This window comes from Streptomyces anulatus (assembly GCF_000721175.1).
Lineage (GTDB): Bacteria > Actinomycetota > Actinomycetes > Streptomycetales > Streptomycetaceae > Streptomyces > Streptomyces anulatus_C.
On the sequence record NZ_JOEZ01000034.1, the window covers coordinates 1 to 57,671 of the forward strand.

Sequence of the window (57,671 nt, forward strand, 5' to 3'; positions counted from 1 at the left end):
GATGTCGCAATCCACACCGAACCCGGAAGGCCCTCACTCGTTCAAGATCCCTAAGCCGTGGGATCCGTCACCAACCTCCATGGACAGAACACCTAGCACTGGCCCGGGTGGGGTCCTCCGTCGAGTGGGTGCCGCCGCGGTCTGTCCTCGTACCGCGCCGCGGCCGGCCCTGACAGTGGAGCGAGCTGTTCCACCAGGGCCTCCAACTCCTCGACGGCGTTCTCCGTCTCACGGCGGATGTTCTTGTGCTCCGCGACGGTGGCCCCGAGCAGCAGTGCGGTGAGCGCGACGCATCCGTTGAGCAGCGAGAGATTGGCCATGATCTGCATCAGGCTGTGCCCCGCGAACGGCCCCAGGGCATCCGTGCCCGCGACAACGGCGAGCACGGAGACGACCAGGGCGCACGGCGCGCTGCCGGGCAGTTGGAACCGCAGGGCCGCCCAGATGATCACCGGGAACACCAGATAGATCACCGACAGCGAACTGCGCGTGGCGATCAACGAAGACACGACCACGACGACCGCGAGGACCGAGGCCTCCAGCCACCGGTCGGCCGGGCGGGGCCACCGCACGCCGCGCAGGACCAGAAGCACGGGGGTGACCACCAGGACCCCCATCGCGTCCCCCGCCCACCAGGACGACCAGACCAGCCAGAAGCGTCCCGGCGGGACCTTGCCGTCGAGGAGCAGTGTGAAGCTCCCGATGGTGGCGCTGATCAGCATCCCCGCGAACGCGCCGAGGAAGACCAGACCCACCCCGTCCCGCAGCCGGACCAGCTCACTGCGGAAGCCCACCTTCCGCAACAGGGCGTACGAGGCCAGCGGCGCGACCGTGTTGCCGAGCATGATGGCCAGCCGGCTCACCGTGAACGCGTCGCCGATCTCGGAGACCGTGGCCAGCGTGCCCAGCGCGATGCCCGGCCAGACCCGGACACCCAGGCACAGCAGTGCGGCCAGTGCGATGCCGGTGGGCGGCCACAGCGGGGTGACGACCGCGCCGTCCACGACGACCTGGCGCATCAGCCCGAGCCGCCCCGACAGGTAGTAGGCTCCGGCCACGCCCAGGACCTGCGCCACGTACACGGCCCGACGTCTGGCTTCCTTGCTGCGGATCACACCACTCATCAGACACCGACCGCGGCGTGAGTCGGCCGGTGACACGCGCGGTACGGTCCGGCGTCAGCGCGGCCCACGCCGCGCGGCGGCATGCCGCAGGACCAGTACGGCGGCGTCGTCCTCGTGACCGGTCAGCTCCGCCGCGCCCAGGACCTCGTCGGCCAGCTGCGGCGCGCTCACCACGACGTGCGCGGCGACCAGTTGCCGGACCCGCTCGAGACCGTCCTCGATCTGCAGCGACGGTCCCTCGACGACCCCGTCGGTGAGCAGCACGATCGCCCCGTCGGAGTCCAGGGTGCGCCGGGTGACGGGGTAGTCCTCGCCCGGCTCGATGCCCAGCGGCATGCCGCCCGGGTCCTCCGTGACGCCGGACCGGCCCTCCGTGGTGGCCCACACGAACGCCACGTGCCCGGCCCGCGCGCTGTGCATCTCCCAGGTCGTCGGGTCCAGCCGCAGGAACGTGCAGGTCGCGAAGAGTCCCGAGTCCACGGACAGCAGCAGATCGTTCGTCCGGCCCAGAACCTCGCCCGGATCGGAGGCCGTGCCCGCGATGGCCCGCATCGCGATACGGACCTGCCCCATGAAGGCGGCCGCCTCGACGTCATGACCCTGTACGTCGCCGATGGCGAAGCCGAGGGCCCCGTCCGCGAGCGTGAAACCGTCGTACCAGTCGCCGCCGATGTCCAGTCCGTGGCGGGCGGGTGCGTAGCGTGCCGCGGACTGGAGACCGGGGAGCGCGGGCAGGACCGCCGGAAGCATGTCGCGCTGGAGTGCCTGCGCGAGTTCCACCCTGGCCTGGTGGAACTCCACTTCGCGCCGAGCGCGGGCAGTGAGGTTGTGCAGGGTGTTGAGCAGGTCTTCGGCGCTAGCTGAGCGGGGAGTCCGACGCCGGTTCATGTGCCGCTCCGCGGTGCGTTACGTCCCTGAATCATACGGCGAGCGCCCCTGAGCGGCGACTGCGGCGACTGCGGCGACTGCGGCGACTGCGGCGGCCGCGGCGGCCGCGGCGAGGGCTTCCGCGTGCCCACCGGCGGCCGGGGCACCGCTCAGGACGGCCGGGCGCGGTACAGATCGCGGAGCAGGGCGATCTCGGCGCCGTGGTGCAGCACCTCCTGATTGACCCACCAGACGATGTCGACGAAGAGATCCTCCGCGTCGCTGCCGTTGGGATATGTGCTGTACCCGACGGTGTCGAGGGCCGCGTCGTCGGCGGTGAGCAGAGCTTCGCGCCAGGCGGCGGACGCGGTCTCGAAGGCGGCCACCGCCCCGGCGGCGTCCCCCGGGGTGCGGAAGCCGTCGCGCGTGAGCGACCTGCTGCCGTACGAGTAGTCGGCACGGAGGGCGAGCATCTCGGCGAGATGGCTCAGACGCCACGCGATGGTGGTGAACGGAGGAGGGAACGGATGCGGGGAGTCCGCCGCGTCCCGCCCCCAGTCCCCGGCCCCCGCCAGGACGGTCGCACGCGCCCCGGGGCCGTCGTCGCGACGGCGTACGGACCAGCAGTCGGGCACGGGTTCCCAGAGGTACTCGTCGTCGCAGAGTCGGGTGACGCTGATGTCGACGCCGTTGCCGCTGTCCATGACGGGACCGGCCAGACGGCCGAGGAGCCGCTCACAGGCGAAGTCGAACTGCTCAAGCAACGGGATCAGGCGTGGTGGAAGAGCCATCGGTGGAGCGTGCCACAGCGACGGGCGGGCGCGCGCCCAATTTCCGGCGGGCGGGCGACGGACGTCAGCGGACGGTGGCCGGATGGACCCTCGTACCGAGCCGTTGTCAGTGCCCGGTGGGATGCTGCCCGCATGGACGAGCTGATGAGGCAGCGACGGGTGTACGGCACCGACCACGACGACCCCCATCCAGGACCGAGGCCGGGTCACGACTATCGCGAGCTGGTCGGCGGCCCGCTCGACGGGCTGCTGCTCGACGTCACCGGCTGGGGCGACGCGGACCTGCGCGACGGCGTCGGGCTGGTCACGGAGATCGGCGCCTACGGTCCGGGCGGACGCGCCGAGTACGGGCCCCGGTCGCCGGACAGTCACCAGTGGGACTGGCGCGGCGACGTGCGGTGACGGAGGCGGGGTGGTGACACCGGCCGGGTGGTGATGGCAAGGGCGGCAGGAATCGAACCTGCGACATACGGTTTTTGGAGACCGCCGCTCTGGCCGCTGGGCTACGCCCCTTGGTTACGGGGGAATACCGAACTCCGCGTACCCGTCGACCGCGTCCGGCAGCTCATCGGGGGCTTCGGCTCCCTCCCGACCGGCTCCCGTACATCCCGAGCGGTGAACTGAGCGAGGGCGGCCGCGCCCGCACCCTCGTCAACGAGGAGGCCGCCGCTCTCCTCCACGGCATCTACGCCGACGGCCTCGCCGCACTCAAGCAGTCGCTCGCCGGCTGAACGCCACGGACGCCCGGAGCTCCTCCGGGCGTCCGGCAAGCCGGGGGAGCGGCTGAGGGGCATACCCGGCCGTCCGATAGGTTGGCCGGTCATGTGGGCTTTGAGCGCGGTCGGGCACCGTCGGCTGGGTGCGGCAGGATCCCTGGCGGTCGTCGTCGGCGGCTGGTTCGCCGGGAAGCTGCCGGTCCACGACCCCTGGGGGCTGTGGACCGACCACGGCTCCGCCACGAAGGCGGTCGCCGCCGTCCTCGCCTACGCCGGACTGACCGTACTCGTCGTCGCCTGGTGGCAGTACGGCAAGGCCGCCTCCACCGTCCGCGACACCCTCGTCACCCTCGCCTGGTGGACCGCCCCGTTCCTGCTCGCGCCCCCGCTCTACAGCGCCGACGTCTACAGCTACATCGCCCAGGGCTCCATGGTCGTCGAAGGGCACGACGTCTACACCGTCGGTCCCTCCGCCCTGGACCCCGGCGGAATCGGCGGCGACGCCGCCGCGAGCGTCGGCAACCACTGGCGCGACACCCCCGCCCCCTACGGACCGCTCTTCCTCCTGCTCTCCGCAGCCGTCGCCTGGGCCACCGGCGGCACGATCGTCCCCGCCGTCCTGGCGATGCGGATCGTCGCGCTCGTCTCCCTGGCCCTGATCGTCTGGGCCCTTCGCCGACTGGCACGCGAGCACGGCCGCAGCGAAAGCCGCGCCCTGTGGCTGGGCGCCCTCAACCCGCTGCTGCTGATCCACGTGGTCGGCGGCATGCACAACGACGGGCTCATGATCGGCCTGATGCTCGCCGGCCTCGTCCTCGCCCTGCGCGGACGGTGGATCGCGGGCAGTGCCCTGGTCGGCCTCGCCGTCATGGTGAAGTCACCGGCGGCCGTGACGCTCCTGTTCATCGGGGTCCTTGTGCACGCGTCCGCGACCGGCCCCCGGTGGCGCCGCTGGGCCAAGGGGCTGCTCGCGCCCGGCCTGATCGCCTGTGCGGTCGCCGGCGGGGCGACGCTGATCAGCGGCACCGGATTCGGCTGGCTCCACACCCAGGGCGTCGCCGCGAACATCCACACCGCGCTCTCCGCCACCAGCGACCTCGGCCTCGGACTGGGAGAGCTGGCCCATCTGCTCCTGGACGTCGACGTGGAGCCGGTCAAATCCGCCGTCCAGGCGCTGGGCCTGGCGGCAGCGCTCGGCCTGATCCTCGTGCTGGCCCGGCGCGCGATGCGCGGCGGTGTGACGCCCGCCCACGGGCTCGGCCTCTCGCTGCTCGTCCTGGTCGCCCTCTCGCCCATGGTCCAGCCCTGGTACCTGCTGTGGGGCATGGCCGTGGTCGCCGCGACCGAACAGTACGGCCGCCTTTCCGCCGTCCTGACCGTGCTCTCGGCGGCGCTGGTGTACGAGACCCACCCCATGGGCGCCACCCCGCCCTTCGGATTCGCCCTCGCCGGGCTCGCCGCCGTCCTCGCCACCCTCGCCGTCCGGCGGACCCCCGTCGTGCCGCCCGGCGTCCGACTGCCCGGACAGCGCGGCCCGGCGGACGCGACCGCCGAGAACGCTCCAGCCGAGGCCGCGGCCCACTCCGCGCAGAGCGCTCCGTAGCACCATCCCCTCGACGCCCGACAAGATCCTCGGCTACGCTGAGCGGGTCCTGTTGTCTCCGATAGAGGTGGACGTTGCGCATCTGAGGTCCGCGATCATCGCGCGGTACGGCCCTGGCCCGTACACGGTCACGACGTTGTCGGCATGTCTGCCGCCCGTGACTCCCGCGTGGATGCGACCTCGGTGCTGAGTCGTCCCTCACTTCGCAGGACGGTTCTTCCCACCTCTTTCCGGCCCTCGGCCGGGTCGCCGCGTGCTGTTCGCATACGAAGCCCCCGCTCCTTCTGCTTCCGACTGCGAGAACCACATGAGCCATCCCACCGCGCCCAGCGCCTCCGTCGCCGTCTCCAACCTCACCTTCCGGTGGCCCGACGGCACGAACCTCTTCGACGGAATCTCCCTCACCGTCCCCCGGGGCCGCACCGGTCTGGCCGGCGACAACGGAGCTGGAAAATCGACTCTGCTGCGCCTGTTCGCCGGGCTCCTGCGCCCCTCGGCGGGGTCCGTCACCGTCGGCGGGAACCTCGCCTACCTGCCCCAGAACATCACCCTGGACACCGGCCTGCGCGTCGACGCGGCCCTCGGCATCGCCGAGCGGCGGGCCGCCCTGCGTGCCATCGAGTCCGGAGACGTGCGGGAGGAGCACTTCGAGACGGTCGGCGACGACTGGGACGTCGAGGAACGCGCCCTGGCCACCCTCGGCTCCCTCGGGCTCGGCGCCGTCGAACTGGACCGTACCGTAGGGCAGTTGTCCGGCGGGGAGACCGTTCTGCTGCGCCTGGCCGCGCTGCTCCTGCAACGCCCCGACGTCCTCCTCCTCGACGAACCGACCAACAATTTGGACCTGTTCGCCCGGCGCAGGCTCTACGACGCCGTCGACTCCTGGCGCACCGGAATCCTGATCGTCGTCAGCCACGACCGGGACCTGCTGGAGCGGGTCGACCGCATCGCCGAACTGCGATCGGGCTCGGTGAGCTGGTACGGGGGCGGCTGGACCGCGTACCAGGAGGCCCTCACCACCCAGCAGGAGGCCGCCGGGCGGATGCTGCGGGCTGCTGACGCCGACCTGCGCCGACAGCAGCGCGAACTGGAGGAGACCCGGATCAAGGTCGCCCGCCGCCAGCGCCACGACAGGAAGCTGGACGGCCGTCGGAAGGCCCCGCGCATCGTCGCCGGGGAACGCAAGCGCTCGGCCCAGGAGTCCGGGGACCGGCTCCGAGGGCTGCACGAGGACCGTCTCGACGAGGCCCGTGAACGCAGGGAGGAAGCCGCCGAAGCCATCCGCCGGGACGCCGAGATCAAGGTGAGCCTGCCCCACACCGCCGTACCCGCGGGCCGCACCGTCCTGACCGTGCGGGACCTGAGCCTCCCCTACGGAAGGCTGCGCGAGGGCAGCCTCCAGGTGAGGGGACCCGAACGCATCGCCCTGGTCGGCCGCAACGGGGCCGGCAAGACGACCCTGCTGCGCACGCTCACCGGGGAGCTCGCGCCGAGCACCGGAGAGGCCACGGCGGCGGTGCCGCTGAAATTCCTCCCGCAGCGGCTGGACGTCCTCGACGACGCGCTGAGCGTCGCCGGCAACGTCGCCCGCACCGCCCCGGGCACCACCGACAACCAGATCCGCTCACAGCTCGCCCGGTTCCTCTTCAAGGGGGCCCGCGCGGAGCAGCCGGCGGGCACCCTCTCGGGCGGCGAACGGTTCCGTGCCGCGCTCGCGGCGACGATGCTCGCCGCCCCCGCCCCGCAACTGCTCCTGCTGGACGAGCCGACGAACAACCTCGACCTGGCGAGCGTGCGGCAGCTGACGAGCGCCCTGGAGTCCTACGAGGGCGCGCTGGTCATCGCCGGCCACGACCTGCCGTTCCTGGAATCCGTGGGCATCACCCGCTGGATCCTGCTGGACGAGGCGCTGCGGGAGTCCGACGCCGTGGAGGTCCGCGAACTGTTCGGCAGCCCGGAGTCCACCCCGGCGGGCACGGCGTGATGGGTGCTGACCTCGGCCCCCGTGTCGTACTGATCACCGGAGTGATGGCCTCGGGGGAGTGGACGGTCGACGCGTATCCGCGGACCGGGACGCCTCGTACCGGCCGGTGGACGGACACATCCGGTCAGACGCCCGAGGAGCCGGTTCGGCCATCCTCGACGGATTGGACGGTCGGGTGGTGCGGGCTCTCAGGCCGCCTCGTAGCGGTGGGCCCGCCCGCCCCGCCATTCCACCCAGACCGGATTGTCGAGGATCCGGTCCGCTTCCTCGAGGCCGGCCTCGCCCAGGAACACGATGACGTCGTGGTCGCTGTGGGCCAGCCCGAGTATCTCGTCCCGGCCTTCGTAGTGCACGGTCACCCGGCGGCCGCCCGAGGGGGTCGGACGGTGGATGACGATCGGGGGATTAGCCATGGGTCCACCCTGCGACGCGCCCCGCCCCCTCGCATCCCCGGCCGGCCCCCTGCGCGAGCGAGCCGCAGCCGGTCGGGAAAAGGCTCCCGCGCCCGCCCGGGGGCCGCGGAGGCCCTCACCGCCCGGCGGTCCCGAGTTCCACCGTTGTGGTGACGCGCACCAGGGAAGGGCCCCGCGGGGCGGAGCCGAACCCGAAGGCGACCGGCGGATCGAGCGGCGCGAGCACGCCCAGGCCCACCCCGTCCAGCACGGCGTCTGCGGCCACGACCGGCCGCAGGTCCCGCGCCCCGTACCACTCCCGCCGCCCCGGGCCCGCGCGGCCCAGGGTGCGGACGCCGGGCATCAGCAGCCGGGCCGGCACGTCGCACAGCGCGGCCCAGAACGGGCTGCGGGCGAGCGGAGCCGGCACGGCGGACAGCAGCAGACCGAGGGCGGACCGGCGTCCGGTCCGCAGTCGAAGGCACAGCGGCCCCGCCTCGACGCGCCAGGTGTCGCCGGCGACGGTGACGGTCACGGGCACCACCTCGATCCGGTCGAAGCGGTACGTGGCGGCCACGAAGTCCGCGATCCGCCGGGACGGGGCCAGCAGGACCCGTTCGCCGTCGGGATGCTCGACCATGACGTCGCTGAACGCCCCGAACGGCGACCGCGGCCAGTGCCCGACCACCAGCCGGGTGCCCGAGGAGGTCCCCACACCGGCGATCCAGCCGTCGAACCGCAGCCGCTCACCTGTCACGCCGCCAGTCTCCTCCGTCATGGGCGGCGGGGGGAGGACCTGCGACCGGCGCGGCGGGTCCGCTGCCGTACGGGCTACTCGAAGCGGGACGTGTCCCCGGCTCCGCGGCGCACGACCTCGGGCTCGTCGCCGGAGAAGTCGATCACCGTGGTCGGCTCGGTGCCGCAGTCGCCGGAGTCGATGACGGCGTCCACCTCGTGGTCGAGCCGCTCCTTGATCTCCCAGCCCTGAGTCAGCGGTTCCTCCTCGTCCGGCAGCAGCAGAGTGCTGGAGAGCAGCGGCTCGCCGAGCTCGGCGACCAGCGCCTGGGTCACGACGTGGTCGGGGATGCGCACGCCGACCGTCTTCTTCTTCGGATGCAGCAACTGGCGGGGAACCTCCTTCGTCGCCGGGAGGATGAAGGTGTAGCTGCCGGGCGTCGCCGCCTTGACCGCCCGGAACACGTCGTTGTCCACGCGGACGAACTGCGCCAGCTGCGCGAAGTCGTGGCACACCAGCGTGAAGTGGTGCTTGTCGTCGAGGTTCCGGATCGACCGGATCCGGCCGAGGGCGTCACGGTTGCCCAACTGGCAGCCCAGGGCGTAGCACGAGTCGGTCGGGTACGCGACGAGCGCACCGGACCGGATGCTGTCGACCACCGTGCTGATGGTGCGGGGCTGGGGATTTGCGGGGTGCACGTCGAAGTACTTGGCCATTCGCCGAGCTTACGCGCTCGGGCGGGACCGGTAGAGCTCTCTGCGGGGAAGCGCGGGAGGCGGCCCGCCGTGCGACGGGCCGCCTCTCCTTCCGCTTCGTGCGGTGGTGTCCACCGCCGGGCCGGTCAGACCGCGGCGGCCCCCACCAGCTCGTCCAGTACGTCCTCCATCGTCACGAAGCCGATGACCGTGCCCTTGTCCCCGGCGACCGCCGCGAGATGCGTTCCGGCGGCACGCATCGCGGTGAGGGTGTCGTCGAGCGGGGTGTCGATCTCGACCCGGATGACGGGGTGGAGGGCGCTCCTGGGCAGCGCCTCGGTGCGCTCCGCCACGCCGAGGGCGTCCTTGATGTGGAAGTAGCCCAGCAGCCCGTCGTCGGGTCCGGTGACCGGCAGCCGGGAGAAGCCCGAGGCGACCGCGGCCCGCTCCAGACCCTGCGGGGTGATGCCCAGGGCGACGGTGACGGTCCGGTTCAGCGGGACCAGGACCTCGCCGACCGGCCGGGTACCGAGCTCCAGCGCGTCCCGCAGCCGCTCCCCGTCGGCCGGGGCGAGCAGTCCGGCGTCGCTGGAGTCCTTCACCAGCCGCACGAGCTCGTCGTCGGTGAACACCGAGGCGACCTCGTCCTTGGGGTCGACCTTGAGCAGCCGCAGCAGCATGTTGGCGAAGGCGTTGATGCCGAAGATGACCGGCCGCAGGGCCCGAGTCAGGCCCACCAGGGACGGCCCCAGCGCCAGCGCGGTGGCGACGGGGGCGGCCAGCGCGATGTTCTTGGGGATCATCTCGCCGATGAGCATGTGCAGATACGTCGCCAGCGTCAGCGCGATCACGAAGGCGATCGGGTGGACCAGCGCCTCCGGCACACCGACCGCGTCGAACGGCGGCTCCAGCAGATGGGCGATGGCCGGTTCCGCGACGGCGCCGAGCACCAGGGAGGAGATGGTGATGCCGAGCTGCGCGGTGGCCATGGCGGCCGACAGGTGTTCGAGGCCCCACAGGGTGCTCTTGGCGCGTCGGCTGCCCCGCATGGCCTGCGGCTCGATCTGACTGCGGCGGACCGAGATGAGGGCGAACTCCGCGCCCACGAAGAACGCGTTGGTGAGCAGGGTGAGCGCGCCGATGGCGAGCTGGACGGCGGTCATCGGGCGTCCTCCCGCACCAGGGCCAGCGCCGGTACGGGGGCGGTGATCCGGACCCGGTCGGCGCGGTGGTGCTCGATGTCGAGCACGTCGAACTGCCAGCCGTCGACCTCCACCCGGTCCGTACGGACCGGGATGCGGGCCAGTTGGTTGGCGAGCAGGCCGGCGAGCGTCTCGTACGGGCCTTCCGGCGCAGGGAAGCCGATGCGGTCGAGCTGGTCCAGCCGGATGCTGCCCTCGGCCTCCCAGACCGGGCGCCCGTCGCCGAGCGGCTCGGCCGGTGCGAGGTCGGGACGCTCATGGGGGTCGTGCTCGTCGCGGACCTCGCCGACGACCTCCTCGACGATGTCCTCGACGGTGGCGACTCCTGCCGTACCGCCGTACTCGTCGATCACCACCGCCATCGTCCGGTGCTTGCGCAACTGCGCGAGCAGCCGGTCCACGGGCAGCGAGTCGGGGACCAGGAGCGGCTCGGTGGCCAGCGCCGTGACCGGGGTCCGGGACCGCTCGGACTCGTCCAGGGCGAGGACGTCACGGATGTGGACCGTGCCGATGACCTCGTCCAGGCTCTCGCGGTAGACCGGGAAGCGGGACAGGCCGGTGGCCAGCGTGAGGTTGGCGGCGTCCGCCGCGGTGGCGTGCGCCTCCAGCGCCCGGACGTCGACGCGCGGCGTCATCACGTTCTCGGCGGACAGCTCCGCCAGGTGCAGGGTGCGGACGAACAGCTCGGCCGAGTCCTGCTCGATGGCGCCCTCCCGTGCGGAGTGCTGGGCGAGCGCGATCAGCTCCTGCGGGGTACGGGCGGAGGCCAGCTCCTCGGCCGGCTCCAGACCCAGCCGCCGCACGGCGCGGTTCGCGGTGTTGTCGAGGTGCCGGATCAGCGGCGCGAAAGCGGCCGTGAACGCCCGCTGCGGGGTCGAGACGACCTTGGCGACCGTCAGCGGGCTGGAGATCGCCCAGTTCTTCGGGACCAGCTCACCGATGACCATGAGGACCACGGTCGAGGCGGCCACGCCGAGGAGGGTGGCGACCGTGGACACGGCACCGGCCGGAAGCCCGACGTCCGCGAGCGGGCCGCGCAGCAGCACCGCGAGCGACGGCTCGGCCAGCATGCCGATGACCAGGGAGGTCACGGTGATGCCGAGCTGGGCGCCGGAGAGCTGGAACGTGAGCCGCTTGGCGGCCTTGAGCGCGCTCTCGGCACCGCGCTCGCCGGCCTTGACGGCGCGTTCGAGCTCGCTGCGCTCTATGGTCGTCAGCGAGAACTCGGCCGCGACGAACACCGCACACGCGAGTGTCAGCGCGAGCGCGAGCAGGAGCAGGATCACTTCGCTCACCGTGTCACCTCCGTCCCCTGGTGCGCGGAGTCGGGGATGACACGGTTCGTACTGGGAGGCTCACCCATTGCGGTGCGCAGCTCCTTCTCTGTTCGGGTCGTCGGGATCGACGGTGGGGGACGGGTGTGAACCCGCCCATAGATAGTAAAGGGAGCGCAAAGCAAAGGGGAGTGGCGGGTGTCACACGGGGTGCCGCCCGGGAAAGGTCGCCCGTGATCTTGATGCCCGGAACTGTGCGGGCGGTCACGGGCTAGGGAGATTTCTTTCTGCCCAGGGGTTCTGCCCCGGGCGAGATGGCTCACACACCTCTGCCGCCCGTCCACACCATCCGGGCGATCCTGGAGGCCTTCGGGCAGGTCGGCCACGGGCTCAGTTCCGCGGACCTGGAGCTCGGCCACATCCGGGGACCGGTCAGCAACCGCCCTGCAACCAGAAGAGCACCCCGGTGACCAGCACCGCTCGGGCCCCGGCGCGGGCGCGGTGGTGGCCGGCGTCGCGGCGGGCGTGGCCGTCGTCGTCGTCGGCGGCATGGTCGCCACCGAGGTCGTCGACGAGATCGGCGACGCCTTCGTGGGCGCGGGAGGCGACGACGAGGGCTGAACCGTGAGCCAGGGCACCACCGGGCCCGAGCGGAAGAGGGTCAGCCGGTCGGCCGGCCCGCCACGTTCGGAGCCAGCCGGTCCGCGAGCGCGTCCAGATCCGGGACGAACCAGATGTCCCGGCCGCGGTTGGCCTCGCGGACGAGATCGGGAAGGGCCGAACTGGCCGCCAGATGACGGTCGATGTCGCCGACGACGACCAGCCGCAGCTGGTAGTTCGCGAACTTCTGCAGGACGTCTCCGGCGAAGCCGGTGCTCAGATCGAAGAAGCTGTCGTCCAGCCGCGTGGACGGCACCGCGACCACGTCAGCGTTCTGGAACGCGGCACCGATCAGATGGTCCAGGGCGTCCTGGACATGGGCGATGGTCGCCCCGTCGGCATCGCACACCAGGACCGGGATGCCGTGGTGCTCGACGATGTCAGGCACGGTCCGCCCCCTGCCCGCCCGTGGAGGAGGAACGGGATGCGGAGGTGGCCGTGGACGTGAACAGGTCGCCTTCCGGGCCCAGCAGGCCGTCGATCATGTGCAGCAGATCGGCGGTGGCGGCCGCGCCGCCGAGAATGACGATCTTCATCCGGGTTCGCTCCTTGTCGTAGACCGTCTGGATGCGCAGGGGGTCCGACGTGTCCCGCGCGGACTGCGCGCTCGCCGTGACGAACGTGCTCAGCCGGTGCGCGGCGTCCGGACCGAGCGCGTCGATCTGCACGATGGTGGACGCCTCGACGTGTCCCGGCGCGGGTGCTGGCTCCGGGATCGTGCCGTCGGCCGGGTCGTCGGCCGGGTCGTCGGCCGGTCGGCCGGTCAGAGCCGCGAAGTCCTCCTTGCTGATCCGGTACTGCTTGCCGATCCGGACGGCCTTGAGCCGGCCGTCGCGGACGTAGTTCCGGACGGTCCGCACATGCAGACCCAGTAGCTCGGCCACCTCGCCGACCGAGTACAGCTCACGCTCGCCATTCCCCATAGTTCCCTATCGTACGGCAACATGGCCTACCTGAGCTCAGTCGCATGAAAGTGCAGTACTTTAGGTAAGATCGCAGTCGGTCATTACGCGTTCCGGACCTGTTCGGGGGGTGCGACGCGGCCCGGGACAGCAAGGTGGGTCACGCACGGCCGCCACGCGGACAAGGAGTCCCATGAACCCCGAAGCCCCGCCGCCCGATCCGCCGCACCAGCGACCCGAAGGCGTCACCGACACCACCGTCGAGGCCCTCGGGGCCCTGTCGAAGGCGCTGGAGACCGCCGAGCGTGCCCGCGGCGCCCTCTACGACTTCCACCAGCTCACCGGGAGCGCCGACCTCGCCCTCGACGACGCCGTACGACTGCTCCGCGCCGCAGGGCACGGACACCGGGCCGAGCAGGTCGAACGGGAGATCCTCGGCCGCAACGTCATCCCCGGGCACTGGACGTTCCAGATCGTCGAGGAGTACAACGCCACCTACTACGACGTGTTCCGGACGATCGAACGGCAGATCAGACAGGAGCTCGCCGAGGGCCGCGACCACCTCTACGAGGCCGAGATGAAGGCGGCCCGGCGGACCGAGGGGCATCCGGACCACACCGCCGACTGACGGGCGCGCCTGCTGCGTCGGGGCAGTCGCACGGGGCGGGAGGAACCGTGCCACCGGACGCCCCGGCGCGGCCGGGGCCTACCTCCCCCGATCGCGGGCACACGGAGGGCATCGCTCGGAAGGAGCACCTCCCATGCTCGGTATCGCCGCCGCAGTCCTGTTCTTCATCGCTTTCCTGATCAACGCAGCCGACATATCCACCAACGACGTCTTCGCGTCGGGCAATGTGATGCTGCTCGGTCTCCTGCTCCTCGCCCTGCAGGTCGCGGGCGTGGGCGCCGGCAGCCGGATCGGCGGTTCGCGCAGGCGCTGACGCACCCCGCACGGCACCGTCGGGCCCAGCAGTACGGTCCGCCGCCCCGGGCACGGCAACGACCGCGCCCGGGGCGGCGTTCGTCGTCCCCCCGGGAACCCCGTCTTCCCCTCCCCGCCGTCACCGAACGTAGCCGCACGAGATGCGGGCGCGACCGACTCCGGTGACGCTAGGGGGTATCCCGTCGATCATGGCCGGGTCCGCGACGCAGGGCACCTCCCCGAGCTCTCGGCTTCGAGCGAGCAGGGGAGCCCCCGTCCCTCGCGGCGTCGCCGAAACGCCCGCATCGCTCCGCGATGAGGACGTTCCAGCGCCCTGCGACGCACCGCGCCCGCCGCCGCGGCCCTTTCCGGCCCTGATCGACGAGACACCCCCCTTGTTCTCCGGTCGCGCACGCAATGCCGGTTGCCGACGGAGGACCGATGACGGAGGACATCCCCATGAACCTGTACGACAGCCCGGTGGAGCGAGCCCGCCGGACCCGTGAACGCGCCGAGGAGCTGGGCCGCGCCGCCGACCGCGCCACCGACCCGGAGCACCGGCAGCGGCTGCGGGAGAAGGCTCAGCGGCTGCTGCGCGAGGACCCGGCGGCCGATTCCGGTCCCTCCTGACCGGTGTGCGCGGAGGGTTGATTGCCCGGGCCGCCGTGACCCGGGTAGCGTCATGCGCCGTGACACCGACTCTGCGCACCGAGAGGCTCCTGCTGGAGCCGTACGTCCCCGAGGACGAAGAGGACTTCGTCGCTCTGTTCCAGGACACCAGGGTGTCCCGATGGATGGGTGAGGGCCCGTCCTCCGAGGCGGAGGACCGGGCCCTTTTCGCGCGGGTCTTCACCAAGGTGTACGCCCAGGACCTGTTCGCCGTCTGGGCCGTCCGCCGCGACGGGATCCTCGTCGGGCACGCCGAGATCAAGCGGACCGACGTCGTCGACGGCCACGAGATCATCTACGCCCTGGCACCCTTGGCGTGGGGGACCGGCCTGGGGACCGAACTGGCACAGGCCGTCGTCGCCCACGGCTTCGGCGCCCTCGGGCTGACCGAGGTCCACGCCACCGTCGCCGCCGCGAACGAGGCTTCGCTGACTCTGCTGCACAGGATCGGCTTCGAGCACGTCAGGGACATCGCGGAGGACGACGGCAGCACCACCCGCGTGCTGACCCGCCGCCGCTGACCCCGGTCGCCCGGCCGGTCAGGCCGATGCCGACGCCGATGCCTGCGCCGCCGCCCTCCGCCGTCGCTGCTCCGCGACGTCCGCGACGTCGCGACGGGTGCGGCGAGCGGCGGCGGCCTGGACCGACCGCGCCCCCGACCGGGACGACCACCGCGGTCGAGGGCATACGGCACTGGCAGCGGCGGAAGGGCGCACGGGACCGGCCGCAGGCTGCGGTCTCACGCACCCACCGTCCCGTCCAGCCCTTCCCGCAGCAGGTCCGCGTGACCGTTGTGGCGGCCGTACTCCAGCAGGACGTGCACCATGACCATCCGCAGCGAGACCTCCTTCTCCCACCGCTGCTGACGCCCCACCAGGTCCAGCGAGGCCGCCTCCCGCTCGATCCGGCGCGAGGTCTCCACCTCCGCCTCCCACGCGGCGAACGCCTCGGCCCGGGTCGAGGTGCTCGCGTCGTACGCCGCCTGGAAGTCGAAGAGCTTCTCCGACCACACCATCGGGGCCGCCTCGTCCTCGAACACCCTCCGGAACCAGGTGCGTTCCACCTCCGCCAGGTGCCGGACCAGAGCCAGCAGCGACAAGGCGGACGGCGGCATCGACCGCTCGCGCAACTCCTCGTCGCTCAGCCCCGCGCACTTCATGGCCAGGGTCTCCCGGTGGTAGTCGAGGAAGGCCCGCAGGGTCTCGCGCTCGCTCCCCAGCAGGGGAGGCCCGATCCGGTCGTCGTTCGTCATGTTGTTCCCCAGTCCGTGTGTCGGCCGACAGTATGACCGGCGCGCGTCCGAGCGGGCACGCGAGTCCCCTCCGGCATCCAGGGTGGTGAGGCAGGGAGGGGCGGAACTGCTGCGACGCTCCGACGGCCCGGTCGCCCGGGACCGGATCCGGGACGACCTGACCGAACTCGGACTCGCCCCGGGCGACACCGTGATGTTCCCTGCGAGGCTGTCCGCGATCGGTTGCGTCCCCGGCGGCCCCGGACCGTCATCGACGCCCTGCTGGACGTGGTGGTGCCGACCGGCACACTGCGGGTCACCTGCGGCTGGAACGACGCCGAACGCCGGTCCGGCCGCGGACTTCGGCGTCCGCTGGATCGAGGAGCACCTGAACCCACCTGCCTGACCTCCGCCGCCGGCGCGGTTCAGGACAGCCGCACCTTGATCGTCTGCGTCGCCCCGCGCGTCCCGGACAGGTCGCCGAAGAGGAGGCGCAGCGACGCCCCCGTGGTCGCCGACGTCACCGTCGCCGGCTTCGACACGACCGAGGCGACGGCCCGGTTCCAGGTGAGGCTCAGGCTGGTGCGCATCCGCATCGGATCGCTCACGCACACCGTCGCCGTCCCGTCGGGGTGCTCGGTGACCATCACGGAGCACGGGGCGTCCGCCACCAGCGGCCCGACGCTCCCGCCGAACCAGAAGTTGACGGCCGTCAGCCCGAGCGGGTCCACCGCCACCCCCTGCTGATCGTCCGTGTTGGCGAGCACCCGCAGCCAGCCGCTGTCCGCCGCCCGCGCCGCCGTGCGCTGTTCGGACGCGCCCGGCAGCAGCTGGTACGCGTACGTGGCGTCCGACGGGTCCTGGCCGTGGTCGAACCAGAGGGTGAGGTATTTCCGGGAGACCGGATCCGTGGAGCCCGCGGCGTTGACGTCGCGCCAGCGTCCCGTCCGGTTCTCCCGCAGAGCCTTCACGGTGGCGCCGCCCGGGAAGACGTAACCGCCGTGCCCGGCGAGGTGCGCCCAGGACGTTCCGGTGAGTGTCGCCGACCACGGCAGCGTGAGGGGTTTGACCGAGCCGTCGACGGTGAACGGGGCGTTGCCCGTCGGCCCGAGGTTGCGGTTGTCGACGGTGGTCTCCACGGCCGCGCCGTCGCGGCCGTGGATCCCGGCGCCCAGGCACACGATCGTGTCGTCGAGGAAGAACCACGACTTCTTCGCCATCAGCGTGCTGGAAAGACCCTTGAGGTACTGCCCCACGGCGGCGCGCTTCTTGTCGGTGACCCCGCCGACCCAGTTCACGTCGGGGAGCGAAACGCCCCAGTCGCCGCCCGCCCCGTCGGCGAGCACCTTGCGCGAGGCCGTGGTGCCGGGCAGCCGGTACGGATCGACGGTGGGCCAGAACGCGTCGCTGTACTGGCCGTTGGCGAAGGTGTCACCCCACCAATGGAGCATCCCCGACCCGGTGTGCCAGCCGCGCAGGTTCTCGCCGTTTCCGGTCTCGTAATAGGTGATCCGCCGATCCGCCATGCTCAGCGACGCCGCCCAGCCCGGACGGCGATGCGTGGCCCGTGCCATGTCGGGGAAGAGCCGGTGGCCGTCGGGCTCGGGCAGCGCGGTGAGGGAGGTGTCATCCAGGACGTCCTTGATCCGGGCCAGTGCGGTGAGCCCGAGCGAGGGGTTGCTCAGCGGCGGGCTGTAGTAGTCGCGCTGCGCCCAGCCCTTGACGAGCGCCCGCCACCGCGCGTTCTCGGCGGCCGGCGCGCCCCGTCCCAGCAGCACGATCGACGCGAGGATCGGATGTCCGCGCCGGTGGTCGTCGGACCCGCCGCGGCTGATGGCACGCCCCGCGACGGCGTCCATGACGAGGCCGTTGAAGAGGAACGGGGCCCAGGCGTTCTCCACCGCGTCGAACACCACCTGCCGTTTCGGATCGGTGACCTCCCACGTGGTCTCCTTCAGCAGCGCGAACAGCAGCCCGAGACCGCCGAGCATCACCGACCCGTAACTGCCGGTGTAGGGCACGGTGGTGTGCTGGATGAACGAGCCGTCGGCGTACAGCCCGTCGCCCTTGGTCACCAGCGGGAAGACGGGGGAGAGGGCGTCCCGGGCCAGCTCGATCTTCGCCGCGCTCCCTCCGACGACCCCGCGCAGGGCCAGCACCCGGCACAGGTCGACCCGGTTCGCCCCGGTGCTGGTCCCGGTGTACGAGGCGACCGCGGAGTCCGGTACGAAGTGGTCGACGGCGGCGCAGTAGCGCGCGAGCCGCTCCGGGGTGAGGGCGTCGTACATCAGCACACACACGTCCAGCAGGGCCTGCGGCGCGCCGATCTGCCAGCTGTACCAGTTGCCGTACCGGGTCTGCCCGTCGTTGTAGACCTGGCTGCTCAGGTGTTCCAGGCCGGTGAGCACCGCGTCGCGCAGTCCGGTGTTCCCGGTCAGGCCGGTGCCTTGCTGGCGGTAGGCCTGGGCCATGGTGTTCAGGCGGACGAAACTGTCGGCCATCCGCCCCGAGAAGACGTACGACTCGGGGTCCGTGTCCGGGTCCGGATCCGCGAACACGGCGTCGGGCCAGAGCGAGCCCTCCGCCGGAGCCATGGACTCCAGCCACTGCGAGGCCTTCGCACCGAGATCGGCCAGCCGGCTCCGGAAGGGCTCGGCGGTCGGGCTGAACCCCTCGCCGAGGATCAGCGTGCTCCAGGTGGTGCGGAGCGCGGAGTACGGATCGTCCGCGGCGGAGGCTGCGCCCGGCGCGGCGAGCATCATGGCGCCGCCGCCCGCGGCGGCGAGCGCCGCGGAGGTGGCCAGGAAGGTACGGCGGGACCAGGCAGAAGTCATGGGAGAGCTCCGGGTCGGTGACGTGTCTCCGGCGGGAACCCGGCGCGCGGGGCGCTGAACTGAACCCGGGATCCGACTGTTCTGAGCGGGCGGGCACTTTCTAGCAGTCGCCAGACGGCTCGCTCAATAACTTTGGCCGAATTGATCGTATCGATCGTTTCTTGGGGTAGGTAAGGCGCCGCCGGGTACGAACCGGCGTGCGCCCGTCGCACCGGGGCAAAACCCTGCTCGGATCGTTTCGAGCGGATGCGATCGATATGGTTGAGGCAGGCAGGCCCGGCTGTCTCCGAGTCCAGGGGGATCCATGCGACTGCACGTCGATCAGCGCCACGAGCGGGTGCTCGAGCTCGTCCGCGAGCGTGGGAGCCTGCGCGTCGCGGAACTCGCCGAGGAACTCGGCATGTCCGCCGTCACCCTGCGCCGGGACGTCGAGGCGCTGGCCGCCCAGGGTCTGGTGGAGCGGCTGCACGGCGCGGTGGTGTGGCCTTCCGGGCAGTCCCGGCCGGCCCCGGCCGCCGCGCCCGCCGCCGAAGGGCTGGTGGTGGGCATGGTGGTGCCGACCACCGAGTACTACTACGCGGACGTCGTGCGCGGCGCCCGGCAGACCGTCGAGGCCGCGGGCGCCCGGCTGACGATCGGGCTCTCCCGCTACCTGCCCGACGAGGACGCCGCCCAGGCCCGCCGACTGCTGTCCACCGGCGCCGACGGACTCCTGCTCACGCCGAGCTGGGAGCGCGGCTGCCCGGAGCGGGGCGAGGGGCTGTGGACGGTGGAGCAGGAGACCCCGGTCGTCCTGGTGGAACGCTCGGCGCCGCTCGGCCATCCGGCGGCGGGCCTGGACCGGGTGCGCTCGGACCATGCGCACGGCGCCGCCGAAGCGGTGGCGCACCTGGCCGGGCTCGGGCACCGGGCGATCGCGCTCGCCGTGCAGGACAGCCCGACCGCCCCCCGGCTCCGGGTCGGCTACCGGGCCGCCGTGGAGGCGTTGGGGCTCGCCCCGGTGTCGGCCGCGCCGCTGGACAACGCCGCGTCACGGTCGGAGGCGAAGCGCTTCGAGCGGACGCTGGAGTACCTCTGCGAGGCCGTGGCGAGCGGCAACGTGACCGCCGCGATCGTGCACAGCGACGCGGATGCGATCGTCCTCATCCCGCGGCTCCAGGCCCGGGGGGTACGGGTGCCCGAGGACCTCGCGGTGATCGCGTACGACGACGAGGTCGCCGGACTCGCCGACCTGCCGCTCACCGCCGTGGCCCCGGACAAGCACGCCGTGGGGGCCGCCGCCGCCCGGCTCCTGCTCTCCCGGCTCGGTGTGGCGGAACCCGGCGCGACGGATGCGGGGGCGGACACGGGCGCGACGGGCCGGGGTCCCGCTGCCCGCCGGCACCTGGACATCCTGCCCACGCTGCGGATCCGGGTCTCCTGCGGGGCGGCCGCCGCCACTCCCTGACGGGGGAGGAGTCACGCCACCGGTCGCGCCACGAGCCGTGTCCCGGGCCAACAGGCCCTGCGGGCACGGCTCTTCGCATGCCCGGGGCCCTGCGGTGCCAGGAGCGGGCTCCGGCCCTCAGATGATCGATTCGATTGATTTGGTCATTTGCTCTTGACGGCGATCGGTTCTGCGCAAAATGATGTGTGCCGTTCACCTCATCTCCCGCAGTTCGAGGTCCCGTAGGAGCCCGGCCCATGCCCTGTATCGCCTGCACGTCCCGCCTCGCCCTCGCGGCGTCCGCCGCCTCACTCGCCCTGCTCGTCACCGCCTGCGGCGGCGGATCGGGGTCGGACACCTCGGGCCCCGGCGGCGGCAAGCCCGTCACCCTCACCTTCTGGTCCGCGGCCGCGGGCGCCAAGGAGACGGCCGACGCGTTCAACAAGACGCAGACCGACATCAAGGTCACGTTCTCGCTGGTCCCCGCCGGCCCCGAGGGCGTCACCAAGCTGTCCAACGCCGTCAAGGGCGGCAACGCCCCCGACGTGGCCACCATGGACTACTCCGCCCTGCCCGAGTACGCCAGCGAGGGCAACCTGGAGAACCTCACCCCCAGCTCCGGCGAGCTGGTGAAGAAGGAGTTCCCCGAAGCGGTTCAGTCCCTGGTCAACCTCGGCGGCTCCACCTGGGCGGTGCCGTTCGACGTCACGCCCATCCAGCTCTTCTACCGCAATCACCTGTTCAGGAAGCACGGCGTCGACGTGCCGACCACCTGGGCCGAGTACCGTACGGCCGCCGAGAAGATCCACCGGGCCGACCCCGACGTCACCATCACCAACTTCGGCGGCGGCGACCCCGCCCTGCTCTCCGGCCTCGCCTGGCAGGCCGGCGCCCAGTGGTACGGCACCGAGGGCGACGCCTGGAAGGTGAACATCGACGACCCGGCCTCCCGCAAGGTCGCCGCCTACTGGGACGGCCTCCTCGCGGACGGCCTCGCCTCCAAGACACCGCTCTGGGGCGAGGGTGAGGCCAAGGAGCGCTCCACCGGCAAGGTCGCCACCGTCATCGGCGCCGCCTGGAGCGCCGGGACCTTCCCCGTCAGTTACCCCGACAGCAAGGGCAAGTGGGGCATAGCCCCCCTGCCCACCTGGGACGGCAGGCCGAGCACCGGCATGTACGGCGGAACCTCCTACATCGTGCCCAAGGGCAGCGAACACACCGAGGCAGCGGCCGAGTTCATCAAATGGGTCACCACCGACCCCGCGGCCATGACCGCCCGCCTCAGCTCCCTCAAGACCCCCAGCAGCGCCCTGCCCGCCAACGAGGGCATGCGCGCCGCGGCGGCGAAGGAGTTCGACACCTCCTACTTCGCCGGCCAGGACGTGTACGCCGTCGCCGGCGAGGCCGCCGACACCATCGTGCCCGGCTGGACCTGGGGCCCGGTGCAGCAGCAGGTCACCTCGGCACAGATGGCCGCGGGAGGCGACCACACGAAGATGCTGAGCTCCGGTCAGGCGAAGGGGGAGACGGCGGTCACCGACCGCGGCCTGAAGCTCGCCGAGTAGCCGCACGGCTGCCCGGGACACACCGTTCCGGGCGGCCCGTCCTCTCACCTCGTCCAGCCCATCCTGCCGAAGGAGCACCAGGTGGCAGCCCCACTCGCCCGGCCGGGCCAGACCCCGGCACCCCAGGCCGCGCCGCCGCCCGCCGGTCCCGCCGGTCCCGCCGGACCAGGGAAGCCCGGAGCCCCGGGCGGCGCCGGCACACGGCGCGGACAGCGCCGGGCCGTCGCCCTGTTCACGGTCCCGTTCTTCGCGCTCTTCACCGCCGTCACCGTCCTGCCGATGATCTACGCGGCCTGGATGAGCCTCTACCGGGAGGAGTCCTCCGGCCTGGGATTCGGCGGAACCGAGCGTGTCTTCGCCGGGCTCGGCAACTTCACCGAAGCCCTGGGCGACGAGGCGTTCCTCCGCTCGTTCGGGAACATCGCGCTCTACTGCGCCCTCTACATCCCCGCGATGGCCGGCGGCGCACTCGTCCTGGCCCTGCTCGTCGACTCGACCATGGCCCGGGCCCGGCGCTTCTTCCAGATCGCCTACTTCCTGCCGCACGCGGTGCCCGGCCTGATCGCCTCGCTGATCTGGCTCTACCTCTACACACCGGGCCTCAGCCCGATCACCGACGCCCTCGACGCACTCGGCGCCCAGTGGAACTTCTTCGGCCAGGACGAGGCGATCTTCTCGGTCGTCAACATCTCCGCCTGGCAGTGGACCGGCTACAACATGATCATTTTCTACGCGGGGCTCCAGGCCGTTCCCCGCGAGGTCCTGGAAGCCGCGACCGTCGACGGAGCCGGAGCCCTGCGCACCGCCCTCCAGGTCAAGCTCCCGATGATCCGGCCGACCGTCGTCCTGACCCTGCTGTTCACCTGCGTCGGCGCCATCCAGCTCTTCGACGCCCCCAAGCTCGTCCAACTGCGCGCCAACACGATGGGCGAGGACTGGTCGCCGGCCATGTTCATCTACACCGCGGCCTTCAAGGGCCACGACTACGGCCTGGCCGCCGCGAGCTCCCTCCTGCTCGCCCTCGTCGCCGGCCTGCTGTCCTTCGTCGTCACCAAGCTCGGCAACCGGTGGAAGGCCTCATGAGCACCCAGACAGCCACCCCCGACGCACCGCCCGCCTCCCCGCCCCGCAGCGGGGCCGGCCGCCGTTCCACCCCGACGCGGCCCGCCCGCCGCAGCGGAGGACTCACCTCCCGTGTCATGGTGAACGCCGTGCTCGCCGTCGTCGCCGTCTACACGCTGATGCCGCTGACCTGGCTCCTCATCGCCTCCACCAAGAGCTACCGGGACCTGTTCGCCACCAACCCGTTCAGCCTCGGCGACTTCGCATTCCTGGCGAACCTGAACGCCCTCCTCGCCTACGACGACGGGGTGTTCGTCCGCTGGCTGCTCAACAGCCTCCTGTACACCGTCGTCGCCTCCGGGCTCTCCACGCTCATCTCCGTCGCCTGCGGCTACGCCTTCGACAAATACGCCTTCCGCGGCCGGGAGAAGTGGTTCGGGGTCGTCCTCGCCGGCGTCCTCATCCCCTCGACCGTCGTCCAGCTCCCGCTCTACCTGATGGCCTCCGAACTGGGCCTCGTCAACACCTACTGGGCCGTCCTCATCCCCAGCCTCGTGAACCCGTTCGGCGTCTACCTCGCCCGCGTCTTCTCCGAGGGGTACGTGCCGGGCGAGGTCCTGGAAGCGGCCCGGATGGACGGGGCGGGCGAGGTGCGGACCTTCGTGAAGGTCGCCCTGCCGATGCTGGCGCCCGGCTTCGTGACCATCTTCCTGTTCTCCTTCACCGCGAGCTGGAACAACTTCTACGGCGCGCTCATGATGCTCAACGACGACCGGCTCTACCCGGTCAACCTGGGCCTCTACATGTGGAACCAGAACGTCTACCAGCAGCCGGAGCTCTACCCGCTGGTCATCATCGGCTCGCTCGTCGCCGTCGTCCCCCTGATTGTCGCCTTCCTCTGCCTCCAGCGCTTCTGGCGCTCGGGCCTCACTGCAGGAGCCGTCAAGTGAGCCACCCCGCCGCCCCCCAGCGGACCCGCCCCCGCACCGTCCTGGCGATGAGCGGCGAGACCCGTGCGGCGATCCTGGCCCCCGCGGCCCTGGACCGGCTCACCCGCGTCGCCGACCTCGTCCCCGGCCTCCTCGTCACCGACTTCGACGCCGACGACCCTGCCCAGCGCAACGGGCTCCATGAGGCCGAGGTCCTGTTCACCGGCTGGGGCTGCCCGCCCCTGGGCCCGGCGGCCCTGAGCGCCATGCCCCGGCTGCGCGCGGTGATCCATGCCGCCGGCTCCGTCAAGCACCACATCACCCAGGAGGTCTGGGACCGTGGCATCGCCGTCAGCACCGCCGCGACGGCCAATGCCCTGCCGGTCGCCGAGTACACGGTCGCGGCGATCCTCTTCGCCAACAAGAACGTCCTGGAGAGCGCCCGTGTCTACCGAGAGGCCCGCTCCCGGGTGAACCTCCTCGAAAGGTTCCCCGGCGTGGGGAACTACCGCCGCACCGTGGGCATCGTCGGCGCCTCCCGCATCGGACGCCGCGTCGTCGAGCTGCTGCGCCCGTACGACCTGCGCGTCCTGGTCCACGACCCGTATCTGGACGAGGCCGGAGCCCGGACCCTGGGCGTGGAGCGCGCCGGCCTCGACGCCCTGGCGGCGGAGAGCGACGTCGTCAGCATCCACGCCCCCGAACTCCCGTCGACCCGCCACCTGTTCGACGCCGGGCGCCTCGCCCTCATGCGCGACGGGGCAACCCTCGTCAACACCGCGCGCGGCTCGCTGGTGGACACGGACGCGCTCGTCGAGGAACTGGCCTCCGGACGCCTGAACGCCGTGCTCGACCACACGGAACCGGAGGTCCTGCCCGCCGACTCACTCCTCTACGACCTGCCGAACGTGCTCCTCACCCCGCACATCGCCGGGTCCCAGGGCGGCGAACTCCACCGGCTCGCGGACGCCGCCGTCGACGAGCTCGAACGCTACGCGCACGGCCTGCCGTTCGCCCACGCGGTGGACCCCCGCACCCTGCACCAGCAGGCGTGACCCGTACCCGTACACCGGATCGCCCAGCTCGCCGGGACGGCCCGGGGCACGCCGGGGCGCCCCGGCGTGACGTCACGCGGCCTGTGCCCGCCCCGGGGGCAGCACCGCGATCATCCGGGCCACCGTACGGGCCATCGCGTCCCGGCCGTCCGCCAGATAGCGGCGCGGATCCACGCCCCGGTCGTCCTGGGCCAGTCGCTCCCGTATCGCTCTGGTCATCGCGATGTTGAGCGCGGTCCCGATGTTGACCTTGCGGATCCCGCCGGCCACGGCGTGGGCCAGCTCCTCGTCGGAGGCGCCGGACGAACCGTGCAGCACCAGCGGAACCGGAACGGCCGCACACAGCCTGCCCAGCAGGCCGTGGTCGATGACGGCGTCCCGTGAGGTCATGGCGTGCGAGGTGCCGACCGCCACGGCCAGCGCGTCGACCCCGGTGGCCGCGACGAACGACCGGGCCTCGTCGGGATCCGTACGGGCCCCGGGCGCATGGGCGTTGAGCGCCGGCTCCCCGTTCTTCCCGCCGACCTGCCCGAGCTCGGCCTCCAGCCACAGGCCCCGCTCGTGCGCCCATACGGCGGCGGCGTGGGTGGCCGCGAGGTTCTCCGCGTACGGCAGCCGGGCGGCGTCGAACATCGCCGAACTGAAACCGCAGTCCGCCGCCCGGTGCAGCAGATCGGTCGACTGCACATGGTCGAGGTGCAGCGATACGGGTACGGCGGCCTGGTCCGCCACCTCCGCCGCGGCGCGCGCGAGCGGCCGCGGCCGGCCCCGGTGGTAGGCGACCGCGTTCTCGCTGATCTGCAGGATCACCGGCGAACCCGCCGCCTCCGCGCCCTCGGCGATGGCTTCCGCGTGTTCCAGGGTGATGACGTTGAACGCGGCGACCGCGCGGTGCTGCGCGGCGGCCTCGGCGATCAGATCGCCGGTGGCGGCGATGGGCATGTCGACTCCAAGATGAGGGACCGTCGGGCGGGGGTGGGGATGACCCGGGCCGTCAGGCCGTGCTGCTGAGGATGACCGAGCGGGTGAGGTGGCGCGGCCGGTCCGGATCGAGACCGCGGGCGTTCGCGATGGCCAGTGCCAGACGCTGCACCCGGACCAGCTCCGCCAGTGGGTCGAGGCCGCCGGCCACCCACCGGGCGCCGGTCGCGTGCACCTCGTCCATCAGCCCGGAGGGCGCCTCGCCGAGCATCCAGGTCGCGGTGGAGCGGGTGGAGATGCTGATCGGGCCGTGCCGGTACTCCATCGCCGGGTACGCCTCGGTCCAGGCGAGCGCGGCCTCGCGCATCTTCAGCGCCGCCTCGTTGGCGAGCCCGACGCTCCAGCCCTGTCCGAGGAACGTGAACTGGCCGCACTCCACCAGACCAGCGGGCAGCGGCTCGGCGAGCGCCACCTGGGCGTCCTCGACGACCGCGTCGGTGTGCAGGCCCAGATGGGCCCGGAGCAGAGTCAGCGCCGAGGTCGCGAAGCGGGTCTGCACCACGGACTTCTCGTCGGCGAACTCCAGCACGATCGTGTCGTCGGCCATCGCCGCCATCGGGGTGTCGGGGTCGCCGATGACCACCGTACGGCGGGTCGTGTCACCGATCTGCCCGAGGAGCTCGAGCACCTCCGTCGTGGTCCCGGAGCGGCTCAGCGCCACGACCCGGTCGTACGGGCGCCCCGCCGGGAACTCCGATGCGGCGAAGGCGTCGGTCTCGCCCTGGCCGCTGCCCTCCCGAAGGGCCGCGTAGGCCTGCGCCATGAAGTACGACGTACCGCAGCCGACCACGGCGATGCGCTCGCCGGCCGCCGGAAGCCGGTGGGCGAGCCCGTGCGCCATACCGGCGGCCACCTGCCAGCAGTCGGGCTGGCTGGCCAGCTCCTGAGCCACGTGCGTCATCTGTGCTCCCTGTTCCCGTTCCCGGCGATTGATGCTCGAAGCTGCATATTAGGCAAGCATTTCAAGCAATATCAAGCAGATGTGTGCAGGGTTCGTGTGCTGCTGCGGCCTGCCGCCCGGGTCCGCCTGCCTCTCCGTCCACGGCCGGGGTCCCCCGGCACGGAGCCCCGCACGTGCGGCCCGGGCCCCGCTTCGCGGTAGCGCATTCCACCTGACGTCGATGGGTAGGGTGGCTGCGCTTCGCGAGATCTGCGGAATGTTCGAGATATTCGAGGTATTCGACGTAGGGGGGCTGCTCCATGGGTTCGCTGACGGGGAAGGTCGCGTTGGTCACGGGTGCCAGCCGCGGCATCGGCCGGGGGATCGCCCGGCGGCTTGCGCGTGACGGTGCTTTGGTCGCCGTTCATTACGGTGCGCGGGGCGAAGCGGCGCAGGAGGTGGTCGAGGAGATCCGGAGAGCGGGCGGACAGGCTTTCGCGATGGGCTCCCTGCTGGGAGTGCGGGGAGACGCCGAAGCGCTCTACGAGGCGTTCGGCGCGGGAATGGCGGACCGGGGCGAGGAGCCGGTGCTGGACATTCTGGTCAACAACGCCGGTGTGAGCGGATCCGGGCGAATAAGCGACGCCTCACCGGAAGTTTTCGACCGGCTGTTCGCGGTGAACGTGAAAGCGCCGCTGTTCCTTATCCAGCGGGGGTTGACCCTGATGAGGGATGAAGGGCGGATCGTCAACATTTCGTCAGCTGCCGCGCACCGGGCTTTTCCGGAGTCGGTGACCTACGCCATGACCAAGGGCGCGGTGGAGACGCTGACGCTTGCTGTGGCAAAGGAAGTGGCGGGGCGAGGCATTACGGCGAACACCGTGGTGCCCGGATTCGTGGAGACCGACATGAACGCCCGGCGACGCGAGACGCCCGAGGCCGCGGCGGCCCTGGCGGCGCACTCGGTGTTCGGCCGCATGGGCCAGCCGGCCGACATCGCCGACGTCGTGGCCTTCCTCGCCTCCGAGGACGCACGCTGGGTCACCGGCCAGAGCATCGACGCCACGGGCGGCATCGGGCTCTGAGGGGCCGAGGCCGAGAGTGCGGTGCGGCGCCGGGCCGATCGGCCTCCCGGCTCCGCTCACGTACCTCCCGTCCTCCCGTTCCTCATATCCCTCGGCCCCTCGCATCCCTCTGCGTCTCTCACGTCGTTCATGAGCTCGTGAGCAGTGACTCCCACGCGGTCGCGGTGTCCGGATGACGGGCCGACAGCGCCGGACCCGCGGCATCCGCGTCGGGGGCGGCCCAGGTGCCGTCGCAGCCGAGCAGCCCCGCGACCACGTCGAGCGTCCCCGGGTGGGCGAAGAGCAGGGCGGCGCCGCGGCACCCGCCGTCGGCCGCCTCCGCACGGCCGGCGGCCGACGCATCCGGCTCCGGCACCTCATGCCACGGCGGCACCCACGTGTCCAGCGCGGCGAGCCGGGCCGGGAAGATCCGCCCCGCCTCACGGACCAACAGCGGGGCCAGGTCCGCCGCTCCGGCGCGCAGCGTCGTGATCAGGGTCGGCAGCCAGGGCAGCAGAACCGGATCGGGCAGCCGCGCGAACGCGTTCGACACGGCCTCCACCACCACGTCCGCCAGCCCCGGCACCGGCACCAACGCGTGTACGAAGCCGCTGAGATAGCGCGGGTAGGCGGGCACCACCATCGGGTTCGCCAGGAGCTCGCCGCAGCGCTCCCGCAGCTCGGCCCGGGACAGGGCGCCGAGCTGCACCTGCGCCGCCCACAGGAGCGCCGTCCGCTCCGGGTCCGTGGGGCGCGACTGGGCGACGGCCAGCTCCAGCTGGGCCCGGTCGCAGCCCAGGGACAGCGCCAGGCTCTCCATGCTGAACAGGAAGCCCAGCATCGCCGCCACCTGCCCCGCGGTCACGTCCTCGTCCGTGAACGCCGTCGGCAGCAAGGTGCAGTAATGCGCGTAACCGGCCTTGACGAACGACTCCACCCACGGCGGCAGCACCGGCTCACCGGTGCGGTAGTACGCCAGCAGCCCCCGCACCCGGCGCAGCACCTCCGGCGCCCCGTCCACGGTGCGCTCGGCGGCCAGGACCTCCAGGGCCCGGTGGCCCAGCTCATCGGCGAGCCGGCGGCTGCGGAGATACAGCGTCGCGTCCTCGACGGAGGCCAGGACCACCGCCGTCGTCGCCCGCGGCCCGTATGCGTCGCGGCGCAGCCGCTGCTCCAGGACCTGCTCGATGCTCACGCCCTCGTAACCGAGCTCGATGAGCGCCCGCTGATGGGTGCCCAGCGCCAGGTCCCAGGACTCCTGGATCGAACGCTCGCCGAGCTTCCGCTCACCCATGATCGGCCGCGCCGCCCCGTGCGGCATCAGCCGGCGGAGCATCCACAGCACGTCGGAACACGCCCCGAGCTCCGGGCGGGAGTGCATGTCCAGCAGCGCACGCTGCACACCACGCTGCTGGAGTCTCAACTCCAGCGGTGCGAGCCGGTCGTGCACATCGCGGGCCAGCGGCGGCAGCGCGTCGTAGCCGACCCGGCCGATCCGGTCGCCGCCCATCATGATCTCGACGAGACGGCGCACGTCCCGCCGGCCCGGCACCGCGTCCTTCTCGATGCAGGTGATCGCCGCGTCCTGGAAGTCGTACGGCGTGGGCTTGGCCCGGTCCCGCATCCCCGCGAGGAGGATCGACGTCTCGAACACCGCGATCGCGTCGGCGGTGGACGCCAGGTAGCCGCTGCGCCGCGCCGCGCGCACGATGTCCACCGACCAGCCCAGCAACTCGGCCTCGTCCAGCGTGTCCAGGACCGGCGGCCGTCGCAGGAACCCGGAGAGCCGGTCCGCGGCGGCTTCCTCGGGGGCGGCGGGGACGGCCGGGGCAGCCCTCTTCGACGCGCGCGGCTTCCTCGCACCGTCCTGCCCGGCCAGCCGGAAGGGCTGCACCCGGGTGCGCTTGAGATTCTTCGCCCACTGCGTCGCGGCGATCGACACCGACCCGGACGCCAGCCCGAACTGCGCCTCGATCGCCGCATGGCTGGACGGGATCAGCCCGTGCTGCCAGGTGGTGGCGGAGCGCGGCGAGATCAGATACGACCCGCTGCCCGCCACCCCGAACTCCTCGACCCGGCTGGCCGCGTGGAAGGCGCCGCACACATACAGGCAGTCCTCCGGGTCGGCCCCGCTCGACGCCAGGTGCTCGCGGATCCGGGTCCACATGTACCGCTCGCGGTCCTCGTCCACCCGGACCCGGTCACCGTCGCCGGGAGCCAGCCGCCGGAACAGGCTGCCGATGAGGAACATGACCTGGCGGTAGGCGGCGTGGTCGCTGTCGCCGAGCGGGACCTCGACGTACTGGTGCCACCACTCCGACCAGTGCCGCACCTTGCCGTGGCGCAGCAGATGCTCCTCCAGCTCGGCGAAGCGGGGCCGCAGGTCGCCGATCTCCACGCCGACGGCCTCACCGTGCAGTGCGGCCTCGGGCTCCGCCGACCCGGCCGCAGGACCGGACGCCTCCTGCGGGGTGCGCTCGCCGTGGCGGCCGTCCCACTGGAAGACGTGGTCGGAGGACCGGTCGACGAGGACCAGCTCGACACCTGGGGTGTCCAGGGCGTACGCGATGGCCTGATACTCGGCGGACGCCTCGGTGACCGGGGCGACGACCGACAGCGGGGCCCACTCGGCGGGGAACCCGTCGATGTCGCTCGCGAAGGCCTGGACCGCCACCGGCAGGCGGCAGTTGCGCAGCTCGCCGAGGAGCGGCGCCATGTCCTCGCACAGCTCCAGGTACACGACCTTGGGCTGCTTCTCGCGCAGTCGGCGGGCCATGGCGAGGGCGGAGGCGGGGGAGTGGTGGCAGACCGGGAAGATCTCCAGCGGCTCGCGCACCGCCCGGTCGACGTCGTCGACCATGCCGAGGAGGATGCCCTCCAGCGCGTCGGGCCCGTCGGCGAACGCGGTGGCGGCCTCGTGCAGCTGCCCGCGCAGCGCGGTGAACGACGCCTCCCCGGGCCCGTTCTCTCCGGGGCCGTTCGTGGACGACCCGCTCATGACAGCGTGGCGATCGTGTCGCGGCCGCCGTCCAGGAACTCCGGCCACGAGCCGCCCTCCTGCTTGCTGCGCGGCTCGACGACACCGTGCAGGTACTTGTTGAAGATGGCCAGGTCCTCGGGGTCCCGCCGGGCGAGGGAGCCGACGAGCGAGGAGGCGAGGGTGCGGGCGGTCAGCGTGCTCTCGCCGAAGAAGTTGCTGTGCAGGACGGCGTCCTCCAGCACACCGATCTGTTCCGCCGTCGACAGCGCCGACTCAAGCTTCTCGTCGTCGCTGCCCGCCGCGGCGGCCGAGGCCCGCAGATCGGCGAAGCTCTGGAGAAGGACGTCGAGCAGCGTCGGAGGAACGTCGAGGTCGATCGCGTGGCGGCGCAGCAGTTCCTCGGTGCGGAAGCGGACGATCTCCGCCTCGCTCTTCTTGTTCGTCACGACCGGGATGCGCACGAAGTTGAAACGGCGCTTCAGCGCGGACGACAGGTCATTGACGCCCCGGTCACGGCTGTTGGCGGTCGCGATGACCGAGAAGCCCGGCTTGGCGAAGACGATGTTGTCGCCCGCGTCCGTACCGTCGCTCTGCAGCTCGGGGACGGAGATGTACTTCTCCGAGAGAATCGAGATCAGCGCGTCCTGGACGTCACTGGTGGAGCGGGTCAGTTCCTCGAAGCGGCCGATGGCGCCCGTCTCCATCGCCGTCATGATCGGCGACGGGATCATCGACTCGCGCGACTGGCCCTTGGCGATGACCATGGACACGTTCCAGGAGTACTTGATGTGGTCCTCGGTCGTGCCGGCCGTGCCCTGCACCACCAGGGTGGAGTTGCGGGAGATCGCGGCGGACAGCAGCTCCGCCAGCCAGCTCTTGCCGGTGCCGGGGTCTCCTATCAGCAGCAGACCGCGGTCGGAGGCGAGGGTGACGATCGACCGCTCGACGAAGCTCCGGTCGCCGAACCACTTCTGGGAGATCTCCCGGTCCAGGCCGTCGGCGCGCTCGGACCCCAGGATGAACAGCCGGACCATCTTCGGGGACAGCCGCCAGGAGAACGGCTTGGGGCTGTCGTCGATCGACTCCAGCCAGTCGAGCTCCTCGGCGTACTTGGCCTCGGCGGGAGCACGCAACACGTCGGACATCAGGGGGCCTTTCTGAACGGGCGGGAAGAGTGGAGAGGCAGGCGGTTTCTCAGGTGAGGAACGTCTTGAGTTCGTGTACGAGCTTGTCGATGTGCCCGGAGACCACGGGCGTGCCCAGGGCCTTGAACCGCTCCCGGAACCAGGGGTTGACCTCCTGCCGTCCGGAGCTGGTCACCGAGCCGACGGGAATGAACTTCACCCCCGAGCGGTGCACGGCCTCGATGCCTTCGAACAGCGGCTGGGAACGGTCGAACTCGTAGAAGTCCGAGATCCACACCATGACCGTGTTCTTCGGCTCGGAGATCTTCGGGCGGGCCATCGCCATCGCGACGGGGCCGTCGTTCCCGCCGCCGAGATTCGTGCGCAGCAGCACGTCGAACGGGTCGTGCACCCACGGTGTGAGGTCGATCGAGCGGGTGTCGTAGGCGATGAGATGGACGTCCACCTTCGGCAGCCCGGCGAAGATGGACGCCAGGATGGTGCAGTTCACCATCGAGTCGACCATGGAGCCGGACTGGTCCACCACGACGATCAGCCGCTGCGGCGTCGTCCTGCGGACCGTGTGCCGGTAGTAGAGGCGATCGACGTAGAGCCGCTCCTCCTCCGGACTCCAGTTGGTGAGGTTCTTCCAGATCGTGCGGTCCAGGTCGAGATTGCGGAAGACGCGCTTGGGCGGCACCGAACGGTCCAGCTCGCCGACGCTTGCCTTCTCCACCTGCGTACGCAACACCTCGGCCACCTCGTCGACGTAACGGCGGATGAGGGACTTGGCGTTGGCGAGGGCCACCCCCGACAGATTGCCCTTGTCCCGCAGCAACTGCTCGATCAGCGACATGCTGGGCGTCAGCCGCGCGGCCAGCTCCGGGTCGGCCAGCACCTCCCGCAGCCGCATGCGCCCCACGAGGTCCGCCTCGATCGCCGCCAGCTCGGGCCCGAGGCCGCCGGCGTCCAGACCCGCGCCCGCCGCCCGCCCGCCCCGGAGCCCGCCGGGCGGACCGCCCAGCGCACGCTCCAGCCAGCCCGCGTCGGACTGCCAGCGCGCCAGCTGCTCGGCGGTCACCGTGCTCGAACCGGTCGCGAAGACATTGAGCAGCACCTTCGAGACCAGCGCGGCGCGCCGCACCTCCGCCGCCCGCTCACGGGAGCCGGTCGCGTCGTCCTTCGGTGTCATCAGTCCGTCGAACTCGGCGGCCAGCTCCGGGTGGCGCTGCACCACCGAGTCGAGCGACGTCCCGGGATCCAGCAGCGCGGGCGGCAGACCGATGTCCTCGACCACCCCCAGGCTCGCCGACTCCAGCGCGGGCTGCTCCTCACCGTCGAAGAGGCGGGCCAGGAGCCGCCAGTACAGCACCTGACGGCGGTTGTCGTACGGGTCGGGCCCGGCCCGGTGCGGGCCGGCGGGACCGAGCGTCCGCCCGGTGGGATCCTCGGTCATTTCCGCAACAGCCTTCCGGCGCGCTCGCGCAGCACGGCGACGGCGTCGGTGGCGGCCTTCTCCGCCCGGACACCGGCCTTGTCGGTCGTACCGCCCGCCCACGCCCCGGCGTGCACGGCGACGGCCTTCCTCCGCACGGTCGCCTCGACCGCGAGCGGTTGGAGAAAGAACTCCCCGGCATCCCAGCGCAGCAGCCCGACGCAGGCGTGGGAGGCCGCGACCGCCTCGGGCGTCAGCGGACCGGCGGCGGGCAGCCGGTCGGTGTCGACGGTCAAGGACCGTCCGGACACGTCGAACGTGAGACGGTCGTCCTCGGTCCGGGCGGCGTAACCCTCCAGCAGCACCGGAACGGCGATCCGGACGGGATGCCGGTCCAGCGGCGCGACACGGGCGGCCGCCGCGGCGGACAGCATCACGCGCGCCGTGGCGAAGGCGTCGGCGGGCTCGCCCGTACGGGCCCGCCCGTCGTCCCAGACCAGATCCCCCTCGGCGGTCACCGGCATGGCGTCCAGCTCCATCGAGCGGCCCTCGCTCACGGCCCCGAGCAAGGCCGTACGGGGACGCAGCAGCTGCCACAGGCCCGCCCCGACGACCGTGTCGGGCTTGGGCGCCGAAACCCCGGCGCGCACCAGACGGGGCGCCCCGCCGTCCGCGGGCTCGAACACGGCGTGGACCTGCGCCTGCACGGCCGTCGCGTGCTCCTGCAGATCGACGCCGAGGGGCAACAGGCGACCGGTCGCCGGGGCGACGGAAGGCTCCCCGGCAGCGCCGGGCACCGTCAACAGCAGGGCACGCGACCACAGATCGGCCCAGCGGCGCACCGGCACACGCTCCAGCGTCGCCCCCGGGCACGAAGCGGCGAGCTCGGCGGCGAACCCGTCGAGCAGCGTCGCCCGACGACGCAGCGTCGGATCGGGCAGCATCGCGGAGACCACCGGCGCGGCCCCGGCGACCAGCTCGTGGTCGATGCCCCGCCAGCCGCCGCGCGCGAGATCGCACAGCCAACTGCGGGCCGCCGCGAGGAGGTTCGCCCCGTGCTCCGGCACTGCGGACGCCGGGGGAGAGCCTTCCGCCTCCGCCTGTCCCTCCTCGGGGGCGGGCCGGCCGACGGCCTCGTCGATCCGGTGCGTCAAGGCGTCGTGCACGGAGCCCAGCAGTGCGCAGCGGGCGGCGGCGAGCGCCACGAAGTGGTCCTCCCCGGCGGCCCCGTCCGTCGCCCTGCCGGCCGCCTCCGCGACCCGCGCGGCCAGCGGGGTCCCGGCGACGGCGTCGGCGAGCCCGGCGACCGCGGTCGCCTGGGCGGGCCCCGGCCGCAGCAGACCGGCCACCAGCGCCCCGTCGAAGGCGTCCACGGCGGCGAGCGCCTCGTCGAGCCCGTCGATCGGATCGGACAGCAGGTCGCCGCGCATCAGGCCACCGCCCGCGTCGGCGGGAACCACTGCATCTCGGGCAACGGCGTGGTGACCGGGTCCAGTTCGAGATAGGACAGGTGCCGCAGGAACCGGCTGAACACCGGTGCGGCCGCCGAGGAGTCGCCCCGCACCGGCCGCGCGGCGGTCATGGCGGCGGTGAGGGACTGCGCGTGGGGCTCCCCGTCCGGGGTCTCCACCGCGAGGTAGCGTGCGACGCGCTCCGCGCCGTACTGCAGCACCGCCTCGCCGACGAGGGCCTGGATGTGCTTGCAGAACATGCCGCGCGCACCGCCGCAGGGCCGGTTGTTGTTGGTGCTGCACGCGAACGCGTATGTCCGGGCCGCCACCGACGACACGTACACCCGCCCGATGTCCGATCCGCTGGAGACGACGCCCTGCAACCGTCCGTCGGCCAGCTCGACGAACGGCACCTTGGCCAGCTTCCGCGGCCGCGCGGGCGGCACCACCCGCGCGGTACTCGACTTCTCCCAGACCGACAACGCGCCAACTCCCATGCATACGAAAGGGGACGTCCGCACCGACGCGGCGGGACGACAACGAACTTAATCCCGACCACTGACATCGATACTCGTAGCGGGTTCCTGGCGGTCGTGGCTCTGCCACTGACTGACGCCGACGCGGTCGACCGTCCGTGAGCCCCGGGGTCCGGCGGCCCCGGCGCCCGGACGTCCGGCGGCCTGCTTCGGGTAAGGGAAACGGTCACGGACCCCAGGGGTGTCGCCTGAGCATGTGCGGGTCGATGGTGCGGGTGAGGAGGTGAAGGGGCGCGGGGCGGACGCCGGCCGCCTCCGCAGCCTCCCAGTAGGCCAGGCCCGTGGCCGCGTCGACCGGACCGTGAACGAGCGGCACATCGGCCCCGGAGGCATGGAGCAAGGACTCCAGCCGGCAGGACGCGATGGTGTCCGGCACCATCGGCTGCGCGAGATATCCGGCCACCGCGGCGGCCGGCAGTCCTTCGGCCACCTGCCGCTCCGAAGGGCCGGCACTCAGCAGCCCACCGCCGACGACCAGGACGTCCTTCGCCCGTTCCATCCGGCCGATGGCGCGAGACGTGTCGAAGCAGTGCGGGAACGAGTCGTCGACCACCGTCGTACCCGGTGCGAGCCGGCCGACGTCCAGGAGCGTGCCGCCCCCGCTGACCGCCGCGACGATCAGCCGGGCCCCGTACACGGCGTCGGGGAGCCCCTGGTCCGACTCGACCGCCTCCACGACCCCGGCGAGGCCGCGTTCCCGCAGGCTTTCGGCCAGTTCCCTCAGGCGCGGCCCACTGCCCGGCACGTCACAGAGCAGCAGCCGGGCGGGCGGCCGCTGGGCCCGGGTGAGCAGCAACTCCAGCGAGGAGCAGCCGATCGAGCCGAGCCCCACGAACGCGACGGTGAGAGAGCCCAGTTCCTGCCCGGTCGCGTCGAGAGCGGAGTGCACGGTCCTGACGACGGACACGACAGTCGCCGCGTGACCGGTAGTGACAGCGGGGGCGGCAGGGACCGCGAGGGCCGCGGAAGCGGCAGGGACCCCGGGCAGAGCGGGGTCGGCAGGCACGCCGGGGACGGTTCCGGTCATGCCGACGGCCCGCAGGACGTCGAATCCGTATCCGGTGAGCGCGGGGATCATTCCGGCCAGGGACACGGCCCGCGCACCGAGTGACGAAGCGAGCTCGACGCCCCGCGTGGTGTGCCCGAGGAGGTCGTCACCGGGGGCGAGTTCGTCCGCGAAGAGCGGGACGCACACGAACCCCGAACGGCCCAGCGGCGTGCGCAGAGTCTCCAGGAGCCGTGGCCGCCCGTCGGGGAACAGCAGGGTCCGCAACTCCTCGCGCGGCAGCGCCGTCCCCGGCAGGCCCGCCAGCCGGGCGAGGTCGGCCGGGGACGGCAGATAGCCGACGAGCGCGGCGTCCATCCACCGGCCCCGGCCGGGGCCGCCCCGCCGGTCGGGACGGCCGGGACCGGGCACCGCCGAGGCCGCCGCCCGCACGAGACCGTCGCGGATCGAGTCCGCGAACGCGGCCAGTTCCTCCGGGGTGAACGCCCTCGCCGCCGCACGGACGGTGATCCGCAGCCGCCCGTCGTCCGGACGGGCCGCGAGGAACACATCCGTACCGGCGGGAGGCGGCGTGTACGCGCTGTCGCCGTCCTCCCGGGTGACCGTCAGCGCCCCGCCGCTCTCGGGGCCCAGGGCGGAGAAGTCCAGATAGGTGAAGAAGAACTGCGAGGCCAGGGGCAGCCCGCCGGGCAGCAGCGGCACGACCCCCTCGTACGCCCGCGCTGCGGCGACCTCGGCCGCGACGCGCCGCACATCGTCCTCGAAACCCGCGTCGTCGGGCCGCCCGGGTCCCCCTCGTCCGCCCCCGGTCACCGGACCGGCCGGCCGCAGGGGAACAGCCCTGGCGAAGGGCCCGAACACCCGGTGCGCGTCGGGCAGGGCATCGTCCCGGCCGCTCACCGCGAGACCGAGCACCAGATCCGCCCGGCCGGTGGCCGCCACGAGCGCCCGGTAGTAGGCGGTGAGCACCGGGGCGTAGAGGGTGGAGCCGGTGCGCGCGGCGAGACGGCGCAGCGCCTCCACCTGGCCGGGGCCGACCGTGAACCCGTGGGTGTGGAAGAGCGGGCTCTCGCTCGTGCCCGAAGGCGTGACGGTGCTCGTGCCGGCGGAGAGCACGGGCGGCCGGTAGGGCGCGCTCAGCCGTGCCCACCGGTCCCCGCCGGGCGGTCTGACGGAGCCCGCTCCGGGGCCCGCCGTGGTGGCGGCATCGTTGCGCTCCGCGAGCTGGACGGCGTGATCGCGGAAGGTACTGCGCAGAGGAGCAGTCGCCAGTTCCTCACCGCGGGACAGGGAGTCGTACACGGCCGTCAGCTCCCTCACCAGGAGGGCCGCGCTGTAACCGTCGCCGATGATGTGGTGCGCGTGTGCCACCAGAACGTGTTCGTCGGGTGCGACGGTGAGCACCCGCAGGCGCAGCAGGGGCCATGCCCAGGGTTCGAATCGGCGCGCCCGTTCGGCGGTGACCCGTTCTTCCACCTGCTCCGGGTCGGTAAGGGTCTCGAAGTCGATCGGCAGACGCAGCGAGGGCGGAAGCTCCTGCTGGACGGCCGGGCGCGCCCCGGCGGGGAAGACCGTACGCAGCATCGGATGGCGTCCGACGAGCGTGTCCACCGCGCTCTGGAAGCGGGCGGGGTCGAGGCGGCCGTGCAGCCGCAACCGCGTGAGCCCGGACGATGTCGCACCCGGTGCCATGGCTTCGGCCAGCAGGAAGCCCCGCTGGGTGGGGGTGAGCGGGAACGGCGCGGGACTCCCCGCCGGATCGAGGCTCCGGAGGCGGGCGGCGGTTCCATCGCGTTCCCGTGCCGGTGCGTTCGCCGCGGCGTCGACGCCCGCGTCCACCGCGCCCGCGAGGGCCGCGAGCGTACGGTGACGGTAGATCACGGTCGGCCGGGGGAGCGGCCCGCTCTGCTTCTCCAGCTGGGCGAACACCTCCAGCACGAGCAGGGAGTCGCCGCCGAGGGCGAAGAAGTCGTCCTCGCGGCACACGTCTTCGGTCCGGAGCAGGGCGGACCAGATGGCGGCCAGCCGGACCTCGGTCGCAGTGCGGGGCGGGGTACGGACGTCTCCCGCACGGGCGCCGAGGCCGGTATCCGTGTCCGCGCCGGGCGGGACGGCAGCTTCCTGGAAGGGCTGGAGAGTCTGCTGGCTCAGCGCACGGCGGTCGATCTTGCCCGTGCTCGTGAGCGGCATCCTGCCGACACGGGTGATCCGGGACGGAAGCATGTAACCAGGCAGCGATTTCGCCAGATGGAGCCGCAGCGCCACGGCATCCGCACCGGACGGGCCGGGCCCGGGGGTCACGAAGGCGGTGAGGCGGCCGTCCTGGGCGAGGACGACGGCGCGGGTGATGTCCGGGTGGGTCTCGAGCACCGCCTCGATCTCTCCCGGCTCGACCCGGTTGCCCCGGATCTTCACCTGGTCGTCCAGCCGCCCGAGGAACTCCAGGGTGCCGTCCTCGGAACACCGCACCCGGTCGCCGCTGCGGTACCAGCGCCGCCCGCGCCGGACCGTGAACGCGGCCTCGGTCAGGGCCGGTTCGCCGAGATACCCCGGGGTCAGGCCGATTCCGGAGATGAGGAGCTCGCCGGCCTCACCGGGCCGCAGGCACTCCCCGCCGGGGCCGACGACCTCCACCTCCGTGCCCGAGACCGGGCGGCCGATGGGGAGCCGCCGCACCTGGTCGCCGGGCCGGGCACGGATGATGTGGCAGCTCGTGTTGATGGTCGCCTCGGTCGGGCCGTACAGGTTGGCGATGTGCTGGCCGGTGCCGAAGAGGTCGAACCAGCGGCGTACGTGGGCGGGTGACAGGGCCTCGCCGCCGACATGGATCCACCGGAGAGCGGCCAGGTCCGGCCGAGGCGCGCCGTGCCGCACCCGTTCCTCGGAAGCGCTGAGGAGCTGCTCCCAGAGGGTGGGGACGGAGCTCCAGACGGTGATCCGGCTGTGTTCGACGTACGTCAGCAGCCGGTCGGGATCGCGCAGCAGGTCCCAGGCCACCGTGACCACGGTGGCGCCGACGAGCAGCGGGGCGAGGAGCTGGCGGACGGAGGCGTCGAAGCAGGGCGAGGCGGTCTGGGCGAGCCGGTCGTGCTCGTCGTACCCGAAGGTGCCGATCGCCCAGTTGAGGTAGTTCTCCATCGACCGGTGGGTGATGGGCACGGCCTTGGGCCTGCCGGTGGATCCGGAAGTGAAGATCACATAGGCGGTCTCGCCGGCGTCGACCGGGCCGTCGGGTGCGGGTCCCCCGTCCGGGGCCAGGACCCACCCGGCGGCCCGGCCCGCGCCCGCGGCGCAACCCTGCCGCGCATCCGACGGGAGCGGCGGGGAAGCGTCGACGGACACCAGGGTGACGTCGCCGAGCGTGTCGCCCACCGCCCGGGTGGCGGCGTGACAGAGCACCGTACGGGCCCCCGAGCGCGTGAGCTGGTCCACCAGCCGCGCGGTCGGGTGACCGGCGTCCAGCGGAACCCAGCCCGCCCCGGCGCGCAGGGCCGCGACGACCGAGACCACGGTGTCGGCGCCGGGCTCGGTGAGCAGCCCGACCAGGCTTCCCGGAGTGACGCCGCGGGCCAGGAGCGAGGCCGCGAGGGCGTGGGAGGCGCGGTCGAGTTCGGCGTACGTCAGGGTGGCGTCGCCGGTGTCGACGGCGACCGCGTCCGGGGTGGCCCGGAACCGCCCGACCAGCCGGCGCACGAGGGTGGCGGATCGGGTGTCCCGGTGTGGCGGGTCTTCCGGTGCTTCCGTGACAGCCGGTGCGGCGGAAGCGGGCTCGCTCCGTACGGCTCCGGCGCCGGACAGGGACCGGACCGGGGGAAGGTCCGGGACGTCGGGCCGAGGCCCGACGAGAGCGGCCAACTCGTCGTGGAAGTCGCGGTCCAGGCGGGCCACCGTCGCCGGGGCGAAGAGCCGGACGGGGAAGTTCCACGAGAAGCGCAGGACCGTCTCGTCCTGCCAGCACAGCAGGCTCAGGCGTGTCGCGGCGGTGGCGGTGCCGGCGGCGGTCGGCCGCACCTTCACCGGACAATGCTCGTCCAGGGCAGCGGGGAAGCGCGAGAAACTGAAGCCGGCCGGGCTCACCGTCCGGGGTCCGGCCCCGGACGGGCCCGCCGGAAGCAGCCGCGCCAGGTCAAGGCCGGTGGGGCTCGCGTGTTTCTCGCCCTCCAGCCAGATCCCCGCCAGCCGCTCGGCCAGGGCCCCGACCGGCTCGTCCGGGTCCGTCCCGCACAGCAGGGGAAGGGTGTCGGCGAGCGGCCCCACGAGCCGGTCCAGACCGGGCATCCGCCCCTCCCGCCGGGCACGGGCCACGTTCACCGCGATCTCCCGCTGTCCGCTCCACCGGGCAAGACAGCGCACGTGCACGGCGAGCAGCAGATGGAACAGGCTCACCCCGTGAGCCGCGGCCCGCTTCTCCAACGCGGCGGTCAGCACCGCGTCGAGGGCGCTCTGACGCGTGGCCAGGGGAGCCGTCGGAAGGGCGGCCGGATCACCGTCGTACGGCAGGTGCAGCGGCTCGCGCCGGGAGGCCAGCCGCTCCGACCAGTACCGCCGGTCGTCGGCGAGAGCCCTCGCGCCGTCCGTGGAGGACCGCTCATCGGCGGCAGCGGTCGCGTACCGCGCGAAGTCGGTGCCGAGCGGGGGCAGCGTCGGTGCGTGCCCGTACTCGGGCCCGTGGGCGAGGGCGGTGTAGAGCGACCAGAGTTCCCCGGTGAGGACGTTGAGGCTGTATCCGTCACCGGCCGCATGGTGGATCACCAGCACCAGATGGGACAGCTCCGGGCTCTCCCGGGCGAGGACGGCGCGTACGGGTGGCTCGGTGGCGAGGTCGAACGGCCGGTTGCACAGGGCTGTTTCGAGCTCCTCGATACGCCCGGAAAGCTCCTGTACCTCGTACCAGGTGGAGAGAGCGGCGGGCGGTGCGACGTACTGCCGCGGTGTCGCCGAGCCGATCCCGTCCGGGGTGCTCCCGATGCTCTCGACGCGGATCCGCAGCATGGTGTGCCGGTCGGCGAGCGCGGCGAGCGCCCGGCCCAGGAGCCGGGTGTCCAGGGGGCCTTGCACGGTCTGGCGGACGTAGCCGTGGGCCGGCACCTCCGGGTGGAGCCGGCTGCTGGTGTACAGGGCCCGTTGGACGGGGGTGAGCGGGAAGGGAACCCCCTGCGGCACAGGAGCGTGCACAGCAGGCACAGCGGCGGGCCCAGGAGTCGGCACCGGAGCCGGGGAGGGGGTTGTGTCGAGGTGCGCGGCCAGCTCGGCGACGGTCCGGTACTCGAAGAACAGCGTGGCGGGCAGGGGCCTGTCCAGCTCCCGTTCGAGCTGCTTGACGAGGTCGACGGCGGCGAGTGAGTCGAGGCCGAGGGTGAGGAACGGCTCGTCGTCGGGGATCCCGGCGGGAGGCAGGCGCAGCGCTGCGGCCAGCAGCCGTCGGAGCAACGCTTCGGTACCGGTACGGGGCCGGGCCCCCGGCCGCGTACTCCGGCTCACGCTCGTGGCGGTGGCGGGGCTGGGGCTGGGCGCCCGGCGCGGGGTCGCCGGATCCGTTCCCGTGGCTGCTGCCGTCGCGGGCGAGGGCGTCAGGACCGCAGGTCGCGGGGACGGCGTGAGGTCGGCGAGCAGCAGCTGAGCCGTGTCGACGCCGCATGCCGTACGCAGTGCCGCCAGCGCGGCAGCGGGGGCAACGGGCCGGCCTCCGGCGCTCCGTACAGCGGTGGAGCCCTCATCCGCCCCGGTGCCGATGGCCGCTGCCATGCCGGTCCCGGCGAACGCGGCGAGGTTCACCGACTGCCAGGGCCTGCCCGCGTGGCGTTCCGACGCGGCGAACGCGTCGAGGAAGGCGTTGGCACCGGCGTAGTCGCCCAGCGCGCCCGCCAGACCGGGCAGCACGGCGCTGACGGAGGAGAACGCGATACGGACCGCCGGGTCGAGCCCGTGCCGGCGCAGGGCCAGCGACAGCAGCAGAGTGCCCCGGGTCTTGGCCGCCAGGACGTCCGCCGTCTCCTCCGCGCACCTGTTCCGCAGGGTGCCCGGCCGCACCACCCCCGCGGCGTGGAAGAGGGCGTCGAGGCGGGGCAGTCCGGCGAGGAGCGCGTCGACCTCCCGCTCCACCGAGACGTCGGCCACGCGGTAGTGGACGGTGGCGCCCAGCGAGCGGAGTTCCTCGGCCAGCCCTTCGGGCGGGTGCGGGGAGCGCCCGGCGAGCACGAGAGTCGGGCGGCCCCGGCCGGCGAGGTCGCGGGCGAGCGCGGCACCGATTCCGCCGCCGCCTCCGGTGATGAGGAACGTGCCGTCGGGCGGCAGCACCGATCGCGTCGCACCGGTCGGTGCTGGGTCGCCGCCGTTCGTCAGCGGTACGAAGCGGCGGGTGAGCCTGCGCCCCGCCCGCCAGGCGACGGTGGCGGCCCTGCCCGGAGTGCCGCCCGACGCCAGCTCGGCCAGCACGGCCGCCAGGCGCTGGGACGGGGTGTCCAGCGAACAGAGGTCGACGGCGACGGCCGAAGCGCCCGGAGTCTCCTGCGGCAGGGCCAGCAGGAGTCCGCCGAGGACGGCGTGGGCCGGCCGTGCACGTTCCCGTACGGCCCTAGTGACCTGCACGTCCTCGGTCACCACCAACAGCCGGTCCGCACGCGTCTCGTCCAACCGTGCGAGCGCCTCGTCGAAGGCGGCCAGCGCGGCGTCCTGGGCCCGGCCGAGCGCGTCGCCGGTGTCCTGACCGGGAGCGGGCCCGGCCACCAGGACCACGGCGTCCGGCGGCCCGTCGCCCGGTTCGTACCTCCGGATGCCCTCGGCGGCGAGCTGCGAGGCGAGCCGGTCGACGAACGCGGAGTCCGGTCCGGTCAGCAGCACCGAGCGCACGGCCCCCGCCGCGTTTGCGGGCAGCGGGGCGTCCTCCCACAGGACCCGGTGCAGGAGAGGGCTCGAGGGCGGAGGACCGGGCCAGTACCGGCTGCGCTGGAAGGGGTAGGTGGGCAGGGGAATCCGGCGGTGCCCCGCGTCGAGGGCGGTGCGGTCCAGCGGTACGCCGAGCGACCACAGGCGGCCGACGGTTTCCAGGAGCGCCGTGCGCCCGCCGTGCCCGTCACCGGGGGGCCGCTCCGTGTCCGCGCGGTCGCCCGGACGTCCCGGAAGGGCGCACATCACCGTCGTTCGGCCGCTGGACGCGCTGGACGCGCCGGAATCTTCGGGCGTATCGGATGGGGTGGATGGACCGGAGGCAGAGGGAGAGGCAGAGGCCCCGCCGACGTGCGCCACCGGTGTGCCGGCCAGGTGTCCTCCCGTCGCCCCGCGGACCGCACCCGACAGGGTCGCGCCGTGGCCGATCTCCACGAAGGTGCCGTACCCCTCCCGGGCCAGGCGCTCCACGGCCGCCCCGAACACCACCGGGCGTTCGGCGTGCTCGCGCAGGTATTCCGGGCCGAGGACCGGCTGCCACTCGGCGGTGACGGTGCTCATGAGCGGGACGGACGGGGCCCGCGGGGCCAGCGCACGGGCCGCGTCGGCGAGAAGGTCGCCGACCGGCCTCATCAGCGGTGAGTGGAAGGCCCGGGAGACCCGCAGACGACGGGTGGGGACGCCCTGGGCGTCGAGGCCGAGGGCGGCGCGCTCCACGGCGGAGACGGTCCCGGAGAGGACCTGGAGCCCGGGACCGTTGTACGCGGCCACGGCGAGCGCCCCGTCGGACGCCGCCACCGCCGCGGCGACCGCGTCCTCGCCTCCGCGGACGGCGATCATGGCGCCCGGCTCGGTGAACGTACCCATGAGACGGCCGCGTTCGGCCGCGAACCGTACCGCCTCCGGAAGGCTCAGCACCCCGCTGACACAGGCGGCGGTGATCTCCCCGACGCTGTGCCCGGCGACCGCGTCGGGTTCCACGCCCCACGTGCGCAACTGGCGGGCGAGTGCCACCCCGGAGGCGACGAGGAGCGGCTGCGCCACCTCCGTCACGGCCTGTGCGGCGGCGTCCACCTCCGGATCCAGCCCCCAGTCCAGCAGGGTCCGGCCGCACACCGGACCGAGGACCGCGGACGCCTCGTCGAACGTGTCCCGGAACACCGACGCCGTTCGGTACAGCGCCAGGTCCTGGCCGGGGAACTGCGATCCCTGTCCGGGAAACAGGAAGACCACGCGCTGCCGGGAACGGACGACGCTCCCGACGTGCCCGCCCGCTTCGCCGCTCCCGGCGGCGATGGCGGCGAGCCGTTCGCGCAGATCACCGTCCGCGATGACGGCGAGCCGGTGGGGACCCTCGTCCCGGGATGTGCTCGCGGTCCGGCAGACGTCGCCCTCGCGCAGGTGCGGACGGCTTTCCAGGTGGGCGGTGAGCTGGGCCACCGCGTCCCGCAGCCCGCCCGCACTGCGCGCCGAGAGGGTCAGCAAGTGAGGTGCCTCGACGGCGGCTTCGCCCGCTGCGTCCGGCGACAGCGAGGCCGGGACTGCCGGGAGAGGTGAGGGCTGCGGGAGCGGCGCCTGCTCGAGGACGGCATGGGCATTCGTACCGCCGAAACCGAACGCGTTGATCCCCGCGACGAGGGGCCCGGCGGACGTCCAGTCCCGGGCCTCGGTCACCACGGAGAAACCGGCGGGGGCGAGGCCCCGGGACGCCGGGGCGTGGTGCAGGGACGGCGGCAGCCTGCGGTGGCCCAGGGCCAGCACGACCTTCACCAGCGCGGGCAGCGCGGCGGCGTTCAGCAGATGCCCGATGTTCGTCTTCACCGAACCGAGCAACCGAGGCTCGCCGTCGGGCCGTACGGGAAAGGCGTGGGCGAGGGACCGCAGCTCGATCGGGTCCCCCACAGCCGTGCCGGTCCCGTGGGACTCCACATACGTCACCGACGCGGGGTCCACGCCCGCCGCCTCGTACGCCCGGGTGATGGCCTCGCGCTGCCGCAGCGGATTGGGCGCCATGAGGCTCATCGACCGGCCGTCGTTGTTGACGGCCGTGCCCCGGACCACCGCGAGCACCGGATCATCCGCGAGCCGGGCCGCGTCGAGGCGCGTCAGGACGATGGCCGCGCCTCCCTCGCCGGGCACGAAGCCGTCGGCGTCGGCGCTGAACGCGCGGCTGCGCCCGGTGGGGGACAGGGCCCCCGCCTCCTCCAGCAACCGGTGCGGGGCGGAGGTCAGGTGGAGGTTGACCCCGCCGACGACGGCGAGGTCGCACTCGCCGTCCAGGAGGCTGCGCCGGGCCAGATGCAGGGCCACCAGGCCCGAGGAGCAGGCGGTGTCCACGGCGAGCGCGGGACCGTCGAGGTCCAGGCTCTGGGAGACGCGGGCGGCGATGAGGGCGGGCAGATTCCCGGTGAGCGCGGTGGACGGCGGCGGAGACCCGTCGGACGAGGCCCGTTCCAGGACCTCCCGGTAGCCGCTGTCCCCGGCCGCCGCGAACACACCGATCCTGCGGCCGCGCCGACGGGGCCCCGCGTATCCGGCACGTTCGAGGGCCTCGTGCGCGAGTTCGAGGAAGAGCCGCGCCTGCGGGTCGAGTGCGCGCGCCTCGTCCTCACCGATGCCGAAGTAGCCGGCGTCGAAGGCGGCCGGGTCCTCCAGCAGCGCCGCCCAGCGCTTCCGGGGAGCCGTCGGCCCGGCCCCCGGACGGTCGTGGCCGTCGCCCCAACGCCCGTGCGGTACGGGAGTGACGGCGTCGTGCCCGTCGACGAGTAGGTCCCAGAAGGCCTCGGGGGTGTCGGCGCCGGGAAACCGGCAGGCCATCCCGATGACGGCCGTCGAGGTGGTGGCTTCGGGGCAAGCGGGTGTGGAGGTGGCGGCCGGGTCCGTCCCGGGGGCGACCGTCAGAAGGTGACCGGCGAGGGCGGTGACCGTGCCGTGGTCACGGATGACCGCCGGTGGCAGCGTCACACCGAAGGCGTCCTCCAGCGCCACCAGCACCTCCATGGCCTTCAGCGACGTCCCCCCGAGGCCGCCGAACGACTCGTGCGCCCCGATCGACGCGGCGGGCCGGTCCAGTACCCGCGCCCACACCTCCCGCACGGCTTCGACGGTCTCGGCCCACGTCCGGGGCGCCTCCGCGACGGTCTCGGCCCGTGCCCGGGGCGCCTCCGCGCGGGGCTCCGCCGACGACCGCGGCGCTTCCGCCCGGCCGGGAGCCTCGGTCGGGAGACCATCGCCGTCACCCGCCCGCCGCCAACCGGCCGCGAACTCGCCCGTCTCGAAGCGCTCCCGCAACCGCCGGCGCTGCAGCTTGCCACTCGTCGTACGAGGGAACGCCCCCGGCGGCAGGGCCAGCACCCGCACGTCGTCATGGAACAGGGCCTCGCGCACCCGCGCCGCGACGCGTTCGAGCACCTCCGCCGCGTCGCGCGGGGGCCGCGCCCAGGGGACGAACACCACGACGCGCTCCGCACCGCTGACCGGGTCGGTCGAACCGACCACCGCCGGGGCGCCGGGCGGCAGCCCGGGTGTCGCCGCCGCGACCGCCTCCACGTCCGTGGCGTGGAAGGTGCGGCCGTTGAGGAACAGCACGTCCTTGTGGCGGCCCGTGACGCACAGCCGCCCGTCCCGCAGGAACCCGAGATCACCGGTGCGGAGCCACCCCTCGGCGAACACCTCCGCGCTCACGCCGGGAAGGCGGTGGTAGCCACGGGCCAGTTGGGGGCCGCTCACCATGATGTGGCCGACCCGCCGGTCCCCGAGGACGGTTCCCGCGTCATCGACGATGCGCACGGCGCAGCCCGTCACGGGCCGCCCCACGTCCATCAACTCGACGGCTCCTTCGCCCGGTCCGGCGTCCACCGCCACTCCACCGCTCAACGACGCCCGGTCCAGGACCAACGGCACGGCCACCTCTCCCGGCGGCGGGAAGGTCACCGCCAGCGTCGCCTCCGCCAGGCCGTAGACGGGCTGGGCCGCCGCCGGATCCAGTCCGGCCGCCCGTGTCCTGAGGGCGAAGGCACGCCACACCGCGGGCGCGATCGGCTCCGCCCCGACCAGGAGCAGCCGTACGGCGGAGAGGTCCAGCCGGGCCAGGACCTCGTCGGGAACACGGCGCACGGCCAGCGCCAGCGCGAAGTTGGCCGCGGACAGCACCGTGGCCCGGTGCCGGGCCGCCACCTCGAACCACACGCGGGGCCGCTTGGCGAACGTCAACGGACCGATCTTGACCTGCCGGGCCCGAGCGGCCAGCGGAGCGAGATGGGTGCCGATGAGCCCCATGTCGTGGAAGTACGGCATCCAGCTGACCACCACGTCGTCGGCGCCGAGCGCCGAGGCAGCCCGTATCTGCTCCAGATTGGCCAGCACCGCACCGTGCGTCACCTCCACCCCCTTGGGCGCACCGGTGCTCCCCGAGGAGAACTGCACGAACGCGACGTCGTCGTGCCCTGCGGCGACGACCGGATCCCGCAGCACCGGTCCCTCCCGCAGAGCATCGAGAGTCAGGGCGCGTACGCCGTCGGGGAGTTCACCCGTCAGAGACGCGGTCGAGGCGTCCACGACGACGGGCGGTCGCCCCAGGTGCTCCCAGACCGGCAGCACCCGACGGGCGTCCGGAGCCAGCGGAACCGGAACGAGGCCGGCCGCCACCGCACCCCAGAACATCGGCTGGAAGTCCTCGCTGCGGTCGGCCAGCAACGGCACACAGGTCCCCGGCGCCACCCCCGCCTCGCGGAGTCCGCCGGCCACGCGCAAGGAATCGTCCCGGAGCTCGCGCAGCGTGACGCTCAGTTCGCTGCCGTCGCCGCGAACGTGAACGACGACCTGCGCAGGGGCCTCACGGACCGCGTCCAGCAGTACGTCCAGCAGGGTCATGTAGTGCTCCACCGGTCCATCGGTCCGTTCCTCGAAGAATGATCCTAAGAACCGCGCGGGCCGCGGGGAATCAACCGCCGGGAGGAGACCGCCTGCGACCTGGGAGTGACCAGCCGGAAGCCGTTCGACGCGGGGCCGGCACCGGCGGGGCTAGCGTGGCCGCCGTGAACGTGGGCACCGAGGAAACCAGGCTGATCATCCTGCGCGGCAACAGCGCATCGGGGAAGTCGAGCATCGCGGCCGGTCTCCGCGACAGGTTCGGCCGCGGACTGGCCGTGGTCGGCCAGGACAACCTGCGCCGCACCGTGCTGCGCGAACGCGACCGGCCGGGGGCGTCGAACATCGGCCTGATCGACCTGACGGCCCGCTACGCCCTGGACGCCGGCTACCACGTCGTGGTCGAAGGCATCCTCTACGCCGACCACTACGGTGCCATGCTCACCCGGCTGCGCGCCGACCACCGGGGCCCGACCCACGGGTACTACCTGGACGTGCCGTTCGCCGAGACCGTCGCCCGGCACGCCACCAAACCGATCGCCGACGAGGTCAACGCGGAGCAACTGCGGGACTGGTACCGCACCCGCGATGTACTGCCCGACGGTGTCGAGACCGTGATCGGCCCGGACAGCGTCCTGGACGGGACCGTCGACCGCGTCATGCTCGACACCGGCCTGCCCCGGCTGCCGCCGGTCGACCGCTGAGGTGCCGGAGCCCGGCCGAAGGAGAGACCGGCCGGGCAGGCCCGCCCGGCCGGTCACCGGTCGGCCCGGGCAGGTGACCCACCGGTGCGCGCCTGGTTACGCGCCCATTCACGCGCCGGTCGGCGCGGCCTGCTGCACGACCTCGAAGGACCACACCGTGGACCCGCCGGCCGCGGGCTTGGGGCGCTCGCCGCCGGCGTCGCCCCCCTGGTGGGCCGCCTTCATCGGCCCCTCCATCCACGCCTGGAAGGAGGCCTCGTCACGCCAGCGCGTGTAGACGAGGTAGTCGTCCGTGCCCTCGACGGGCCGGAGCAGCTCGAACCACTCGAATCCGTCGGAGTTCTCCACGGCGTGGGCGCGGGAGGCGAAGCGCTTCTCCAGCGTCTCGCGTTGTTCCTGGGGGACGGTCAGCACATTGATCTTGACTACGCTCATGGCACCATCCTGCCGTACGACGTCCGAGCCCTCTCACTCCCGGCCCCGCCCGTACACTCCGATGCGCCAGCTGCCGGTGGGCGGGGCCGTCGCGGGCAGTTCCACCGTGACGCGGAGGCCGCCGTCGGCACACCGAGGGCTCGCCCCGGCCGCACCGCCACGCGCTAAGCTGCGAATTCCCCGCGGGGGAAGTCCGGTCGAAATCCGGCGCTGACCCGCAACGGTAGGCGGAACCATAGGTTCCGCGAGCCCGATCACCCGTGGGGGAGAAGGCTCCTGACCATTCGCCGTGGACTGCGAAAAGGCGCTGCGCGGGGCGGCCGCCGTCCGGGGCCGCTCCTCCTCGCGCAGACGTACGGCCCGAGGCGAAAGCGACCGGCCTGTGGCCACGTCTCTCGACCGCATATCCTCCGAACCCTCGCGCCCGGCGCGCGTCGGCACCGGTTCGGCGCCACCGCGGCGCGTACCCCTGCCCCTCCTCCTGACCAGTCTCTGCCTGGCCCTTTCCGTCTCGCTCGTCTGCGGGGCGGGCCTCGGGGCCTCGGGACTCTCCTGGGCGGAGGTGCTGCGCTACCTGTGGGCCGGACTGACCGGCGGGGCCATCGGCCCCGACGAGGTCCCGGCCTACACCATCGTGTGGGAACTGCGCCTGTCGCGGGCCGTGCTGGCCGCCGTCGTGGGGGCCGGTCTGTCGGCCATCGGCGTCGCCGTCCAGGCCATGGTGCGCAACGCGCTCGCCGATCCGTTCGTGCTCGGCATCTCCTCGGGTGCGGCGGTCGGCGCCAACGCCGTGCTCATCTTCGGGGTCTTGGGAGCGCTCGGCATCTGGGCCCTGTCCACGGCGGCGTTCCTCTCCGCACTCCTCGCCATGGTGCTCGTGTACGCGGTCGCCCGCACCGAACGCGGACTGACCCCGCTCCGGCTCATCCTGACGGGGACCGCGATGTACTACGGCTTCTCGGCCGTCACCACGTTCATGGTGTTCGCGGCCGAGCGAGGGGAAGCGGCCCGCTCGGCGATGATGTGGCTGCTCGGCAGTCTCAGCGGGGCCAACTGGGCTGCCGTGCCGATCGCCGCAGGAGCGGTGCTCGCCGGCCTCGCGCACCTCGGCTGGTCGGCCCGGCGGCTGAACGCCCTCGCCATGGGGGATGAGACCGCCGCCGCACTCGGAGTCGATCCCGGGAGGCTGCGCAAGGAGCTCTTCCTCGTCTCCGCGGCCGTCACCGGGGCGGTCGTCGCGGTGAGCGGAGCGATCGGCTTCGTCGGCCTGATGGTCCCGCACGCCGTTCGGATGCTGGTCGGCGCGGACCACCGCAGGCTCCTGGCCGTCGCGCCCCTCACGGGAGCCGTCCTGCTGATCTGGGTGGACATCCTCTCGCGCGTGGTGCTGGCACCGGCCGAGCTGCCGGTGGGCGTGCTCACCGCGGTCATCGGCGTTCCCTGCTTCATCCTCCTCATGCGCCGGCGCGCCTACTCCTTCGGAGGCATCTGATGCGGATCGACATCGACGCGCTCACCGTCGATATCGCCGGTGCACGGCTGGTGGACCAGGTCACCGTCGGCGCGGCCGACGGGCAGCTCGTCGGCCTGGTCGGTCCCAACGGCAGCGGGAAGTCCACGCTGCTGCGCTGCGTCTACCGGGCCCTGCGCCCCTCGGCCGGCGCCGTCAGGATCGGCGGTGAGGACCTCCACGCCCTGAGCACCCGGGAAAGCGCCCGCCGGCTGGCCGCGCTTCCGCAGGACGCGGTCGCGGAATTCGACTTCACCGTGGCCGAGATCGTCGCCATGGGACGTCTGCCGCATCAGGGGCCGGTGGCCCGGACGACCGACGAGGACCGCCGCCTCTGCGCCGACGCCCTGGAGGGGGTCGGCGCAGGACACCTGGCCGAACGCGGCTTCCTCACCCTCTCCGGCGGCGAGAGGCAGCGCGTCCTGATCGCCCGCGCCCTCGCCCAGCAGCCCCGGGTCCTGGTCCTCGACGAGCCCACCAACCACCTGGACATCGCCCATCAGCTGGAAGTCCTCGCCCTGGTCCGGAGCAGCGGCCTGACCGTGCTCACCGCCCTGCACGACCTGAACCTCGCCGCCCTGCACTGCGACCTCGTCCACGTCATCGACAGCGGCCGGATCGTCGCCTCCGGGGCCCCGCACACCGTCCTGACCACCGAGTTGCTGGCCGACGTCTTCGGCGTACGGGCGCACCGCGTCGCGCACCCCGGGACCGGCGCGCTCCAACTGCTCTTCGACCTTCCTCCTGCCCGCCCCACCTCCTGAGGAGCCTCGACCACCATGCCGAACCCGTTGCGTCCCGCAGCCCTCGCTCTCGTAGCCGCTCTGGCCCTCACCGGCTGCGGAGCGGACGTCACATCAAAGGCCGACGGGAAGGACGACGCCGGCCGAGGCGACCGGCACTACCCGGTGACCGTCGAGAACTGCGGCGAGAAGAAGAGCTACGACAAGGCCCCGCAGCGCGTCGTCACCAACGACGTCGGCATCACCGAGATCATGTTCGCCCTCGGTCTGGCGGACCACATGGCCGGCTACGTGATGCCCGACGACAAGGGCGACATGACGTCCGTCCCCTGGAAGGACGGCTACAGGAAGACCAAGTGGCTCTCCAAGGAGCGGATCAACAAGGAACTGGTCCTCGACGCACGTGCCGACCTGGTCTTCGCCGGCTGGAACTACGGCTTCAACGAGGGGGAGGGGTTCACTCCCGCCGAACTGAAGCGCGTGGGCGTGGACTCCTACCTGCTCAGCGAGTCGTGCCGCAACGGGCAGGGCAAGGCCCGCGGGGTCATGCCCCCGCTCGAAGCGCTCTACACGGACCTCCGGAACCTCGGAGAGATCTTCGACGTCGAGGACCGGGCGGACACCCTGATCACGGCCTTCAGGAAGGAGGTCGCCGACGCCCGGGCGAAGGCGGCGAAGGGCAGCGACCGCCTCCGTGTCTTCCTGTACGACGACGGGAATGACAAACCGCTGACCTCGGGCGCGTACGCCGGGCCGCACGACATCATCACCAAAGCCGGCGGCGACCACATCATGAAGGACCTCGAGGACAGCTGGACGACGGTCGGCTGGGAGACGGTGGTCGACCGCGACCCCGAGGTCATCGTCATCAACAACTACGGGGACACGGGCGCCGACCAGAAGCGGAAGTTCCTGAAGTCCTACAAGCCGCTCGCAGGCGTATCGGCGATCAAGAACGACCGGATCGTCGTCCTCGACTACGTTGACCTGGTCGAGAGCCCGCGCAACCCCGCCGCCATCAGCTCACTGGCCAGGGACCTGCGGACGTTCGCCCGATAGGGCTGGTGGGGCCTGACGTACCGGCGATGGCCGAAGGCATCTGAGTCCACAAACACGCACTGTCGTACCCCCGTTCTACTCTGGGGCCTTACAAGGCGTCGGCGGGGGCCGACGTGCCGCAGGGGCCGGATCACTGATCCGGTCCGACACCTCGGGGCCGTCCCGGTCGCACCGGCGGGGCAGCTGGTGCCGGGGGTGCGTGCACGTCGGACAGGTTCCTGCCTGCTCGCACCGCACACCGGGAGGGACTTTGAACGTCAGATCCTTAGCGCGTACCACCCTGGTCACCGCGCTCGTGTCGGTCACCGCCATCGTGGTGCCCGGGGCGTCGGCCGTCGGGAACACACGGCCGTCCCGGCCGGCGATCGACGCGCTGACCACGGGGGACGCCAACTGCGATGTCACGCGGGCAGCCGCCGTCCGCGACCGGCCGACGCTGAACGACGCGGGCGCCGATCAGCTCCCCGCCCGGTTCGAGGCCGTCCGGACCGGTGCGGACGGCGCCGAGCACCGGCCGCGCGCCGCCACCGCGCCGCAGCCCACCGGAAGCGTCCACGCGTGGACCGTGCCGGACACCGTCCCCGACGACACCCCGGTGCGGTGGCCCGTGCGCGCCGAGGACGGCGTCGGCGACGGCCCGTGGAGCGACTCTGGCCACCAGGGACGTTGCCACTACACGACCGTGACCCAGCCCCCGCCGGCAGCGGCCTGGAGGCTGGACGACCCCAACCGTTCCCCGTGGGCCGAGGCCTGGGCGGGGCCCTACCGGGGCATGGCCGGCGCAGGTGTGCGGTTCGGTGAATTCGGGCCTCACGGAACGGCTCCGGGCGCCGCGGTCCTCGACGGCGGTCCGGACAGCTACCTGAACACGGGCGGTCCCGTCGTGGACACCACCCGCGCCTTCACCGCCGGGGCGTGGGTGCTCCCCGACGACACCGGCAGGGAGATGACGGCCCTCAGCCAGTCCGGCATCGCGGACGCACCGAACTTCACCCTCGGCACCGGCATCGCCCCCGACGGGACGCCCGTCTGGAGCTTCGATCTGCCCTCGGCGGACGGCCGGACCCGGGTCACCGGCGGAACACCCCGGGTGGGCGAGTGGGCCTATCTCGCCGGGGTGTACGACCCCGTGGCAGGCGTCGCCCGGATCTACGTGGACGGCGACCTGGTGGCCACCGGGAACGCGGCAGTGCCCGAGGACACCCCACAGTGGTTCTTCCTGATGGGACGGCGGGACGACCACGACCGTACGCGGACCTGGCAGGGCAACCTCGCGGACGTCAGGGTGTGGGACCGCGTCGTCCTGTCGGCCGAGCTCGCCGAGCTCGGCCGCCGCAAGCCGCGCGCCATCGCCCACTGGCAGATGGACACCGTCGAGTCCTACGGCGGTCCGATGCTCACCCCGGCGGTGGACCATCGAGGCAGCTTCGTACTCAACGGCGACGCACACCTCACGACCGAGGACCCGATCGCCGGGATCGGCAGCATCAGGCTGGACGGCGACGGCGACCATCTGGAAAGCAGTCCGGCGTTCGACACCAGCAGGAGCTGGGCCATCTCCGTGAAGGTCCGGCTCGACGGGGTCCCCGAGCGGGACATGGCCGTCCTCGCCCAGACCGGCCTGCACACGGACGCCTTCACCCTCCGCTACCGGGCGGCGGACCGTACATGGCGGGCGATTCTGCCCCACGCCGACGCGGCGGGCGCGGACACGACGGAGCTGAGCGCACCGGCGACGGGCGGAACACAGTCCCTGCTTCTCCAGTACGACGAGAAGGCAGGCGAAGCCCGGCTCCACGTCGGCGGCGCCCTGGCGGCCAGGGCGCCCTTCGCGGCGGACGACGCCTGGGAAGGGTTGCGGTTGCTCCAGGCCGGCCGGGACTCCGCGGCCGACGGGGTGGGGGACCACTACCTCAAGGGCGACATCGACGAGGTACGCGCCTGGGCGGGGGTGCTCTCGGCCGAAGAGCTGGACCGGATCTGAGCTCAGGTGACGCCCCACCGCCTCACCCGGGCCCGGCCGCCGCCTCGTCGTCGACGGGAACGCCCAGCCGGTCGGCCACGGTGGTGAGGGCCGCTCCCAGCGGAACGGCGACGCGGGTGAGGGCGTGCCGGTCGCCCCGGGTCGGGTCCCGGTTGACGATCAGCACCGGGGCTCCGGCCCCGGCGGCCTGACGGACGAACCGGAGGCCCGACATCACCGTCAGGGAGGAGCCCAGGACGAGCAGCGCGGTCGCCTCACGGACCAGTTCGCGGCAGTGCTCGACCCGCTGCGGAGGCACGGCCTCGCCGAAGAACACCACATCCGGCTTGAGGACGCCGCCGCAGACGGCACAGGGCACCACCCGGAAGTCCCCGACCTGCTCGTCCGTGAGATCGGCGTCCCCGTCCGGGTTGATCGCGGTGGCCACCGGCGCGAAGCCCCCGTTGGCCTCCTCCAGCCGCAGGGCGAGTTCGCGGCGCGGGCTGAAAGCACCGCAGGAAAGGCAGACGACCCGGTCCAGGCGCCCGTGGAGGTCCACGATGCCTTCGCTGCCGGCGGCCTGGTGCAGACCGTCGACGTTCTGGGTGATCACACCCGACAGCAGACCGTGCCGCCCGAACGCGGCCACGGCCCGGTGCCCGGCGTTCGGCCGGGCCCGGCCGAACGTGCGCCAGCCGAGATGGCTGCGCGCCCAGTACCGGCGACGGGCCTGGGCGTCGGAGGTGAAGTCCTGGTAGGTCATCGGGGTGTGCCGGCTCAGGCTCCCGCCCTCGCCCCGGTAGTCGGGGATGCCCGACTCCGTCGAGATGCCCGCCCCGCTCAGGACCAGTACACCGCCACCGCCCAGGACCTCGGCGACCGGCTTCAGGTCCGTGGTGGCCGGCGGCGGCTCCTCGGTGGAGGTCCAGCTCAGGGTGGGTCGCATACGCATGCCCCCAGGGTACGGAAGTGGCCTCCGGCACCGATGCCGTCGCGCGGCCGCCGACCGGAGATCCGGGCAGGGTGCGTTTCCGGCCGGATTATCTTGGCAGGGGCATGATCAAGCCGCGAGTGCGGCATAGGTTCTGCGGCCCCGGGAGGATCGGCAACCAGCCATTGCGGCACGGCGGTTCGGTTCGCGTGACCTTCCTCCCGCTCCCTCGGCTCCGCGCGGAGCCGAGCCCCCCATGAGTGAAGGGACAGCAATGCTGAATTCCAGATGGCTCAAGGCGGCCGGTGTCGCCGCGGCGATCACCCTGGCGACGGCTACGGCGGCGCAGGCCGCTCCCGCGCCGGACCCGGTGGCGGAGAGCACGGCAGCAGTGGTGACGCTCCGGTACGACGACAGCCGTGCCGGCGGCTGGGAGGCGGCGGTCGCGGCAGGGGTCGCCTCGTGGAACGCGAACGTCGACAACGTCAAGCTCGTCGAGGCCGCACCCGGCACCCGGGCCGAGATTCAGATCGTGGCCACCAGCGGCTGGCCGCAGGCCACACTCGGCCCGGTCCGCCCCGGCGGCCAGGCCAGGGTGGAGCTGGGCAGCCAGGCGGTCACCCAGGGCCACGACAAGACCCGTATCGCCGCCCACGAGCTCGGCCACAGCCTGGGCCTGCCGGACACCAAGCCGGGCCCCTGCTCCCAGCTGATGTCGGGCTCCAGCGCCGGTACGAGCTGCACCAACGCCGTCCCGAACGCGGTCGAGCAGGCCCGCGTCGAATCCGCCTACGCGGGTGGCCTCGCCTCACGCAGCCCGGCCGACGGCCGCATTCTGGTGGACGCCTCGTAACCGGTCGCATCGAGGACGTGTGGGGCTCCGGCCTCGCTCTGAACCCGGTCCTCAGCCGCCCCGGGTCACCGGCTCCTCGTGCTGAAGGGGCCGCCGTCGCCGAACGCGAGGCGGGCGAAGCGTTCGGCGATGCGCCGGTGCGCGGCGGGGTCCGGGTGCAGATCGTCGGGCAACGGGAGTTCGGCGTGGTCGCTCCCGCCGTAGAGGCCGAGGCCGTCGAGGTAGTGCAGGTGGGGGTCGGTGGCGGCACGTTGTCCGACGAGCCGGGCCAGTTCGTCCCGGATGACGGTGAGGGTGAGTTTCCCGGCGGCGACCTCCGCGGGGTCGCCGGTGGCCAGGAAACCCGGTCGCCCTTCGCCCATCGCGCTGTAGTCCAGGGCGCTGGGGCCGGGCGTGGTCTCGTGGATCGGGCAGCAGATCGGCGAGACGACCAGCAGCGGGGCGGTGGGGTGCCCTTCACGGATGGTGTCGAGGAAGCCGTGGACGGCCGGGACGAACGCGCGCAGCCGCATCAGGTCGGCGTTGACGACGTTGATGCCGATCTTGACGCTGATCAGGTCGGCGGGGGTGTCGCGCATGGCGCGGGCGGTGAAGGGGTCGAGCAGTGCGCTGCCGCCGAACCCCAGGTTGATCAGTTCCGCTTCGCCGAAGGCGGCGGCCAGGGCGGGCCAGGTGCCGGTCGGGGTGGTGGCGTTGGACCCGTGGCTGATGGAGCTTCCGTGGTGCAGCCAGACCGGTCGACCGCTCGGCCGGGGGCTCTGGAGGGGCGCGTCGGTGCGCAGGGCGACCAGGCGCGTGGTCTCGTCGTGGGGCAGCCAGATCTCGACGTCCTTCTCGGTGTCCGGCAGGCCGGTGAACCGGAGCGTTTCCACGGGGCCGGGCCGGGTCTCCGTGGTCATCGAGGCCAGATCGATGGTGAGCGTGTCGCCGTCCGGGGCGCTGGCCCGGGCCGCCAGGTGGCCGTCCACGAGGAGCTCGTACACACCGTCGGGGCGCGGCGGTGTTCCGGAGTAGACCCGCTTGGTGGCCACCACGTCCAGCTCGACGGCGGTGGCCCGGGTGCGGAACGCCAGCCGGACCCCGGAGGGCTGCGACTCGGCCATGGCCAGTTGGTCATCGGGAATCTGCAGGCGTGCGCGCGCGGGCAACCGGTGCGGAAGCGCGCCGCGCTCGGTGTGCTCCAGGTCGAGCGCGCCACGCAGGATGCCGGGGGTGATGGGAGTCGTCGTCCAGTCGTGCCGGGTGGTCATGTCTCGGTCTCTTCGTTCGTCGAGGGGCTGGGAGGTGTGCGGTCAGGAACGGGTGGGCCAGTTGCGCAGCAGGGCGTCGAGCGCGTCGAGGATCTCGGCCCAGCTCTCCTCGGAGCCGGGGGAGCTGTGGCTGAACCCGCCGGCCGTCTCCAGCTCCATGTAGCCGCTGAAGACGCTGCCCAGGAGTCGCACCGCGTGTGTCTCCTGGAGTTCGGTCAGCGCGTAGCCGCGCAGGATCGCCCGCGTCATCAGGGAGTGCCGGACTCCCGCGCTCGCGGCCGCCGTGTCCGGGTCGAGCCGGAACCGGGCCGCGGTGAAGCGCCCCGGGTGCTGGAGGGCGTAGTCGCGGTAGGCGTTGGCGAAGGCACTGAGC

Annotated in this window: 45 protein-coding genes, 1 tRNA gene, 1 pseudogene and 1 riboswitch (1 of these 48 running past the window's edge); of the genes and pseudogenes, 22 read left to right on the forward strand and 25 right to left on the reverse strand. The window is 72.6% G+C overall.

The genetic code is table 11. The features are described 5' to 3' along the window. Positions 1 to 92 precede the first annotated feature (92 nt). From IG90_RS0130925 to IG90_RS0130935, 3 genes are all read right to left on the reverse strand, one after another. Positions 93 to 1,115, reverse strand: a complete 1,023-nt coding sequence (locus IG90_RS0130925; protein WP_164493938.1) for an MASE1 domain-containing protein — start codon at positions 1,113 to 1,115, stop codon at positions 93 to 95. Positions 1,116 to 1,178: 63 nt separating this feature from the next. Further along, the gene (locus IG90_RS0130930) at positions 1,179 to 2,012 is read right to left on the reverse strand and encodes a PP2C family protein-serine/threonine phosphatase (RefSeq protein WP_030591873.1); all 834 of its coding nucleotides are present in this window, start codon (positions 2,010 to 2,012) and stop codon (positions 1,179 to 1,181) included. Between the two features lie 149 nt (positions 2,013 to 2,161). Next, complete coding sequence (locus IG90_RS0130935; protein ID WP_030591876.1) at positions 2,162 to 2,782, reverse strand: DinB family protein; 621 nt, start codon at positions 2,780 to 2,782, stop codon at positions 2,162 to 2,164. Between the two features lie 132 nt (positions 2,783 to 2,914). Between IG90_RS0130935 and IG90_RS0130940 the strand changes: the two genes are divergently transcribed. Continuing rightward, positions 2,915 to 3,184 (forward strand): hypothetical protein, encoded by a 270-nt coding sequence (locus tag IG90_RS0130940; RefSeq protein WP_030591879.1) that lies wholly within the window; start codon positions 2,915 to 2,917, stop codon positions 3,182 to 3,184. Between the two features lie 34 nt (positions 3,185 to 3,218). On the opposite strand, the gene IG90_RS0130945 is transcribed toward IG90_RS0130940, so the two are convergent. Then, positions 3,219 to 3,295 (reverse strand) — tRNA-Trp (locus IG90_RS0130945). Here IG90_RS0130945 and IG90_RS42665 point away from each other — a divergent pair. From IG90_RS42665 to IG90_RS0130955, 3 genes are all read left to right on the forward strand, one after another. Then, positions 3,295 to 3,513, forward strand: coding sequence for a hypothetical protein (locus IG90_RS42665; RefSeq protein ID WP_233436130.1), 219 nt, complete (start codon positions 3,295 to 3,297; stop codon positions 3,511 to 3,513). The two genes, IG90_RS0130945 and IG90_RS42665, sit on opposite strands and share 1 nt — an antisense overlap. 91 nt (positions 3,514 to 3,604) lie before the next feature. Further along, the gene (gene mptB, locus IG90_RS0130950; protein ID WP_030591882.1) at positions 3,605 to 5,101 is read left to right on the forward strand and encodes a polyprenol phosphomannose-dependent alpha 1,6 mannosyltransferase MptB; all 1,497 of its coding nucleotides are present in this window, start codon (positions 3,605 to 3,607) and stop codon (positions 5,099 to 5,101) included. Between the two features lie 307 nt (positions 5,102 to 5,408). Beyond that, positions 5,409 to 7,085, forward strand: a complete 1,677-nt coding sequence (locus IG90_RS0130955; protein ID WP_030591885.1) for an ABC-F family ATP-binding cassette domain-containing protein — start codon at positions 5,409 to 5,411, stop codon at positions 7,083 to 7,085. 188 nt (positions 7,086 to 7,273) lie between these two features. On the opposite strand, the gene IG90_RS0130960 is transcribed toward IG90_RS0130955, so the two are convergent. The 5 genes from IG90_RS0130960 to IG90_RS0130980 form a co-directional block, all read right to left on the reverse strand. Beyond that, positions 7,274 to 7,498: a hypothetical protein gene (locus IG90_RS0130960; RefSeq protein ID WP_030591888.1), complete on the reverse strand. Its 225-nt coding sequence runs from the start codon at positions 7,496 to 7,498 to the stop codon at positions 7,274 to 7,276. 115 nt (positions 7,499 to 7,613) lie between these two features. Further along, a complete protein-coding gene (locus tag IG90_RS0130965) occupies positions 7,614 to 8,234 on the reverse strand; it encodes a hypothetical protein (RefSeq protein ID WP_030591891.1) in 621 nt (206 codons plus the stop codon). 74 nt (positions 8,235 to 8,308) lie between these two features. After that, the gene (locus tag IG90_RS0130970) at positions 8,309 to 8,929 is read right to left on the reverse strand and encodes an L-threonylcarbamoyladenylate synthase (RefSeq protein ID WP_030591894.1); all 621 of its coding nucleotides are present in this window, start codon (positions 8,927 to 8,929) and stop codon (positions 8,309 to 8,311) included. A 125-nt stretch (positions 8,930 to 9,054) separates the two neighbouring features. After that, positions 9,055 to 10,071 carry a hemolysin family protein gene (locus IG90_RS0130975; protein WP_030591897.1) on the reverse strand — a complete coding sequence of 339 codons (1,017 nt, stop codon included), beginning with the start codon at positions 10,069 to 10,071 and terminating at the stop codon, positions 9,055 to 9,057. Beyond that, complete coding sequence (locus IG90_RS0130980; RefSeq protein WP_030591900.1) at positions 10,068 to 11,405, reverse strand: hemolysin family protein; 1,338 nt, start codon at positions 11,403 to 11,405, stop codon at positions 10,068 to 10,070. Before IG90_RS0130980 ends, IG90_RS0130975 begins: the two co-directional genes overlap by 4 nt. A gap of 293 nt (positions 11,406 to 11,698) precedes the next feature. On the opposite strand from IG90_RS0130980, the gene IG90_RS46235 reads away from it, so the two are divergent. Further along, entirely contained in the window at positions 11,699 to 11,854 is a 156-nt protein-coding gene (locus IG90_RS46235) for a sporulation protein (protein WP_233436131.1), read from the forward strand. A 191-nt stretch (positions 11,855 to 12,045) separates the two neighbouring features. On the opposite strand, the gene IG90_RS0130990 is transcribed toward IG90_RS46235, so the two are convergent. Together IG90_RS0130990 and IG90_RS0130995 are read right to left on the reverse strand one after the other, a co-directional pair. After that, on the reverse strand, positions 12,046 to 12,432 hold the full coding sequence (locus tag IG90_RS0130990; RefSeq protein WP_030591903.1) for a DUF4180 domain-containing protein: 387 nt from the start codon (positions 12,430 to 12,432) through the stop codon (positions 12,046 to 12,048). Beyond that, entirely contained in the window at positions 12,425 to 12,967 is a 543-nt protein-coding gene (locus IG90_RS0130995; RefSeq protein WP_030591906.1) for a helix-turn-helix domain-containing protein, read from the reverse strand. The genes IG90_RS0130990 and IG90_RS0130995 overlap by 8 nt, the downstream gene beginning before the upstream one ends. 172 nt (positions 12,968 to 13,139) lie before the next feature. On the opposite strand from IG90_RS0130995, the gene IG90_RS0131000 reads away from it, so the two are divergent. The 4 genes from IG90_RS0131000 to IG90_RS0131015 all read left to right on the forward strand — a co-directional run bounded on the left by IG90_RS0131000 (position 13,140) and on the right by IG90_RS0131015 (position 15,058). Then, the gene (locus IG90_RS0131000; RefSeq protein WP_030591909.1) at positions 13,140 to 13,574 is read left to right on the forward strand and encodes a hypothetical protein; all 435 of its coding nucleotides are present in this window, start codon (positions 13,140 to 13,142) and stop codon (positions 13,572 to 13,574) included. Between the two features lie 133 nt (positions 13,575 to 13,707). After that, entirely contained in the window at positions 13,708 to 13,887 is a 180-nt protein-coding gene (locus IG90_RS0131005) for a hypothetical protein (protein ID WP_030591912.1), read from the forward strand. Between the two features lie 440 nt (positions 13,888 to 14,327). Next, entirely contained in the window at positions 14,328 to 14,498 is a 171-nt protein-coding gene (locus IG90_RS44455; protein WP_233436135.1) for a DUF6381 family protein, read from the forward strand. A 59-nt stretch (positions 14,499 to 14,557) separates the two neighbouring features. Then, the gene (locus IG90_RS0131015) at positions 14,558 to 15,058 is read left to right on the forward strand and encodes a GNAT family N-acetyltransferase (protein WP_030591915.1); all 501 of its coding nucleotides are present in this window, start codon (positions 14,558 to 14,560) and stop codon (positions 15,056 to 15,058) included. Between the two features lie 218 nt (positions 15,059 to 15,276). Here the strand turns inward: IG90_RS0131015 and IG90_RS0131020 are convergent, their stop codons facing one another. Further along, on the reverse strand, positions 15,277 to 15,789 hold the full coding sequence (locus IG90_RS0131020) for a DinB family protein (RefSeq protein WP_030591918.1): 513 nt from the start codon (positions 15,787 to 15,789) through the stop codon (positions 15,277 to 15,279). A gap of 85 nt (positions 15,790 to 15,874) precedes the next feature. On the opposite strand from IG90_RS0131020, the pseudogene IG90_RS42675 reads away from it, so the two are divergent. Continuing rightward, positions 15,875 to 16,107 (forward strand): annotated as a pseudogene (locus IG90_RS42675) (AAC(3) family N-acetyltransferase); the annotation flags it as partial. Between the two features lie 86 nt (positions 16,108 to 16,193). Here the strand turns inward: IG90_RS42675 and IG90_RS0131025 are convergent. Continuing rightward, positions 16,194 to 18,602, reverse strand: a complete 2,409-nt coding sequence (locus IG90_RS0131025) for a polysaccharide lyase 8 family protein (RefSeq protein WP_030591921.1) — start codon at positions 18,600 to 18,602, stop codon at positions 16,194 to 16,196. Positions 18,603 to 18,906: 304 nt separating this feature from the next. On the opposite strand from IG90_RS0131025, the gene IG90_RS0131030 reads away from it, so the two are divergent. From IG90_RS0131030 to IG90_RS0131050, 5 genes are all read left to right on the forward strand, one after another. Then, positions 18,907 to 20,049 carry a substrate-binding domain-containing protein gene (locus tag IG90_RS0131030; protein WP_030591924.1) on the forward strand — a complete coding sequence of 381 codons (1,143 nt, stop codon included), beginning with the start codon at positions 18,907 to 18,909 and terminating at the stop codon, positions 20,047 to 20,049. A gap of 236 nt (positions 20,050 to 20,285) precedes the next feature. Continuing rightward, positions 20,286 to 21,593 (forward strand): ABC transporter substrate-binding protein, encoded by a 1,308-nt coding sequence (locus IG90_RS0131035; RefSeq protein ID WP_030591927.1) that lies wholly within the window; start codon positions 20,286 to 20,288, stop codon positions 21,591 to 21,593. 81 nt (positions 21,594 to 21,674) lie between these two features. Then, positions 21,675 to 22,676, forward strand: coding sequence for a carbohydrate ABC transporter permease (locus IG90_RS0131040; protein ID WP_030591930.1), 1,002 nt, complete (start codon positions 21,675 to 21,677; stop codon positions 22,674 to 22,676). Next, a complete protein-coding gene (locus tag IG90_RS0131045) occupies positions 22,673 to 23,605 on the forward strand; it encodes a carbohydrate ABC transporter permease (RefSeq protein ID WP_030591934.1) in 933 nt (310 codons plus the stop codon). The genes IG90_RS0131040 and IG90_RS0131045 overlap by 4 nt, the downstream gene beginning before the upstream one ends. Next, positions 23,602 to 24,639, forward strand: a complete 1,038-nt coding sequence (locus tag IG90_RS0131050; RefSeq protein ID WP_030591937.1) for a hydroxyacid dehydrogenase — start codon at positions 23,602 to 23,604, stop codon at positions 24,637 to 24,639. Before IG90_RS0131045 ends, IG90_RS0131050 begins: the two co-directional genes overlap by 4 nt. 72 nt (positions 24,640 to 24,711) lie before the next feature. On the opposite strand, the gene IG90_RS0131055 is transcribed toward IG90_RS0131050, so the two are convergent. Together IG90_RS0131055 and IG90_RS0131060 are read right to left on the reverse strand one after the other, a co-directional pair. Continuing rightward, positions 24,712 to 25,581 (reverse strand): class II fructose-bisphosphate aldolase, encoded by an 870-nt coding sequence (locus IG90_RS0131055; protein WP_030591939.1) that lies wholly within the window; start codon positions 25,579 to 25,581, stop codon positions 24,712 to 24,714. Positions 25,582 to 25,633: 52 nt separating this feature from the next. Beyond that, positions 25,634 to 26,521, reverse strand: a complete 888-nt coding sequence (locus IG90_RS0131060; protein ID WP_030591942.1) for an SIS domain-containing protein — start codon at positions 26,519 to 26,521, stop codon at positions 25,634 to 25,636. 299 nt (positions 26,522 to 26,820) lie between these two features. Here IG90_RS0131060 and IG90_RS0131065 point away from each other — a divergent pair, with 299 nt between their 5' ends. Continuing rightward, positions 26,821 to 27,585 (forward strand): SDR family oxidoreductase, encoded by a 765-nt coding sequence (locus IG90_RS0131065; protein ID WP_030591945.1) that lies wholly within the window; start codon positions 26,821 to 26,823, stop codon positions 27,583 to 27,585. A 127-nt stretch (positions 27,586 to 27,712) separates the two neighbouring features. On the opposite strand, the gene IG90_RS0131070 is transcribed toward IG90_RS0131065, so the two are convergent. From IG90_RS0131070 to IG90_RS0131095, 6 genes are all read right to left on the reverse strand, one after another. Then, positions 27,713 to 30,562, reverse strand: coding sequence for a DUF5682 family protein (locus IG90_RS0131070; protein ID WP_030591948.1), 2,850 nt, complete (start codon positions 30,560 to 30,562; stop codon positions 27,713 to 27,715). Beyond that, a complete protein-coding gene (locus IG90_RS0131075; protein ID WP_030591951.1) occupies positions 30,559 to 31,689 on the reverse strand; it encodes an ATP-binding protein in 1,131 nt (376 codons plus the stop codon). Before IG90_RS0131075 ends, IG90_RS0131070 begins: the two co-directional genes overlap by 4 nt. A 49-nt stretch (positions 31,690 to 31,738) precedes the next feature. Continuing rightward, positions 31,739 to 33,124 carry a VWA domain-containing protein gene (locus IG90_RS0131080; RefSeq protein ID WP_030591954.1) on the reverse strand — a complete coding sequence of 462 codons (1,386 nt, stop codon included), beginning with the start codon at positions 33,122 to 33,124 and terminating at the stop codon, positions 31,739 to 31,741. Beyond that, a complete protein-coding gene (locus IG90_RS0131085; protein ID WP_030591956.1) occupies positions 33,121 to 34,563 on the reverse strand; it encodes a hypothetical protein in 1,443 nt (480 codons plus the stop codon). Before IG90_RS0131085 ends, IG90_RS0131080 begins: the two co-directional genes overlap by 4 nt. Beyond that, positions 34,533 to 35,051 carry a hypothetical protein gene (locus IG90_RS0131090; RefSeq protein WP_030591959.1) on the reverse strand — a complete coding sequence of 173 codons (519 nt, stop codon included), beginning with the start codon at positions 35,049 to 35,051 and terminating at the stop codon, positions 34,533 to 34,535. The genes IG90_RS0131085 and IG90_RS0131090 overlap by 31 nt, the downstream gene beginning before the upstream one ends. A 205-nt stretch (positions 35,052 to 35,256) precedes the next feature. Then, the gene (locus IG90_RS0131095; RefSeq protein ID WP_033894806.1) at positions 35,257 to 47,853 is read right to left on the reverse strand and encodes a hybrid non-ribosomal peptide synthetase/type I polyketide synthase; all 12,597 of its coding nucleotides are present in this window, start codon (positions 47,851 to 47,853) and stop codon (positions 35,257 to 35,259) included. Between the two features lie 155 nt (positions 47,854 to 48,008). Between IG90_RS0131095 and IG90_RS0131100 the strand changes: the two genes are divergently transcribed. Then, positions 48,009 to 48,554 (forward strand): AAA family ATPase, encoded by a 546-nt coding sequence (locus IG90_RS0131100; protein WP_030591965.1) that lies wholly within the window; start codon positions 48,009 to 48,011, stop codon positions 48,552 to 48,554. A 108-nt stretch (positions 48,555 to 48,662) separates the two neighbouring features. On the opposite strand, the gene IG90_RS0131105 is transcribed toward IG90_RS0131100, so the two are convergent. Then, positions 48,663 to 48,989, reverse strand: coding sequence for an antibiotic biosynthesis monooxygenase family protein (locus IG90_RS0131105; RefSeq protein ID WP_030591968.1), 327 nt, complete (start codon positions 48,987 to 48,989; stop codon positions 48,663 to 48,665). A gap of 163 nt (positions 48,990 to 49,152) precedes the next feature. Beyond that, positions 49,153 to 49,269: riboswitch (cobalamin riboswitch) on the forward strand. A 102-nt stretch (positions 49,270 to 49,371) separates the two neighbouring features. On the opposite strand from IG90_RS0131105, the gene IG90_RS0131110 reads away from it, so the two are divergent. The 4 genes from IG90_RS0131110 (at position 49,372) to IG90_RS0131125 (ending at position 54,285) form a co-directional block, all read left to right on the forward strand. Then, on the forward strand, positions 49,372 to 50,481 hold the full coding sequence (locus IG90_RS0131110) for a FecCD family ABC transporter permease (RefSeq protein WP_030591971.1): 1,110 nt from the start codon (positions 49,372 to 49,374) through the stop codon (positions 50,479 to 50,481). Next, positions 50,481 to 51,263: an ABC transporter ATP-binding protein gene (locus IG90_RS0131115; protein WP_030591975.1), complete on the forward strand. Its 783-nt coding sequence runs from the start codon at positions 50,481 to 50,483 to the stop codon at positions 51,261 to 51,263. Before IG90_RS0131110 ends, IG90_RS0131115 begins: the two co-directional genes overlap by 1 nt. Positions 51,264 to 51,278: 15 nt before the next feature. Then, the gene (locus IG90_RS0131120; RefSeq protein WP_030591978.1) at positions 51,279 to 52,301 is read left to right on the forward strand and encodes an ABC transporter substrate-binding protein; all 1,023 of its coding nucleotides are present in this window, start codon (positions 51,279 to 51,281) and stop codon (positions 52,299 to 52,301) included. 250 nt (positions 52,302 to 52,551) lie between these two features. Further along, positions 52,552 to 54,285: a LamG domain-containing protein gene (locus IG90_RS0131125; protein ID WP_233436132.1), complete on the forward strand. Its 1,734-nt coding sequence runs from the start codon at positions 52,552 to 52,554 to the stop codon at positions 54,283 to 54,285. 22 nt (positions 54,286 to 54,307) lie between these two features. On the opposite strand, the gene IG90_RS0131130 is transcribed toward IG90_RS0131125, so the two are convergent. Next, complete coding sequence (locus IG90_RS0131130; protein WP_033894801.1) at positions 54,308 to 55,216, reverse strand: NAD-dependent protein deacetylase; 909 nt, start codon at positions 55,214 to 55,216, stop codon at positions 54,308 to 54,310. A 253-nt stretch (positions 55,217 to 55,469) separates the two neighbouring features. Between IG90_RS0131130 and IG90_RS0131135 the strand changes: the two genes are divergently transcribed. Beyond that, the gene (locus tag IG90_RS0131135; RefSeq protein WP_030591987.1) at positions 55,470 to 56,048 is read left to right on the forward strand and encodes a snapalysin family zinc-dependent metalloprotease; all 579 of its coding nucleotides are present in this window, start codon (positions 55,470 to 55,472) and stop codon (positions 56,046 to 56,048) included. Between the two features lie 65 nt (positions 56,049 to 56,113). Here the strand turns inward: IG90_RS0131135 and IG90_RS0131140 are convergent, their stop codons facing one another. Next, positions 56,114 to 57,298 carry a GDSL-type esterase/lipase family protein gene (locus tag IG90_RS0131140; RefSeq protein ID WP_030591990.1) on the reverse strand — a complete coding sequence of 395 codons (1,185 nt, stop codon included), beginning with the start codon at positions 57,296 to 57,298 and terminating at the stop codon, positions 56,114 to 56,116. Between the two features lie 42 nt (positions 57,299 to 57,340). Further along, positions 57,341 to 57,671, reverse strand: the 3' portion of a protein-coding gene (locus IG90_RS0131145) for a TetR/AcrR family transcriptional regulator (RefSeq protein ID WP_030591993.1). Its footprint extends 242 nt past the window's final position; only the last 331 of its 573 coding nucleotides appear in the window; its start codon lies off the right edge, out of view — the gene reads right to left on this strand; it ends in the stop codon at positions 57,341 to 57,343.

Coding starts and splice junctions, on each gene's coding strand:
- IG90_RS0131000 (WP_030591909.1), top strand. CDS start 13,140: ATGAACCCCGAAGCCCCGCCGCCCGATCCGCCGCACCAGCGACCCGAA.
- IG90_RS0131090 (WP_030591959.1), bottom strand. CDS start 35,051: ATGGGAGTTGGCGCGTTGTCGGTCTGGGAGAAGTCGAGTACCGCGCGG.
- IG90_RS0131005 (WP_030591912.1), top strand. CDS start 13,708: ATGCTCGGTATCGCCGCCGCAGTCCTGTTCTTCATCGCTTTCCTGATC.
- IG90_RS0130935 (WP_030591876.1), bottom strand. CDS start 2,782: ATGGCTCTTCCACCACGCCTGATCCCGTTGCTTGAGCAGTTCGACTTC.
- IG90_RS0131035 (WP_030591927.1), top strand. CDS start 20,286: ATGCCCTGTATCGCCTGCACGTCCCGCCTCGCCCTCGCGGCGTCCGCC.
- IG90_RS0131115 (WP_030591975.1), top strand. CDS start 50,481: ATGCGGATCGACATCGACGCGCTCACCGTCGATATCGCCGGTGCACGG.
- IG90_RS0131025 (WP_030591921.1), bottom strand. CDS start 18,602: ATGACTTCTGCCTGGTCCCGCCGTACCTTCCTGGCCACCTCCGCGGCG.
- IG90_RS0131045 (WP_030591934.1), top strand. CDS start 22,673: ATGAGCACCCAGACAGCCACCCCCGACGCACCGCCCGCCTCCCCGCCC.
- IG90_RS0131080 (WP_030591954.1), bottom strand. CDS start 33,124: ATGACCGAGGATCCCACCGGGCGGACGCTCGGTCCCGCCGGCCCGCAC.
- IG90_RS0131055 (WP_030591939.1), bottom strand. CDS start 25,581: ATGCCCATCGCCGCCACCGGCGATCTGATCGCCGAGGCCGCCGCGCAG.
- IG90_RS0131070 (WP_030591948.1), bottom strand. CDS start 30,562: ATGAGCGGGTCGTCCACGAACGGCCCCGGAGAGAACGGGCCCGGGGAG.
- IG90_RS0130970 (WP_030591894.1), bottom strand. CDS start 8,929: ATGGCCAAGTACTTCGACGTGCACCCCGCAAATCCCCAGCCCCGCACC.
- IG90_RS0131135 (WP_030591987.1), top strand. CDS start 55,470: ATGCTGAATTCCAGATGGCTCAAGGCGGCCGGTGTCGCCGCGGCGATC.
- IG90_RS0130960 (WP_030591888.1), bottom strand. CDS start 7,498: ATGGCTAATCCCCCGATCGTCATCCACCGTCCGACCCCCTCGGGCGGC.
- IG90_RS0130940 (WP_030591879.1), top strand. CDS start 2,915: ATGGACGAGCTGATGAGGCAGCGACGGGTGTACGGCACCGACCACGAC.
- IG90_RS0131075 (WP_030591951.1), bottom strand. CDS start 31,689: ATGTCCGACGTGTTGCGTGCTCCCGCCGAGGCCAAGTACGCCGAGGAG.
- IG90_RS44455 (WP_233436135.1), top strand. CDS start 14,328: ATGAACCTGTACGACAGCCCGGTGGAGCGAGCCCGCCGGACCCGTGAA.
- IG90_RS0131030 (WP_030591924.1), top strand. CDS start 18,907: ATGCGACTGCACGTCGATCAGCGCCACGAGCGGGTGCTCGAGCTCGTC.
- IG90_RS0130995 (WP_030591906.1), bottom strand. CDS start 12,967: ATGGGGAATGGCGAGCGTGAGCTGTACTCGGTCGGCGAGGTGGCCGAG.
- IG90_RS0131105 (WP_030591968.1), bottom strand. CDS start 48,989: ATGAGCGTAGTCAAGATCAATGTGCTGACCGTCCCCCAGGAACAACGC.
- IG90_RS0131020 (WP_030591918.1), bottom strand. CDS start 15,789: ATGACGAACGACGACCGGATCGGGCCTCCCCTGCTGGGGAGCGAGCGC.
- IG90_RS0131060 (WP_030591942.1), bottom strand. CDS start 26,521: ATGACGCACGTGGCTCAGGAGCTGGCCAGCCAGCCCGACTGCTGGCAG.
- IG90_RS0131120 (WP_030591978.1), top strand. CDS start 51,279: ATGCCGAACCCGTTGCGTCCCGCAGCCCTCGCTCTCGTAGCCGCTCTG.
- IG90_RS46235 (WP_233436131.1), top strand. CDS start 11,699: ATGGCTCACACACCTCTGCCGCCCGTCCACACCATCCGGGCGATCCTG.
- IG90_RS0131065 (WP_030591945.1), top strand. CDS start 26,821: ATGGGTTCGCTGACGGGGAAGGTCGCGTTGGTCACGGGTGCCAGCCGC.
- IG90_RS0131130 (WP_033894801.1), bottom strand. CDS start 55,216: ATGCGTATGCGACCCACCCTGAGCTGGACCTCCACCGAGGAGCCGCCG.
- IG90_RS0130975 (WP_030591897.1), bottom strand. CDS start 10,071: ATGACCGCCGTCCAGCTCGCCATCGGCGCGCTCACCCTGCTCACCAAC.
- IG90_RS0130955 (WP_030591885.1), top strand. CDS start 5,409: ATGAGCCATCCCACCGCGCCCAGCGCCTCCGTCGCCGTCTCCAACCTC.
- IG90_RS0131095 (WP_033894806.1), bottom strand. CDS start 47,853: ATGACCCTGCTGGACGTACTGCTGGACGCGGTCCGTGAGGCCCCTGCG.
- IG90_RS0131140 (WP_030591990.1), bottom strand. CDS start 57,298: ATGACCACCCGGCACGACTGGACGACGACTCCCATCACCCCCGGCATC.
- mptB (WP_030591882.1), top strand. CDS start 3,605: ATGTGGGCTTTGAGCGCGGTCGGGCACCGTCGGCTGGGTGCGGCAGGA.
- IG90_RS0130930 (WP_030591873.1), bottom strand. CDS start 2,012: ATGAACCGGCGTCGGACTCCCCGCTCAGCTAGCGCCGAAGACCTGCTC.